The sequence below is a fragment of the Microbacterium rhizophilum genome, from assembly GCF_039605615.1.
GTDB classification, from domain to species: domain Bacteria; phylum Actinomycetota; class Actinomycetes; order Actinomycetales; family Microbacteriaceae; genus Microbacterium; species Microbacterium rhizophilus.
The window spans coordinates 450336-505452 of sequence record NZ_JBCNUN010000001.1 but is presented as its reverse complement, the minus strand read 5'-3'; the positions used below and the strand labels follow the sequence as shown (position 1 = coordinate 505452).

Genomic DNA, 55117 nt, shown 5'->3' with positions numbered 1-55117 from the left:
CGAACATGTCGACGCGCTGGCCGCCCGTGATCTTCGTGTAGAGCCCGAAGTCCTTCGCGATCTGGCCGACCGCGATCAGGCCCTCGGGCGTCACCTCGCCGCCGGGCATCCGAGGGACGACCGAGTACGAGCCGTCCTTCTGCAGGTTCGCCATCACGTGGTCGTTCGTGTCCTGCAGGGTCGCGTTCTCGCCGTCGAGCACGTGGGATCCGACGAGCCCCGACAGGATGCTCGCGATCGCCGGCTTGCAGACGTCGCAGCCGCGGCCGCGGCCGAAGCGCTCGATGATCGCGCTGAACGTCGTCAGCTCGGACACTCGGATGGCGTCGAACAGCTGTCGCCGCGACAGGTCGAAGTGCTCGCACATCGCGTTGCTGACGGTCTGGCCGAGGGCCGCGAGCTCCTTGCCGACGATCTTCTTGACCATCGTGAAGCAGGATCCGCAGGTCGCGCCCGCCTTCGTGCACGCCTTCACGGCGGTCGCGTCGGCGCAGCCGTCCTCGTGCACCGCGCCGCGGATCCGCCCCGCCGTCACCGATGAGCACGAGCACACGATCGCGTCGTCCGGCAGGTCGCCGGCGGGTGCCTCGACGCCGCCCTCGGGCATGAGGTAGGCGGCGGGATCCGCGCCGAGCGCGCTGCCGACCAGCGGCCGCAGCGAGCCGTACGCCGAGGCATCGCCGACGAGGATGCCGCCCAGCAGCGTCCTGGCATCGTCCGACAGCACGAGCTTCTTGTAGACGCCCGACACGGGGTCGGCGTAGACCACGTCGAGCGCGCCCGGGGTGGTCGCGAACGCGTCGCCGAAGCTCGCGACGTCCACGCCCGACAGCTTGAGCTTGGTCGCGTCGTCGTAGCCGGGGAACACGGCGCCGCCGCCGAGCAGCCGGTCCGCCGCGACCTCGGCCATGGCGTAGCCGGGCGCGACCAGGCCGACCGTGCGGCCCTCGTAGGCGGCGACCTCGCCGATCGCCAGGATCGCCGGATCGCTCGTCGCGCAGCCCGCGTCGATCGCGACGCCGCCGAGCGGGCCGATCTCGAGGCCCGCGTCGCGGGCGAGCTCGTCGCGCGGGCGCACGCCCACCGTGAACACCACGACGTCGGTGCGCTCGTACGAGCCGTCGCGGAACTCCAGGCCGGTGACGTGGCCCGAGTGATCCTGATCCAGGCGGGTCGTGCGGCTCTCCGCGCGCACGGCGATGCCGCGGCTCTCGATCAGGCGACGCAGCGTCGAGCCGCCCGCGAGATCGAGCTGCGCGGACATCAGGCGGTCGGAGGACTGCACGACCGTCGCGTCGACCCCGAGGCCCTGCAGCGCGCCCGCGGCCTCGAGGCCCAGCAGGCCGCCGCCGATCACGGTGCCGGCGAGCGGTCGGCCGAGCTGCGCCGAGCGGGCCGTCACGAACGCGCGCAGCGCCGCGACGTCGTCGAGCGTGCGGTACACGAACGTGCCCGGAAGCTCGGCGCCGTCCACGCCGGGGCGTGCGGCGTACGATCCGGTGGCGAGCACGAGAGCGTCGTACGCGACCTCGCGGCGCGAGCGCGTGACGACCATCCGGGCGGCTCGGTCGATCCGGATCGCGGGATCGCCGGCGGCGAACGAGACGCGCTCGTCGTCCAGGGGGTCGAGCGTGAGGTCGTCGGCGGAAGAGCCGGCGAAGAAGCCCGTGAGGCCCACGCGGTCGTACGGCGGCCGACCCTCCTCGCCGATGAGGGTCACGCGGACATCGCCGGCCCGGCTGAGCAGGCTCTCGACGAAGCGGTGCGCCACCATGCCGGCGCCGACGACGGCGATGCGGCGGGGTGCGGAGGTCGAGGCGGTCATGTGCCCACGCTAGGAACCGCGTGTTTCGCGCCCCCGCGGCGTTCGGTTACCCCGAGCGAACGATTCCCTCACGTCCCGCGCGGCGGGGATGTGAGGTCCGGCGTCAGAGGCCGGTGCGGTCGGTCAGGACGATCGGGCCGTCCTCGGTGATCGCGATGGTGTGCTCGGAGTGCGCGCCGCGCGAGCCGTCCGCGCTGCGCAGCGTCCAGCCGTCCGGGTCCGTGATGAGCTCGTCCGTCGTCTGCAGGAACCACGGCTCGATCGCGATGACCAGGCCCGGCTTGAGCGGGTAGCCGCGCCCCGGGCGGCCGTTGTTGGCGATGTGCGGGTCGCCGTGCATCTCGCGGCCCACGCCGTGGCCCCCGAAGTCGGTGTTGATGCTGAGCCCCTCGGCATGGGCGACCGCCGCGATCGCCGCGGAGATGTCGCCCGTGCGGCTGCCGGCCCGGGCCGCCGCGATCGCCGCGTCGAGCGCTCGCTCGGTCGTGTCGATGAGAGCCAGGTCCTCGTCGCGGGGCGTCCCGACGACGAACGACACCGCGGAGTCGGCGACCCAGCCGTTCAGCGACACGGCGAAGTCGAGCGTGACGAGGTCGCCGTCGCGGAGGTCGTAGTCGTGCGGAAGCCCGTGCAGGACCGCGTCGTTCACGGACGTGCAGATGACCTTGCCGAACGGGCTGGCGCCGAACGACGGGTGGTAGTCGATGTAGCACGATTCCGCGCCCGCCTTGCGGATCAGCTCGTGCGCGCGACGGTCGATCGCCAGCAGGTTCGTACCGACCTTCGTGTCGGCGCGGAGGCTCGCGAGGGTCTCCGCGACGAACCGGCCGACGGGCCGCATCTGCTCGATCTCGGCCGGAGTGCGCAGTTCGATCATGAGGGTCCTCTCGCTCGAGAACCATTGTCGCCGATAGGCGGCTGTGCCTTCCCTATGCGAGGGCCGGTTCGCGCCGGGTGCGATCTACCATCGCGGTATGGCGCTCCGACGCATCTTCTCCCGCTGGCTCTGGCCGGCCGCCTTCGTGCTGCCCCTGTGGCTGCTGATCGGCTGGGGGATCTCCGACGCCGGCGGATGGGCGTTCCTCTGGGTCCTGTTCGTCGCGCTGCCGTCGGTGTTCGTCGCGCAGGCCGGATTCACGCTGCTGAACCGCGCGCGTCCGTCCGTGCGGCGCACGGGCATGGTGTCGTGGCTCGACGTCGCGGGATTCGGCGTGTGGCACGTGCTGACGATCGTCGTCGGCCTGTTCAGCGAGGCCTGGTTCGGGCTGAGCCTGACGCTCGCGATCCTCGCCGCCGTCGGCGTGCTGTGGCTGCAGATCCGGCAGCTGTGGCGCGAGGCCGCGCTGACCCGCCCGGCCCCGCCGACCGGCGTCATCGTCATCGACGAACGGCGCTGACGATCCTCGTACGACGGCGGCGCCGTGGGACGAGCGAAGCGAGTGTGCCCCGGGCGGAAAACATGCCATAATGGATCCTTGTGCCGTGGCCGGTGCAGCCGTCGCTGCGCTCGCTTCGCCGCTCTGCTGCAGGGGAGCCGAGGGCCTTCAGGCCTCACAGCACAACACCCACCTCGCTCTTGAACTCAACGCGGTCGGCCTGTGGCGGCCGCAGGAAGTGATCCGACATGCAAATCCTCGACGTCGTCGACGCGGCCTCGCTCCGCTCCGACATCCCCGCCTTCGCCCCCGGCGACACCGTCAAGGTGCACGTGAACATCATCGAGGGCAACCGCTCGCGCATCCAGGTGTTCCAGGGCGCCGTCATCGCGCGTCAGGGCGGCGGCGTGCGCGAGACCTTCACGGTCCGCAAGATCAGCTTCCAGGTCGGCGTGGAGCGCACCTTCCCGGTGCACTCGCCGGTCATCGACCACATCGAGGTCGTGACCCGCGGTGACGTGCGCCGCGCCAAGCTCTACTACCTCCGCAACCTCCGCGGCAAGAAGGCGAAGATCAAGGAGAAGCGCGGCTGAGCCGGCGCCTCATCGACGGAACCCCGCGACCACTCCGGTCGCGGGGTTCCGTCGTTTCTCGATGAGGGCGCGATCCGGATCCGTCCGATCGTCGGCACGCCGTACGTTCCCGACATCCGGATATGCGACCCTGGATGGAGCGCCCCGCGAGCGGCGCGCGAGCAGTCGAAGGAACCCATGAGCAGCGATCCTCCCGCGTCCGCGGCACCCCTTTCCCGCCGCGACCGGCGCGAGGCGGAAGCCGTCCCCGAGACCCGCGGACGCACGCGCGGCTGGCTGAGCTTCCTGCGCGACGTGCTCGTGATCGTGGTCATCGCGGTGCTCGTCTCGTTCCTCGTCAAGACCTTCGTGGTGCGGTCGTTCTTCATCCCGTCGGCGTCCATGGAGGACACGCTCATCATCGACGACCGGATCCTGGTCGACGAGCTAACTCCGCACTGGGCCGGGTACTCGCGGGGCGACGTCGTGGTGTTCCGCGACCCGGGCGGCTGGCTGCCGCCCGCGCCCGAGGTCGAGCACACGCCCTTCGAGGCGGGCGTCGACTGGGTCCTGAGCCTCGTGGGGCTGTCGGCCTCCGACTCGGACGACCACCTCGTGAAGCGGATCATCGGACTGCCGGGCGACCACGTGGTGTGCTGCAACGCGCTCGGGCAGATGTCGATCAACGGCGTTCCCGTCGACGAGCTCGACTACCTGAAGCTGCCGACCGGCGATCGCCAGGCCTCGAACGACGCGTTCGACGTCACGGTGCCGGAGGGCGCGCTGTGGGTCATGGGCGACAATCGCGACAAGTCACAGGACTCCCGATACAACACCGACCAGCCGGGGGAGGGCTTCGTCCCCCAGGGCAACGTGGTGGGCAGGGTGTTCCTGCGGACGTGGCCGTTCGACCGGTTCGGCGGCATCGACGCGCGGCACGAGGTGTTCGCCGGCGTCCCGGATCCCGAGGGCGAGCAGGGCTGATGGCCGTCGCCGTGCCCACCCTGTCGCTCGAGCGGCGGCTGCTGCGCGAGACGCCGCTCGTGTTCGCGTGCGACGAGGTCGGACGCGGCGCGCTCGCGGGCCCGGTCGCCGTGGGCGCATCGGTCGTCGACGCGCGGTCGGCGCGGCGCCGGGTCCCGGTCGGGCTCCGCGACTCGAAGCTCGTCCCCGAGCCTCGGCGTGCCGAGGTCGCCGAGCGCGCGTCCGAGTGGGTGCTGGCGAGCGCCATCGGCTGGGCGGAGGCGGAGGAGATCGACGAGGTCGGCATCATCCGGGCGCTCGGGCTGGCGGCCGTGCGGGCGCTGGCGGCGCTCGAGGAGCTCGGCTTCGCGCCGGCCACGGGCGTCGTCCTGCTGGACGGCAACCACGACTATATCAACCCGGTCGCGGCCTCGCGCCTGGCGGTGCGCCCCGTGATCAAGGCGGATCGCGACTGCGCGTCGGCGTCCGCCGCGTCGGTGATCGCGAAGGTCGCGCGCGACGCGCGCATGGTCGCGCTGCACGACGACCACCCGGCCTACGAGTGGCAGAGCAACAAGGGCTACGCGAGCGCGGTGCACCGCGCGGCGATCCGCGAGGTCGGGCTCAGCGCCCACCACCGGCGTTCGTGGGCGATCGCCGACGCGCCGACGCTGTTCTGACTACTTGCCGTCGAGCGACAGCTCGTCGGGCAGCTGGAAGTCGCGCCGGGTGAGCTCCTCGATGTTGACGTCCTTGAACGTCAGCACGCGCACCGACTTCACGAAGCGGTCGGCGCGGTAGATGTCCCAGACCCAGACGTCCGTCATCGTCAGCTCGAAGTAGAAGTCGTGCTCGGTGTCGTGACGCACGACGCTGACGTCGTTGGCGAGGTAGAACCGTCGCTCCGTCTCGATCACGTACTGGAACTGCGAGACGACGTCTCGGTACTCCCGGTAGAGAGCGAGCTCGAGCTCGCGGTCGTAGTCGTCGAAGACCTCGTCATCCATGGTGCGTCCATCCTATGACGGGCCCGAGGCACCGATCTGTCGTCCACAGGTCGCGACCGGTCCGCCTTGTTCGCGTGCGGCGCCACCCGGCGCATCCGGGGTGATGGATCCCGCCACGCTCGGGGCATGGCACGCAAGGACGAGCTCGGGCGAGCGGGTGAGGAACGGGCGGCGGCGCACCTGACGCGGTGCGGCTACGCGATCCTGGATCGGAACTGGCGGTGCGCGGACGGCGAGATCGACATCGTGGCGGCGAAGGGCGATCGGCTGGTGATCGTCGAGGTCAAGACGCGCAGCGGCATCGCCTACGGGCACCCGTTCGCCGCGATCGACGAGCGCAAGCTCGCCCGCCTGTGGCGGCTCGCCCTGGCGTGGGCGCGGGCGCACCCCGACGACGCGCGCTCCCGGCGGATCCGGGTCGACGGGATCGCGATCATCGGCGGCGATCCCGCGACCGGCGCGATCGAGCACCTGGAGCGGCTGCGATGAGCGGGGGACGCGTCGCGCGCACGTGGGCCGTCGCGCTGACCGGCCTGCGGGGCGAGCTCGTGGATGTCGAGGCGGACATCACGGCGCAGACGCCGGAGTTCCGGATCATCGGCATGGGAGACCAGGCGCTGCGCGAGGCGCACCGCCGGGTCATGAACGCGTGCGAGAACAGCGACATGCGGCTGCCCGACCGGCGGGTCACGGTCAACCTGTCGCCCGCGGCGCTGCCCAAGCAGGGCACGGGCTTCGACCTCGCCATCGCCCTGGCCGCGGTGGCGACCGAGGGGCTGATGTCCGTCGACTCGCTCGCCCGCACGTTGCACATCGGCGAGCTCGGGCTCGACGGCAGGCTGCGTCCGGTGCCCGGCGTGCTGCCGGCCGTGCACGCCGCCGCCCGACGCGGGTTCGACCGGTTCGTCGTGCCGCACGCGAACCTCGCGGAGGCGGAGCTCGTCCCCGGGGTCGAGGTGCTCGGGGCGGCGTCGCTCGCGCAGGTGGCGCGCTGGCACGGCGCCGACATCGACGTGCCCGACGTCGAGCCCGTGCCCGGGGAGGCGCTGGTCCTGCGCGCGGGCGACCGCTCCGACCTCTCCGAGATCGTCGGTCAGCCCGCCGCGGTCGAGGCCCTGATCGCGGCCGCCGCCGGCGGCCACCACGTGCTGATGTCGGGGCCGCCCGGGGCGGGCAAGACGATGCTCGCGCGGCGGCTGCCGGGCATCCTGCCCGCGCTCGACGACGAGGCGGCGCTCGAGGTCGCGTCCCTGCGCTCGCTGGCCGGCGAGCCGGTCACCGCCCTGGATCGCACCCCGCCGTTCGAGGCGCCGCATCACTCGGCGTCGGTGGCGGCGCTGGTCGGCGGCGGGTCGCGCACCGCCCGGCCGGGCGCGATCGCGCGGGCCAGCCGCGGGGTTCTGTTCGTCGACGAGGCGGCGGAGGCGCCGGGAGGCGTGCTGGACGCGCTGCGGCAGCCGCTCGAGCAGGGGCGCATCGAGATCCACCGCGCGGGGTTCCGGGCGGAGTTCCCCGCGCGGTTCCAGCTCGTGCTCGCCACCAACCCGTGCCCGTGCGGCGAGTACGGCGTCCGCGGCGGCACCTGCACGTGCGCGCCGAGCGTCGTGCGCCGGTACCTCGCGAAGCTGTCCGGTCCGCTGCTGGACCGCATGGACATCGACCTGAGGCTGCAGCGCGTGGCGTCGACGCGGGAGGACGGCGGGCCGCGTGTGAGCACGGCCCAGGCCCGCGAGAGGGTCGCCGCCGCGCGGGAGCGCGCGGCCCACCGCCTGCGCGGGACGCCGTGGCGTGTGAACGCGGACGTGCCGGGCGCGTGGCTGCGCCAGGGTCCGCGGCCGATCGCCGCCGAGGCGCGCCGCACGCTCGAGGTGGCGCTGCAGCGCGGTGCGATCACGCTGCGCGGCTACGACCGGATCCTGCGGCTCGCGTGGACGCTCGCCGATCTGGCCGGCCGCGACGAGCCGGCGGCCGCGGATGTCGGCCAGGCGCTGTTCCTCAAGAAAGGGGTGACGCGGTGAACGAGAGCACGACGGGCCTGCTGACGGATCCGGCCCTGCGGCGCGCGGTCGATCGGCTGGCGTCGGCCGCGGACGATCCGGAGATCCTGGCCGCGCGTGTCGCGTGGAGCGCCCTCGCCGAGCCGGGCGAGGGCGTCACGGGCCGCCTTGTGACCGCGTGCGGCCCGGTGGCGGCCCTGCAGCTGGTGGAGGATCTCGCGGCGGGCGTGCCGGTCCCGGACATCCCCGGCGTGACGGCGCGCGATCTCCAGACCGCGCTGAAGCGCTGGCTGCCGCGGCTCGACGCCCGCATGATCGCGGGGCTCGCCGAGGCAGGCGCGAGGGCGCGTCTCACGGTGCTGACGCCGGAGGGCCGCATCTGGTCCGAGCGCTTCGACGACCTCGGCGAGCACGCGCCGCTCGCGCTCTGGGTGCGCGGCGATCCGGAGGCCCTCGGCGGCCTGGGGCGCTCGGCGTCGCTCGTCGGCGCCCGGGCGGCGACGCCCTACGGCGAGCACGTGTCCGGGATGCTCGCGGGGGAGCTCGCCGCGCAGGGCGTCGCGATCGTGTCGGGCGGCGCGTACGGCGTCGACGGCGCGGCGCACCGCGCGGCGCTCGGCGTCGAAGGACGCACCGTCGCATTCGTCGCGGGCGGGGCGGATCGCGTGTACCCGGCCGCGCACGCGCACCTGTTCGCCCGGATCGCGGAGCACGGGGCGGTGATCGCGGAGGTCCCGCCCGGCGGGACGCCGACCAAGTGGCGCTTCCTGCAGCGGAACAGGCTCATCGCGGCCGTGAGCGCCGCGACGGTCGTGGTCGAGGCCGGCTGGCGCAGCGGCTCGCTCAACACGGCCGGGCATGCGGCCGCGCTCGGCCGGCCCCTCGGCGCCGTGCCCGGTTCCGTGACGAGCGCGACCTCCGAGGGCTGTCACCGCCTGATGCGCGAGTTCGACGCCACGTGCGTGACCCGGGCCGCGGATGTGCTGGAGCTGATCGGCGAGTGGGACGCGCCGGCGGAGCATCGCGGCGAGGACCGCCCGCGCCCCGAGGCGATCCGGGTGCTGGACGCCCTCGGCCTCCGCGTCTGGCGCACGCTCGACGACATCGCGCGCCGCGCGGGCATGTCCCTCGCAGAGGTGCAGGCGGAGCTCGGACTGCTCGAGCTCGACGGCCGCGTCGAGTCGTCGATCGACGGCTGGCGGATCGTGCGCGCGACCTGACGCCGTCGTCGGCCGGGGAGCAGCGTGCCGCGAGCGCGACGGGAACTGAGCGCTGGGCGGGTCGCGCGCCCGCCGGCGCGCAGACGCGCGAAGCTGGAGCGGTGCAGCTGACCCGCGCGATCGACGCGTTCGCCGCGCACCTCGAGAAGGTGCGGCGGCTCTCGCCGGCGACCGTGCGCGCGTACCGCAACGACCTGCACGGGCTCGTCGCGGTGGTCGGCGACATCGACCTGGGCGACGTCGACCTCGAGCACCTGCGCGACTGGCTGTGGCAGGCGACCCAGCGCGGCGACGCGCGCTCGACGATCGCGCGCCGCACGTCGGCCGTCCGCACCTTCTTCCGGTGGGCGGAGGAGGAGCAGCTCATCGCGGCCGATCCGAGCCTCCGCCTCGTGGCGCCCAAGCGGGGGCGCACGCTGCCGCACGTCGCGACGGCCGACGCGCTGCGCGACGTCCTGGACCGTCTCGAGCGGCAGGCGCAGGATGGCGACCCGGTCGCGCTGCGAGACCATGCGGTGCTCGAGGTGCTCTACGGGTCGGGCATCCGCGTCTCGGAGCTGTGCGGTCTCGACGTCGACGACGTCGACCTGGATCGCGGCACGGTCCGCGTGCTCGGAAAGGGGTCGAAGGAGCGCGTCGTGCCCTTCGGGGCGCCCGCCAAGCGGGCGATCGACGCATACCTGACGCGCGGGCGACCGGCCCTCGCGGCGCGCGCGACGGGATCCGGGCCGGCGCTGCTCCTCGGCACGCGCGGCGGCCGGATCGGCTCCCGCGCCGTGTACGACCTGGTCGCCCGAGAGGTGGGGCCGGCGCTCGGCTCCAGCGCGGTCGGCCCGCACACGCTGCGGCACTCGGCGGCCACGCATCTGCTCGACGGCGGCGCCGATCTGCGCGCGGTCCAGGAGCTGCTGGGCCACGCGAGCCTCGGCACCACCCAGATCTACACGCACGTGTCGTCCGAGCGGCTCGCGGCCGCCTACCGGCTCGCCCACCCGCGCGCGTGAGATCTCGCGTCGGATCCTCAGGAGATGCCGCGTTCTCAGGAGACTCCGCCGCCGAGTGGCCCTGAGAAGCGGTCATCTCCGGAGAACCCGCCTAGCAGCAGGGCAGCAGCACCGCCCGAGGCACGCCTCCGAGCAGAAGCAGCGGGTTCACGTACTCGCCGTCGAGCCGCACGCCCAGATGCAGCGACCCGGGCGCCGCGTGGCCGCCCGACGCGACCCGTCCCACCACGTCGCCGCGCGACACCGGGTCGCCGGGGGAGAAGTCCGCCTCCAGCGGCTCGAGCGTGGTGACGAGCCCGCCGCCGTGGTCGATCGTGAGGAGCGGGCGATCCACGACCGTGCCCGCGAACGCGACGGTGCCGGATGCGGGCGCCACAGCCTCCGATCCGATCGCCGCCGCGACGTCGACGCCGCGGTGCCCGGGTCCGTACGCGTGAGCCGGGGCGATGTACGGCGCGACGAGGCGCACGCCTCCCGTCACGGGCCAGATCCACACCTCGGGCGTCTCGATCCGGGACTCCGGATCGGGCGCGCCCGCGGCCGCGGCGGGGGCCGCCGCCAGCAGGACGCTCAGCAGGATCACGGCGAGGAGCCGACGCGCGAGACCGCTCATTCCTCCAGCGTGGCTCCGGGAGCGGGTTCCGCCGCGGGATCCACCGCCCGACCGCGCGGATCCGGCGCCTCCGCCCCCTGTGGACGACAGGCCGAACCCCCGGTGAACGGCGCCCGCCGCCGGACGTCCGGACGGCCCCGCCCTGATACACTGGAGGACGCATCCCGTGTGTCGGGATGACTCCGCGTGCCCACAGCGACAACCCATCTCCGGATGAGCGTCGCGGCATCCACTCCCACCGGTCCCTCCCTGCGAGGGCGGAAGTGCGCCGGGCACCAGGCTCGCCGGTCGACCGACCGGCAGATCAAACCGCAATCGGCGCGAGCCGGATCCCCGGATCCGTGCGCGCCGCGAAACAAGGAGACAGACCATGGCTGTGGTCACCATCCGCCAGCTGCTCGACAGCGGCGTGCACTTCGGACACCAGACCCGTCGGTGGAACCCGAAGGTGAAGCGCTTCATCCTCACGGAGCGCAGCGGCATCCACATCATCGACCTCCAGCAGTCGCTGACGTACATCGACAAGGCGTACGACTTCGTCAAGGAGACCGTCGCCCGCGGCGGCACGGTGCTCTTCGTCGGCACGAAGAAGCAGGCGCAGGAGGTGCTCGCCGAGCAGGCGACCCGCGTCGGCCAGCCCTACGTCAACGAGCGCTGGCTCGGTGGTCTGCTGACCAACTTCCAGACCGTGTCGAAGCGCCTCGCGCGCATGAAGGAGCTCGAGGAGCTCGACTTCAACGACCCGGCCGGCACGGGCTTCACGAAGAAGGAGCTGCTGCTCAAGAAGCGCGAGCTCGACAAGCTCCACAAGTCGCTCGGCGGCATCCGCAACCTCACGCGCACCCCGTCGGCCCTGTGGGTCGTCGACGCCAAGCGCGAGCACCTCGCGATCGACGAGGCCAAGAAGCTCGGCATCCCCGTCATCGGCATCCTCGACACGAACGTCGACCCCGACGATCTGCAGTACCCGATCCCGGGCAACGACGACGCCATCCGCTCGGTCGGCCTGCTGACGCGCATCATCGCCGACGCCGCCGCCGAGGGCCTGCAGCAGAAGCACAACCCCGAGGGCGACGCCGAGCCGCTGGCCGAGTGGGAGCGCGAGCTGCTCGAGACCCCGGCCGAGACCGAGGCGCCCGCCGCCGAGGCCACCGAGACCGAGGCGCCCGCCGCTGAGGCCGAGGTCGCCGAGGCGCCCGCCGCTGAGGCCGAGGCCACCGAGGAGCCCGCGGCCGAGGCCGATGCTCCGGCCGCCGAGACCACCGAGAAGTAAGTCGTCCGGATCCGATCAGGATCCACCGAACCCGAGGAGCCAGAAACAATGGCCAACTTCACCATCGCCGACATCAAGGCGCTGCGCGAGCAGCTCGGCACGGGCATGGTCGACACCAAGAAGGCGCTCGAGGAGGCCGACGGAGACGTCGAGAAGGCCGTCGAGATCCTTCGTCTCAAGGGCGCGAAGGGCAACGCGAAGCGTGCCGACCGCTCGACGAGCGAGGGCCTGGTCGCCGCGCGCGAGCAGTACGGCAAGGTCACGCTGATCGAGCTCGCGTGCGAGACCGACTTCGTCGCGAAGAACGACCGCTTCATCGCGCTGGCCGACAAGGTGGCCGACGCGGCCGCCGCCGTCGGCGCCGACTCGGCCGAGGCCGCGCTGGCCGCCCCCGCGGGCGGCCAGACGGTCGCGCAGCTGATCGACGACGAGGCCGCCATCATCGGCGAGAAGGTCGAGCTGCGCCGCGTGCGCACGCTGTCGGGCGACGCCTTCCAGGTGTACCTGCACAAGACCAGCAAGGACCTGCCCCCGCAGGTCGGCGTCGTCGTCGCCTACACGGGTGGCGACGCCGAGACGGCGCGCAGCATCGCCCAGCACATCTCGTTCGCCAACCCGTCGTACCTGACGCGCGACGAGGTGCCCGAGGCCGAGGTCGAGAAGGAGCGCGAGCTCGTGACCGAGCTCACGCGCCAGGAGGGCAAGCCCGAGGCCGCCCTTCCGAAGATCGTCGAGGGTCGCCTCAACGCCTACTTCAAGCAGGTCGCCCTGCTCGACCAGGCGTACGCGAAGGACGACAAGCAATCCGTGAAGCAGGTGGCGGACGCCGCCGGCATCACCGTGACCGGCTTCGCCCGCTTCAAGGTCGGCGCGTAAGACGTCACAGAGGGGCCCGGATCCGCGTGATCCGGGCCCCTTTCCGCGCGCGGATCCGTCTGGGGACGCCGAGCGCGCGCAGGGGTCGCTGCCACCCTCACCGGTAGCGTAGGAACGCGACGAGAGGAACACACCCGTGATCGATGAGAAGACCGGACGCCGCCGCGTCCTGCTGAAGCTGTCGGGCGAGGCCTTCGGCGGCGGCCAGCTGGGCGTGAATCCGGACGTCGTGAGCCAGATCGCGCGGGAGATCGCCGCCGCGACCGACACGGTCGAGGTCGCCATCGTCGTGGGCGGCGGGAACTTCTTCCGCGGCGCCGAGCTGAGCCAGCGCGGCATGGACCGCGGCCGCGCCGACTACATGGGCATGCTGGGCACGGTGATGAACGCGCTCGCGCTGCAGGACTTCCTCGAGCAGGCCGGCGCCGCCACGCGCGTCCAGTCCGCGATCGCGATGACGCAGGTCGCCGAGCCCTACATCCCGCGCCGCGCGCAGCGCCACATGGAGAAGGGGCGGGTCGTGATCTTCGGCGCCGGCGCCGGGCTGCCGTACTTCTCGACCGACACGGTCGCGGCGCAGCGCGCGCTCGAGATCGGCGCCGACGAGGTGCTGGTCGCCAAGAACGGCGTCGACGGGGTCTACACCGCCGACCCGCGCACCGACCCGACCGCGACCAAGCTCGACACGGTCAGCTACTCCGACGCGCTCGTGCAGGGCCTCAAGGTCGTCGACTCGACCGCGTTCAGCCTGTGCATGGACAACCGGATCGACATGCGCGTGTTCGGCATGGAGCCGGCCGGCAACGTCACGCAGGCGCTGCTCGGCGCGAAGATCGGCACGCTCGTCACGGCCTGACTCGGCGCCGTCCTCCCAGAGCGCGCTCAGCGCGCCCACTAAACTCTCTCTGAGCACCACCCTGATGAATGGAGTCACCGTGATCGCGGACGTCCTCGCCGAAGCCACCTCTCGCATGGACCGCGCCCTCGAAGCGGCGAAGGAGGACTTCTCCACCGTCCGCACCGGTCGCGCCAACCCCCAGCTGTTCCAGAAGGTCCTCGTCGACTACTACGGCACGCCCACGCCGCTGCAGCAGCTCGCCTCGCTCGCGAACCCCGAGGCGCGCACGCTCATCGTGACGCCGTACGACAAGTCGGCGCTCAAGGCGATCGAGGACGCGATCCGCGACATGCAGAACCTGGGCGCGAACCCCAGCAACGACGGCAACATGATCCGGATCACGATGCCCGAGCTGACCACGGAGCGCCGCAAGGAGTTCGTGAAGCTCGTCCGCACGAAGGGCGAGGACGCCAAAGTCCGCATCCGCGGCATCCGCCGGCAGATCAAGGACGACCTCGACGCGTTGAAGGACGAGATCGGCGAGGACGACATCGTGCGCGGCGAGAAGGAGCTCGACGCGATCACGAAGGCTCACGTCGACAAGATCGACGAGGCCCTCAAGCTCAAAGAGGCCGAACTCCTCGAGGTCTGACCCCATGACCGACGTTCCCGAGGCAGAGGGCACCTCGGCCGGCGCACCGCCGGCCGAGCCGTTCGCGCCGTCGGAGCCCGATCGCGGGGGCATCTCGACGCCGCCGCCGGGCGCACCGCCCGAGGTGAAGCACGAGGTCATCCCCGAGACGCCGCGCACGGATCACGGCGCGGTCTTCCAGGCGCGGATCCGGGCGGCCCGCAGCGAGTTCGAGATGCACGCCACACACGCGCGCGATCAGTTCGACGAGAGGAACGAGCGGATCAAGCAGCGCACCGGCCGCGACCTGTTCGTCGCGATCGCGATCGGCCTCGGCATCGGCGCGGTCACGGTCGCGTCGCTGGTGTTCGTGAAGTCGATCTTCGCGCTGTTCGCGGCGGCGGTCGCCGTGCTGGGCGTGTTCGAGCTGTCGCGCGCGCTGCAGGCGGGCGGGCGACGCATCGACCTCGTGCCGCAGCTGACCGCCTTGGCGCTGCTGCTCGTGTCGGGCTACTACGGCGACCTCTGGCTGCACTGGTCGATGCTGTTCGCCTCCATCGCGCTGGTGATCGTCTGGCGCCTGCTCGGTCAGATGGCCGCGCAGGACGGCCGCGTCTACGCGGACGTGCTCGCGGACGCCGTCGTCGGGGCGTTCGTCGTGCTGTACGTGCCGTTCCTCACCAGCCTCGCGCTCGTGCTGCTGCGCGAGCCCGGCGGCGAGTGGTGGGTGCTGGCGTTCATCATCGTCGTCGTGATCGCTGACACCGGCGCCTACGCGGCGGGCCTGGCCTTCGGCCGCACGCCCATGGCGCCGAAGATCAGCCCCAAGAAGACCTGGGAGGGCTTCGGCGGGGCGGTGCTCGCGTCGCTCGCGGCGGGGGCGCTGCTCGCGCAGTTCATGCTCGACCTGCCGTGGTGGAGCGGGCTCATCATCGGCGCGGTCATCGTCGGCACCGCGACGGCCGGCGACCTGAGCGAGTCGATGGTCAAGCGCGACCTCGGCATCAAGGACATGAGCTCGTGGCTGCCCGGTCACGGGGGAGTGCTCGACCGGCTCGACAGCATCCTGCCCTCCGCGACCGCAGCCCTGGTCCTGCACCACCTGCTCGTGCCGCTGGCGGTGTCATGACCGAGGCGACGCCGGACCGCGCCCTGCTGTTCCCGCTGGCCGAGGGCCGGGAGAAGGGCTACGACCGCGAGGCGGTCGACGACTTCCTCGCGCGGGCGCGCGGCACGTTCGAGCAGGGGCAGGCCGCGCTCGACGCGCGGGCCGTGCGCGAGGCCGCCTTCCCGCTGCGCCGGGGCGGCTACCAGATCGCCGCGGTGGACGCCGCTCTGGGCCGGATCGAGGACGCTTTCGCCGAGCGGGAGCGGGAGCGTGCGATCGCGTCGTCCGGCGCCGAGGCGTGGGTGGATCGCGCCCGTGGTGAGGCGCAGGTGATCCTGGACCGGATGAGCCGCGCGCGGGGCGAGCGGTTCGATCGCGTCGGACCGCTGGCCTACGGATACGCCGCGGACGAGGTGGATCTCGTCACGGATCGGCTCACGCGCTACTTCGAGTCGGGTGATCCCGTCACGGTCGAGCAGGTGCGTGCGGCGGCCTTCCGGCCCGTGCGCGGCGGCTACCGCGAGGAGCAGGTCGACGCCCTGCTCGACGCGGTCGTCGACGTGATGCTCGCCGTGCGCTGATCCCGCCGCGCCGGATTATCACGAACAGATCACGCTCGCGGTGGATTCCCCGGGAAGCCCGGGTTACACTCGTGAGACTGTGACTTCCGCCAACGAGACCCGAACCCGACCGGCAGCCCAGCTCACACGACGTGACGCCCGTGCGTCTCTCGCCCGTGCTGCCGCTCCCGCGCAGACGCGCCTCAGCCGCCGCCGCGGCGTGCTGAACGTGTTCGCCGGCGTCGCCGCGTTCGGGTTCCTGGCCGCCTACCTCGTGCCGACGACCGCGGCTCTGGCGGAGGGCGTGCCCGGGTCGAGGTTCGACACGGCGCAGGCCGACGCGCAGATGTACGTCGCCGCCGCGAACCTCGAGCCCGCCGCCGGCACGGTGCAGTACGGCACGTACGCCATGGAGCTCGAGGAGCAGGCCGACGGTGCGCCGCACCCGAAGGCGTCGCTCGAGGAGTGGCTCGCCTACGCCGAGGGCGAGGGCGTCGAGGTGCCCGAGGGCGCGACGCGCGACGACGTCGTGAAGCTCGTCTCCGAGGCCGCGAAGGCCGAGGCCGAGAAGCCCGCCGCGCAACCGGCGTCCACGGGCGGCTCGGCCCTGGCGGCCCCGTTCTACACGGGAGGCGGCGCGCCCGAGCAGTGGATGGCCGCCGCGGGCATCGCGAAGGGCGACTGGGGCTACGTCGACTACATCGTGTCGCACGAGAGCGGCTGGAACCCCAACGCCACGAACGCCTCGTCCGGCGCGTGCGGCCTCGTCCAGGCCCTGCCCTGCAGCAAGGTGCCCGGCGGCGGCTACGACCCCGTCGCGAACCTGAAGTGGGCGACGGGCTACGCCACGGGCCGCTACGGCAGCTGGGCCGGCGCCTACGCGTTCTGGACCGCCAACAGCTGGTGGTAGGCCGCGCGCCATGCCCCGCTCCCACCGTCGTCGCCGGGATGACCGCGACGATGACTCGCTCGAACGCCTGATCGCGGGCTGGCGGCGCACCGAGATGCGCCGCGGCCGCGAGTACTCCGTGCAGCCCGTGTCGGGTGCCCGCGCGGAGAAGACCTACATGTGCCCCGGCTGCGGCGCCACGATCGACGTCGGCGTCGCACACCTCGTGGTGTGGCGCGAGGACGGCGTGCTGGGCGCGGCGGCGGACCTCGCCGCGCGCCGCCACTGGCACAGTCACTGCTGGAAGACGGCCTGAGGGCCGGAGGGAGACACGGATGGAGATCCGCGGAGCGACGCTGCTGCCCGCCCGGCGCGAGGACATCGAGCTGCGCACGAGCGACGGGCTCACGCTCGTCGGCGAGCTGTCGCTGCCGGCCGACCGTGATCCGGTCGCGACGCTCGTGACCCTCCACCCGCTGCCGACGCACGGCGGGTTCATGGACTCCCACATCATCCGCAAGGCCGCCGCGCGGCTCCCCGCCCTGGCGGACCTCGCGGTGCTGCGCTTCAACACGCGCGGCACGACGTCGCCCCGCGGGACCAGCGATGGCGCGTTCGGCGAGGGTGTGGCGGAGGAGGCCGACGTCGCCGCCGCCATGGCGTTCGTCGCCGAGCGGGGGCTGCCGGATCCGTGGCTGCTCGGCTGGTCGTTCGGCACCGAGCTGGTGCTCAAGTACGGCCGCGGGCACGACGTGCGCGGCGCGATCCTGCTGTCCCCGCCCCTGCACCGCACGACGGACGACGAGCTGCGCGCGTGGCAGGGCGATCCGCGCCCGCTCGTGGCGCTCATCCCGGAGTTCGACGACTACCTGCGCCCCGCCGAGGCCGCCGAGCGCTTCGCGCTGATCCCGCACATCCGGCTGATCGACGTCGCCGAGGGCAAGCACCTGTGGGTCGGCGAGAAGCAGACCGCCCGCGTGCTGAGCGAGATCGTCGGCGTCGTCAACCCCGCGGCCCTCCCGCTGCCGACCGAGTACCCCTAGTCGGGCGTGCGGCCGGAGCCGACGGTGTGCGAGCGAAGCGAGCGTGCGGTCGCTCATGCGCCCGCCACTCACGCCCCGATGGAGCGAAGCGACGGCGTCTCGCCCGGCGGGCGGCGCCGCGAAGCGGTGCCCGAGCAGGGCGAGGGCGTGACGAGAAGAACGGTCACCGCTCGTTCATGCGGGGGATGACGACCTGCCGGTAGATGATCAGGATGCTCGCCGCGACCGGGATCGCGATGAGCGCGCCCAGCAGTCCGAGCAGCGCGCCGCCGGCGAGGGCGGCGACCACGACGACGCCTCCGGGCACGGACACCGCGCGGCTCATGATGCGCGGCGAGAGCACATACGCCTCGATCTGCATGTAGACGAGGTAGTAGATCGCCGCGATCAGCGCCGTGGTGGGGGAGCCGAGGCCCGGCACGAGGCACGTGAGCGCGATGATCGCGGATCCCGTGAGCGTGCCGACGAGGGGGATCATCGAGCCGAGGAACGCGATCACCGCGAGCACGGCGGGGAACGGCGCCTGGATGATGTTGAGGAAGACCAGGCTCAGGACGCCGTTGAGCAGCGCGAGGCTGACCTGGCCCATGACGTAGTAGCCGACCGAGTCGGTGATCTGGTCGCCGAGCGAGACGAACGTGGGGCGCTTCGAGGCGGGCGCGAGCTGGTAGATCGCGCGTTTGAGCGAGGGCGTGGAGGCCGTGAAGTAGATCGTCAGGATCAGCACGATGAACGCGCCGAACAGACCGCTCACCACGCCGAACGTCACTCCGACGAGGCTCTCGCTGATCGTGTCGATGTTGCCGAGCAGCCAGTCCTGGACGTTCGTGAAGACCTGGTCGATGACGTCGTCCTGGAAGTAGAGCAGCAGCCAGTCGCGGATGTCCTCCTGCCACGTGCCGCGCTCGATGATCGCGCTGACCTCCTGGACCAGCTCGCCGATCTGATCCACCAGCACGGGCAGGATGATCAGCACGATGCCCGTGAACAGGCCCAGCACCGCGACCAGCGTGACGAGCACGGCCGCCCAGCGCGGCAGCCGGCGCCGCTCGAGCCACGAGACCACCGGGTCCAGGCCCAGCGCGATGAACAGCGCGGTGCCGACGTACAGCAGGATCGTCGACAGCGTCTGCACGCTCTGGATCAGCATGATGCCGAGACCGACGCCGAGCGTCGCGACCAGTGCGACCCGGAAGGGGTTGTGGATCTTCAAGCGGCCTCCTCGGCGGTTCCTGTGAGGTCAGAATAGGGCTCTGCGGCGACACGATCCGGTCACGACCTGCTCCTGGGCGACATTCAGGACGCTTCGCTAGGCTGGAGAGTCGAGTGCCGAGACCCGCCGGAACCGATGCGCGGGTCGTGTGAGGAGTCGGATTCGTGCGTTTCGTCTGGGCGGTCATCGCCTTCGTGCTCGCTGCCGCGCTGATCGGCGCGGGCATCGCCCAGCGCACCGTCTTCCTGGGTCCCGATACCGCCGAGATGGCGATCGAGACGACCGAGGAGCAGCCCTATACGCTGATCGACGCCGAGGTGCTCCGCGCCCACCAGGGCACGCAGACGCTCGACGTCTCCGGATCCGACCGCGTCTACCTCGCCTACGGCCGCACCGCCGACATGGAGGCGTGGCTCTCGGACGCGCCGTTCACGCACGTCACCCTGGATGACAGCGGCCAGGCCGTCTCGGAGTCCGTCGACGCCGCGGAGCCGACGTGGGAGGGACCCGAGTTCCCGGGCCGCGATCCCCGGGGCGCCGATCTCTGGCTCGAGGAGTACGAGGGCGAGGGATCGCTCAGCACCCGCCTGCAGCTGCCGGAGGGCGTGAGCGTCCTCCTCGCGTCGGACGGCCGGGCCCCGGCTCCCGCGGACATCTCGATCGTCTGGCCGATCTCGAACGCCACGCCGTGGGCGGGCCCGCTCATCGTCGGCGGCGCGATCCTGCTGCTGCTGGGCATCATCCTGTGGATCCTGGGTCTGCGCCACGTGCGCCGCTCGCGCGGGCCGCGTCGCAAGGGCAGCGTCCTGCCGCCGACGCAGCCGCTCGCGCTCGGCTCGGGCCGCCGGCGCGGCGCCGTCGCGGCCGCGGAGCCGCGCAAGGAGATCACGTCCGGTCCGGATTCGGACGCGCCGGAGGCGGACGACACGAAGAACACGGACGAGACACCGGACGCCGCGGGGGCGGACGAGCAGGATGCCGCGAAGCCCGGTGAAGGTGGCGGCCGCCGCCGCGGCGGCCGCGCGCTCATCGCGCTGCCCGCGATCGGCCTCACGGCGGCCCTGCTGACGGGCTGCTCGCCCGAGGCATGGCCCCAGCTCACGGCGTCGCCGACACCCACGCCGACGCCGACGGTGGTCGCACCGGAGAACCAGCAGGCGCCGGCACTGACGGACGCGCAGGCGCAGCGCATCGTCGCGTCGCTCGCGGAGACGGTCGCCGAGGCCGACGAGAACCGCGACGGCGAGCTCGCCGCGACGCGCCTCGACGGCGTCGCGCTCGAGATGCGCGAGGTGAACTACCGCATCCGGCAGGACGTCGAGGACCACCCGGCGCCGCTTCCGATCCCCGGTGCCAGCGTGCAGGTGCTGCTGCCGCAGGCGTTCGACGAGTGGCCGCGCTCGGCCATGCTCATCGTCGAGGGCGAGGACAGCGGCGACCAGCCCGCCCCGCCGAGCATCATGAACCTCACGCAGGCCGATCCGTGGTCCGACTACAAGCTGACGACCGTGGCGAGCCTCGAGGCGGCCGTGGAGATCCCGGATCTCGCGCCGTCCTGGCTGGGCGCCGCCCTCGTGCCCCCGGACTCGTCCTTCCTCGCCGTCGCGCCGAACGACCTCGCCGCGACCTACGCCGACGTCCTCGCCAACGGGGAGAAGAGCCAGTACGCGTCGCTGTTCGACATGGAGAACGACTCGTTCCGCGTCGCGGCCGAGGAGCGCCGCGCGGCGACGCTGGCGCACTTCAACGAGACGGGCCAGGAGACCGGCGAGATCGAGTTCGGCAGCGGCCCCGGCCCCGGCGATCCGACCGCGCTGGCGACGCTCGAGAGCGGCGCGATCGTCGCGGTGACGGTCGACGAGGTCGAGAAGGTGCGCCCCACGGCCGACGACGCCGCGATCAAGCTGGACGGCGATCCAGCGCTGTCGACGCTGACCGGAGAGACGGCGTCGGCGACGGGCGTCGCCACGACGTACACGGACCAGCTGTTCTTCGCGGTGCCCGCACAGGGCTCCACCGAGAAGATCCGGCTGCTCGGGTACTCCTCGGGGCTCCGCAACGCGGAGATCCTCGGGGAAGGCGAATGACCCGTTCCGCGTTGCATCGACCGGATCCGTCGAAAGGTGACCGATGAGTGACTCCACCCTGAACGCCGCAGCCCTGCGCGGCGCCGTGGACCTGTCCGCCCTCCGCAACCGCTCCGCGCCGGCGCCGGCCGCGGCGGGCGCACCCGCTCCGGCTCCGGCCGGATCCGGGGCGCTGCCGCTCGTCTTCGACGTGACGGACGCGACGTTCGGCGAGGTGCTCGAGCTGTCGCGCCGCGTGCCGGTCGTGGTGGACCTGTGGGCCGAGTGGTGCGGCCCGTGCAAGCAGCTCAGCCCCGTTCTCGAGAAGGTCGTGACGGAGTTGGCCGGACGCCTCCTGCTGGCGAAGGTCGACGTCGACGCGAACCCGCAGCTGCAGCAGGCGTTCCGCGCCCAGTCGATCCCGATGGTCGTGGCGCTCGTCGGCGGCCAGCCCGTGCCGCTGTTCACGGGCGCCGTGCCGGAGGAGCAGGTGCGACAGGTGTTCGACCAGCTGCTGCAGCTCGCGGCGCAGAACGGCGTGACGGGCACCGTGCCCGTCGAGGGCGCCGCTCCCGCGGCGGAGGAGCCCGAGGAGCCGCCGCTGCCGCCGCTGCATGCCGAGGCGTTCGCGGCCATCGAGGCGGGCGACTACCCGCGTGCCGTGTCGGCGTACGAGCAGGCTCTCAAGGAGAACCCGCGCGACGAGGACGCCCAGGCGGGTCTCGCGCAGGTGAGCCTGCTCGCCCGCGTGCAGGGCGTCGACCTGCAGGCCGCGCGCCAGGCCGCGGCCGCCGCGCCGGCGGACGTCGCCGCGCAGCTCGCGGTCGCCGACCTCGACGTCGCCGGCGGGCACGTCGACGACGCGTTCGACCGGCTCCTCGAGCTGTTCGCCGCGCTGCCCACGGACGAGCGCGCGCCCGTGCGCGATCGCCTCGTGGAGCTGTTCGGCCTGGTCGGAGCGGCGGATCCGCGCGTCGTGCGCGCCCGCGGCCGGCTGACGTCGCTGCTCTTCTGACAGCCGCCGGATGACCGTCTACCTCGATCACGCCGCGACGTCGCCGCTGCGCGCGGAGGCGCGCGACGCGTGGCTCGAGGCCTCCGCGGTGGTCGGCAACGCGTCGTCCATCCACGGGGCGGGCCAGACCGCCCGGCGCCTGCTCGAGGACGCCCGCGAGCGCCTCGCCGCCGTGCTGGACTGCCAGCCCATCGAGGTGGTGCTCACGTCCGGGGGCACCGAGGCCGCGAACCTCGCGCTCAAGGGCCTGTGGTGGGCGCGCGCCGGCGGCTCCGGCGCACCTCCTGCGGGAGCGGCGAACGCCATCGTGCTGCCCGACGGCGAGCACCACGCGACGCTCGACGCCGTCGCGTGGCTGCGGGAGCACGAGGGCGCGCGGGTCGTGCCGGTCGCGCTCGACGGCGAGGCGCGGATCCGGCCCGAGCGGTTCCGGGACGCGCTCGGCGCCGGGGCCGCCCTGGCCACCGCCCTCGTGGCGAACAACGAGGCCGGCACGGTGAACGACGCCGCGGCCCTCGCCGCGGCGTCGGCCGTGGCCGGCGTGCCGCTGCATCTCGACGCGGTCGCGGCCTTCGGCCACGTGCCGGTCGCGTTCCGCACCTGGCGGGGGGAGGCATCCGGATCCGCGGGGCTCGTCGCGCTGAGCGTGTCCGGTCACAAGATCGGCGCCCCGGTCGGCACGGGCGCGCTCGTCGTGTCGCGCGAGGCCGGCGTCACCGCGCTGCTGCACGGCGGCGGACAGCAGCGGTCGCTGCGCGCCGGGACGCAGGACGTCCCCGGCGCGGCCGCGCTCGCGGTCGCCGCCGAGCTGGCGGAGGCCGAGCGGGAAGCTGAGGCGACCCGCCTCCGGGGCCTGCGCGACCGGCTGGTCGCGCGGCTGCGGGCGGAGCTCCCGGACGCGATCCTGCTGGGCGATCCGGCCGTTCGGCTGCCGGGCAACGTGCACCTGCATCTGCCGGGCGCGCCGGGGGAGTCGCTGCTGTACCTGCTGGACCGCGCGGGCATCGCCGTGTCCACCGGATCGGCCTGCCAGGCGGGCGTGCCCGAGCCCTCGCACGTCGTGATGGCGATGGGCCTCGACGAGCGCGCCGCGCGCCAGGTGCTGCGCATCACGCTGGGGCGCACGACGACCGACGCGGACGTCGACGCCCTGCTCGCCGCGCTGCCCGCGGCGTACCGGCAGGCCGCGCGGCGCTGAGTCGTCGGACGACCGGCTCGGGCGTCGGATCCGCGGTGCGGGTGGGACACGAGGTGAGTCACGCGTCTCATCCGCCCCGCCGACCCGACAACCGGGCGTCTGATCCGACGACTGCGCGCCGCCCGGCCCTCGCCCAGCCGGCGCTTCCTAGACTGGGAGGCATGCGGATCCTGGCGGCGATGAGCGGCGGAGTGGACTCCGCGGTCGCCGCGGCGCGCGCGGTGGACGCGGGGCACGACGTCGTCGGCGTGCACCTGGCCCTGTCCCGCGCGGGCGGCACGCTGCGCACGGGCAGCCGCGGCTGCTGCACGATCGAGGACGCCATGGACGCCCGGCGCGTCGCCGACCGGCTCGGCATCCCGTTCTACGTGTGGGACTTCTCGGAGCGCTTCCGCGACGACGTGATCGACGACTTCGTGGCCGAGTACCAGGCGGGCCGCACCCCCAACCCCTGCATGCGGTGCAACGAGAAGGTCAAGTTCGCCGCGCTCCTGGAGCGCGCGCTCGAGCTCGGCTTCGACGCCGTGTGCACCGGCCACTACGCGACCCTGCGCGACGGCGAGCGCGGCCTCGAGCTGCATCGCTCGAGCGAGGAGGCCAAGGATCAGTCGTACGTGCTCGGCGTGCTGACGGCCGAGCAGCTCGCGCACACGTACTTCCCGCTCGGGCAGACGCCGTCCAAGGCGCTCGTGCGCGCCGAGGCCGAGGCGCGCGGGTTCACCGTGGCCACCAAGCCCGACAGCTACGACATCTGCTTCATCCCCGACGGCGACACGCGCGGCTGGCTCGCCGACAAGGTCGGCGCGGCCCCCGGCGAGATCCTGGATCGGACGGGCGCGGTCGTCGGATCGCACGACGGCGCACATGGGTTCACGGTCGGCCAGCGCAAGGGCCTGCGTCTCGGCGTCCCGGCGCCGGACGGCAAGCCGCGCTTCGTCCTCGAGGTGCGGCCCGTGTCGAACACGGTCGTGGTCGGCCCGAAGGAGGCGCTCGCGATCGGCGAGCTCGCCGGGGCCCGCTTCACGTGGGCGGGCGCGGAGCCGCTCGATCCGACCACGCCGTTCGCGTGCGACGTGCAGGTGCGCGCCCATGCGGATCCGGTTCCGGCGATCGCCGTCGTGCGCGACGGCGAGCTGATCGTGACGCCGGATGAGCCGCTGCACGGCGTCGCCCCCGGGCAGACCGCCGTGATCTACGCCGGCACGCGGGTGATCGGCCAGTGCACGATCGACCGCACGGTCTCGGCGGTCGCGGCCGGCGTCTGATCCGGTCGCCTCGGCTCTCCCGGTACCGGCTGCCGAGTGAGCGCCGGCGCTCCGGAGATGTCCGACCCGCTTCGTAGACTTGGGGGGTGGCTGACGTCGTGAACGACCTTCCTGATCTGACGCTCGACGAGGCGCGCGCCGAGGCGCGGGAGCTCACCGACCGGATCCTGGAGGCGAAGGACGCGTACTACGGGCGCGACACGTCGCTCGTCGACGACGCGACCTACGATGCGTGGATGAAGCGGCTCGAGGCCATCGAGCGCACGCATCCCGAGCTGCAGGGGCAGGACTCGCCGACGCAGATGGTGGGCGCGGCCGAGGGCACCGCCCTCGCGACCATCGAGCACGCCGAGCGCATGCTGAGCCTCGACAACGTGTTCTCGGTCGACGAGCTGCGCGCGTGGGCGACGAAGACGCAGGATGCCGCGGGCCGGCGGGTCGCGTGGCTCACGGAGCTCAAGATCGACGGCCTGGCGATCAGCCTCCGCTACGAGAACGGCGTGCTGACGTCCGCGGCGACGCGCGGCGATGGGCGCGTGGGGGAGCTCGTGACCGAGAACGCGCTGCGCCTGGACGACATCCCCGAGCGGCTGTCGGGCGACGGCCATCCGCCGATCGTCGAGGTGCGCGGCGAGGTGTTCATCCCCGTCGCGGCGTTCGAGCGGCTCAACGCGCTGCAGGCCGACCTGCGCGACCGGGCCGTGGCGGAGGGGCGCGAGCGGGCCACGTCGCGCTCGCGCCCGTTCGACGAGGAGAAGGCGCAGCTGTCGGCCGCGCGGCGGTTCCCGGCGTTCGCCAACCCGCGCAACGCCGCGAGCGGCGGCCTGCGGCAGCAGATCGAGAAGAAGTCGGGGCTCGAGCTCGAGGCCGCGCTGGCGCGCGTCGGATCGCTGCGGCTGTACGTGCACGGCATCGGCGCGTGGCCGAATCCGCCCGTCGAGGCGCAGAGCGACGTGTACGCGCAGCTGTGGGAGTGGGGCCTGCCGATCAGTCCCCACTCCAAGGTGTGCTCGTCGATCGAAGAGGTCCTCTCGTTCGTCGAGCACTTCGGCGAGCATCGGCACTCGGTCGAGCACGAGCTCGACGGGATCGTGGTGAAGGTCGACGAGCTCGCGCTGCACGACGAGCTCGGCGCGACCAGCCGCGCCCCCCGCTGGGCGATCGCGTACAAGTACCCGCCCGAGGAGGTGCACACGCGCCTGCTCGACATCGTCGTGTCGGTGGGCCGCACGGGCCGCGCGACGCCGTTCGCCGTCATGGAGCCGGCGCATGTCGCCGGATCCGTGGTCCGCCAGGCGACCCTGCACAATCAGGACGTCGTCAAGGCCAAGGGCGTGCTGATCGGCGACACCGTCGTGCTGCGCAAGGCCGGCGACGTGATCCCCGAGGTGCTCGGACCGGTGGTCGACAAGCGCGACGGCACCGAGCGCGCGTTCGTGATGCCGGCCGACTGCCCCGAGTGCGGCACGCCGCTGCGGCCGATGAAGGAGGGCGACATCGACCTCCGCTGCCCGAACGCCGAGGCCTGCCCCGCGCAGGTGCGCGGTCGTATCGAGCACATCGGATCGCGCGGCGCGCTCGACATCGAGGCCCTCGGCGAGGTCACGGCCGCCGCCCTGACGCAGCCCGATGTCCCGGCCGAGCCGCCGCTGCGCACCGAGGCGGCGCTGTTCGAGCTCACCCTCGATCGGATCGTCCCGATCGAGGTCGTGGTGCGCGACGCCGAGACCGGCGAGCGTCGCGTCGACGAGGCCACGGGCGAGTACGTCCGCCGGGCGCCGTTCCGTCGCAACCCCACGGCCGCCGAGCGCAAGCGGGGCGACGACGGGCCGCAGCCGTCCGCGCAGGCGCTGACGCTCATGGAGGAGCTCGAGAAGGCCAAGACCAAGGATCTGTGGCGGCTGCTGGTGTCGCTGAACATCCGGCATGTCGGCCCCGTGGCCGCCCGCGCGCTGGCGGCGCACTTCGGTTCGCTCGACGCGATCCGTGCGGCCTCGCGCGACGAGCTCGCGGGTGTGGAGGGAGTCGGCCCGATCATCGCCGACTCGCTGCTCGACTGGTTCGACGTCGACTGGCACGTCGACATCATCGACCGCTGGCGCGCCGCGGGCGTGCGCTTCGAGAACCCCGGCCATCCGGGGCCGGGCGCGGCCGCCGCGGCGGGGGGAGTGCTCGAGGGACTCACGGTCGTCGCGACCGGATCGCTTGAGGGCTACTCCCGCGAGGGCGCGCAGGAGGCGATCATGAAGGCCGGCGGCAAGGCCGCGTCGAGCGTGTCGAAGAAGACCGACTTCGTGGCCGCGGGGCCGGGCGCCGGCTCGAAACTCGCCAAGGCCGAGCAGCTGGGCGTGCGGATCATCGACGCCGCGCAGTTCCACGTCCTCGTCACCGAGGGCCCGGATGCGCTGCCGCCGAGCTCCGAAGACGGCGCGGCCGAATAGGCTCGGAAGCATGGACCACCGCACCCTCGGACGCACCGGCCGCGACGTCTCCGCGATCGGCCTCGGAACCTGGCAGCTCGGAGCGGACTGGGGCGACGTGGCGCAGAGCGACGCGCTCGCGGTGCTCGACGCCGCCCACGCCTCGGGCGTGACGTTCTTCGACACCGCCGACGTCTACGGCGACGGCCGCAGCGAGCAGACGATCGGCGAGTGGCTGCGCGCCAACCCCGACTCCGGCGTGTTCGTCGCGACCAAGATGATCCGGCGGGCGGACGCCCCGGATCTCGCCCACGCCACGCTCGAGAACTTCCGCGCCTGGACCGACCGCTCGCGCCGGAACCTCGGCGTCGACACCCTCGACCTCGTGCAGCTGCACTGCCCGACGAGCGACGTGTACGAGACCGACCGCGTGTTCGACGACCTGGACGCGCTCGTCGCGGAGGGCGCGATCGCGAACTACGGCGTGAGCGTCGAGAGCGTCGCCGAGGCGCGGCGCGCGATCCAGCGCCCCGGCGTCGCGAGCGTGCAGATCATCCTGAACGCGTTCCGCCGCAAGCCGCTCGACGAGGCGCTGCCGGCGGCGCTGGACGCGGGCGTCGGGATCATCGCGCGCGTGCCGCTCGCGAGCGGGCTGCTGAGCGGCCGCTACACGCGGGAGACGACGTTCGCCGCGAACGACCACCGCACCTACAACCGCCACGGCGAGGCGTTCGACGTGGGCGAGACCTTCTCGGGCGTGGACTACGAGACCGGCGTGGACGCCGCCCAGCGCTTCGCGGCGCTCGCGCGCGAGGCCGGGCTCGAGCCGGCCACGGCGGCACTCGCGTGGGTCGCGCAGCAGCCGGGCGTGACCACGGTCATCCCGGGCGCCCGCAACCCCGGGCAGGCCCGCGCCAACGCGGCGGCCGGCGATATCGGGCCGCTGCCGCAGGACTTCCTCGACGCCGTGCGCGACCTCTACGACGAGGCGATCCGCCCGCTGGTGCACGCCCGCTGGTGACAGGCGCCGCGACATGAGGACGCCCGCCGGATGATCCGGCGGGCGTCCTCGCGTCTGCGTCAGTCCCTGCGGTGGCGGGGCTTGCGGGCGGGACGATCGTCGCGGTCGTCGTGCGCCGGGCGGCGGTCCCGATCCTGCGCCGGACGGTCGCCGTCGCGCGGCGCCCGGCGGCCCGGCGCACCGCGATCCGGGCGGATCTCGATGAGCTTCCCGCTGATCCGGGTGTCCCGCAGCTTCTCCAGCACGCGGCGGTCGAGGTTCGCGGGCAGCTCGACGATCGAGAAGTCCGGGCGGATCTGGATCGCGCCGAAGTCGTCGCGGCCGAGGCCGCCCTCGTTCGCGAGCGCACCGACGATCTGGCGCGGCTCGACGCGGTGGCGACGGCCCACCTCGATCCGGTACGCCTCGTAGTCGCCCCGGCCGCGGCGCGGCGGTCGGTCCTCGCGCGGCTCCCGCGTCGTTCCGGACTTGCCGCGCGCGGGCCGGTTGTCGGCCGCGACCGCAGCCGCGAGCCGGTCGTTCTCGGCCTCCAGCAGCAGCGGCTTGTCGCCCTGCGCGACGATCGCCAGCGCGGCGGCGACATCCGCCTCGGGCACGTCGTGGTTGCGCACGTAGTGGGCGATGACGTCCCGGTACGTGTCGAGGCGACCCGTGTCCTGCAGCGCCTCCGTGATCGCCTCGTCGAAGCGCGCGAGCCGGGTGCTGTTGACGTCCTCCGCGGTCGGCAGCTGCATCTGCGTGGGCTGCTGGCGCGTGGCGCGCTCGATGTGGCCGAGCAGGTACCGCTCGCGCGGCGTGATGAAGCTGATCGCGTCGCCCGTGCGTCCCGCGCGGCCCGTGCGGCCGATGCGGTGCACGTACGACTCGGTGTCCGTCGGGATGTCGAAGTTCACGACGTGGCTGATGCGCTCCACGTCCAGGCCGCGGGCGGCGACATCGGTGGCGACCAGGATGTCGAGCTTGGCCTCCTTGAGCTGGTTGACGGTGCGCTCGCGCAGGTTCTGCGGGATGTCGCCGTTGATCGCCGCCGCGGAGTAACCGCGGGCGCGCAGCTTCTCGGCGAGGGTCTCGGTCTCGTTCTTCGTGCGGACGAAGACGATCATGCCGTCGAAGTTCTCGACCTCGAGGATGCGCGTCAGGGCGTCGACCTTCTGCGCGTACGAGACGACGAGGTAGCGCTGCGTGATGTTCGCGTTGGTCGCGGTCTTCGACTTGACCGAGATCTCCTCCGGGTCGCGCAGGTACTGCTGCGCGATGCGCCGGATCTGCGCGGGCATGGTCGCCGAGAACAGCGCGACCTGCTTCTCCTCGGGCGTCTGGGACAGGATCTGCTCGACGTCCTCGGCGAAGCCCATCTTCAGCATCTCGTCGGCCTCGTCGAGCACGAGGTAGTCGAGCTCCGACAGGTCGAGCGTGCCCTTGGCGAGGTGGTCCATCACGCGGCCCGGCGTGCCGACGACGATCTGCACGCCGCGGCGGAGCGCGGACAGCTGCACGCCGTAGCCCTGACCGCCGTACACGGGCAGCAGGCGCACGTCCGGCATCTGCGCGGCGTACGACTCGAACGCCTCGGCCACCTGCAGCGCGAGCTCGCGCGTGGGCGCCAGCACGAGCGCCTGGGGGACCTTTCGGGCGGTGTCCAGGCGCTCCAGGATCGGCAGCGCGAACGCCGCCGTCTTGCCCGTGCCGGTCTGCGCCATGCCGACGACGTCGCGGCCGCTCAGGAGCGTCGGGATCGTCGCCCGCTGGATGGGGGACGGCGTCTCGTACCCGAGATCACGGATCGCGGCGAGCACGGATCCGGTGATGCCGAGCTCCTCGAATCCGGGCTCGGGGGACGTCTCGGTCGGGGTCTCTTCTTCAGGGCTCACGCTGCCACGCTAGCCCGTGCCCCTGTCAGTCCGCCGGGGCGCTTGACGTGAGCTGCAGGATCTGCTCCTTGACCTGGCGGCGCAGCACCTTGCCGATCATCGACTTCGGCAGCTCGTCGACCACGAAGAGCCGCCGCGGCACCTTGTAGGGCGTCAGGACGTCGCGGACGTGCGCGCGCACGGCCTCGACGTCGATCTCCGCGCCGGCATCGGGAACGACGGCCGCGACGACCTCCTCGCCGCTGCGCGTGCTCGGCAGGCCCACGACGGCCGCGTCGGCGATGTCCGGGTGCTGGCGCAGGGCGTTCTCGACCTCGGTGGGTGCGACGTTGAAGCCGCCCGTGATGATGAGCTCCTTGATGCGGTCGACGATCCGGACGAAGCCGGTCTCGTCGATCGCGACGACGTCGCCCGTGCGGAACCAGCCGTCGACGAAGACCGCCTCGGTCTCCTCGGGCTTGCCGTAGTAGCCGCCGAACACCTGCGGGCCGCGCACCAGCAGCTCGCCCGGCTGGCCGGGCTCGACGTCGCGAGTCGGCTCGTCCGGGTCGACCACGCGGCACTCGGTGCCCGGCAGCGGCAGGCCGATGCTGCCGGCGACGCGATGCGGCGCGACCGGGTTGGCCATCAGCACCGGGGAGCACTCGCTCAGGCCGTAGCCCTCCACGAGGAAGCCGCCCGACTCCGCCTCGAACGGCTCGACGAGCTCCGCCGACAGCGCCATGGCGCCCGAGATCGCGATCTCGGTGCCGGCGAGCGAGGCGCCGCGCTCCTGGGCGCGCTTCAGCAGCCGCTCGGCGATGGGCGGCACGAGCGGAAGGAAGGTCGCGGGATGCTTCTTCGCGGCGTCGAGCACCATGTCGGGGTCGAACTTCGGGAACAGCACGAGCCGCGCGCCCATCGACATCGCAAACGTGAGGCACAGCGTCAGCCCGTACGCGTGGAACATCGGCAGCACCGCGTAGACGTTGGTGCCGAGGCCGCGCTTGATGGTCGGGACCCAGGCGCGGGCCTGCGCGGCGTTCGCGAGCAGGTTGCGATGCGTGAGCGCGGCGCCCTTCGGCGTCCCGGTCGTGCCGGAGGTGTACTGGATGATCGCGAGGTCGTCGGTGACGGGCCCGGGGTGCGAGGCGGGCAGCGGATCGGCCGCGATGAGCTCCTCCCACTGCACGGCTCCGCGGACCTTCTCGGTGAGCTGCTCACGCGACTCGCGGGCCTTGCGGATCGGCAGGTGCAGCGCCGCGCGCATCATCAGCGGCATGGCGCGCGTGACGTCGACCGACACGAGGGTCTTCACGGCGAGATCGGCAGGGAACTCCTGCACGGTCTTCACGACCTTGCTCCACACGATCGCGTGCTTGGCGCCGTGGTCCTCGAACTGCTTGCGCAGCTCGCGCGGCGTGTAGAGCGGGTTGTGCTCGACCGCCACGGCGCCGAGCCGCAGGATCGCGTAGAAGGCGATGATGTGCTGCGGGCAGTTCGGCAGGATGATCGCGACGGGGTCGCCCTTCCGCACGCCGCGCGCGTGGAGACCCGCCGCCGCGCGGTCGATCGCCGCGTTCAGCTCGGCGTAGCTCGTGGTGCGGCCGAAGAACTGCAGCGCCGGCGCGTCGCCGAATTCGCGACCGGAGGCGGCGACGAGGTCGGGAAGCGATCCCGTGATCTCGTCGAGGTCGGCGGGGACACCTGCGGCGTAGCTGGAGATCCAGGGGCGCGGCGGATCGTAGGTCGTCACGGCTTCAGCCTAAGCGCGGGCGCGGAGGAGCGCAGGCGCCACCACGTAGACTCGTACGGTGTCTGAAATCACCCCCGATGTCGTGCGCCATCTCGGTGTGCTCGCCCGGATCCAGCTGAGCGACGAGGAGGTGACCCGCCTGACCGGAGAGCTCGACGCGATCGTCGACAACATCGCCAAGGTCGCGCAGGTGGCCACTCCCGACGTCCCCGCGACGAGCCACCCGATCCCGATGCGGAACGTCTACCGGCCCGACGAGGTCGCCGAGACGCTGACGACGGCGCAGGCCCTGCAGAACGCGCCGGACGCCGACGGCTCGCGCTTCCGCGTGACCGCGATCCTGGGGGAGGAGCAGTGACCGATCTCACGCGCCTGAGCGCCGCCGACCTCGCCGCCAAGCTCGCGTCGCGCGAGATCTCGAGCGTCGAGGCCACCCAGGCCCACCTCGACCGCATCGCCGCCGTCGACGGCGACGTCCACGCGTTCCTGCACGTCTCCGACCGCGCGCTCGACGTCGCGGCCGACGTCGACCGCCGCCGCGCGGCGGGCGAGCAGCTCGGACCGGTCGCGGGCGTGCCGCTCGCGATCAAGGACGTGCTCGTCACGACCGACATGCCCTCCACGTCCGGATCGAAGATCCTCGAGGGCTACATGTCGCCCTTCGACGCGACGGTCGTGGCGCGCTCCCGGGCCGCCGACCTCGTGCCGCTCGGGAAGACCAACATGGACGAGTTCGCGATGGGCTCCTCGACCGAGCACTCGGCGTACGGGCCCACGCGCAACCCCTGGGACCTCGACCGCATCCCCGGCGGCTCGGGCGGCGGCTCCGCCGCGGCCGTGGCCGCCTTCGAGGCGCCGCTCGCCCTCGGATCGGACACCGGCGGATCCATCCGCCAGCCCGCGCACGTGACCGGCACGGTCGGCGTCAAGCCGACGTACGGCGGCGTCAGCCGCTACGGCGCGATCGCACTCGCCTCGAGCCTCGACCAGGTCGGCCCCGTGACGCGCACCGTGCTCGACGCGGGTCTGCTGCACGACGTCGTCGCGGGACACGACATCCACGACGCGACGTCGATCCCGGAGGCGTGGCCGTCGTTCGCCGAGGCCGCCCGCGAGGGCGCGCGCGGCGACGTGCTCAAGGGCCTCAAGGTCGGCGTCGTGAAGGAGCTGCCGGACAGCGGTTTCCAGCCGGGCGTGGCGTCGTCGTTCCGCGACGCGCTCGCGAAGCTCGAGGCGCAGGGCGCCGAGATCGTCGAGATCAGCGCGCCCCACTTCGAGTACGCCGTGGCGGCCTATTACCTGATCCTCCCGGCGGAGGCGTCGAGCAACCTCGCGAAGTTCGACTCCGTGCGGTTCGGGATGCGCCTGGACGTGCCCGGCGGCACGGTCGAGGACGTCATGTCGGCCACGCGCGACGCGGGCTTCGGACCCGAGGTGAAGCGCCGCATCATCCTCGGCACCTACGCGCTGTCGGCCGGCTACTACGACGCGTACTACGGCAGCGCGCAGAAGGTGCGCACGCTCATCCAGCGCGACTTCGACGAGGCGTTCGCGTCGGTCGACGTCATCGCCACGCCGTCCGCGCCGACCACGGCGTTCAAGCTCGGCGAGAAGATCGACGATCCGCTGTCGATGTACCTCAACGACCTGACGACCATCCCGGCGAACCTGGCCGGCGTGCCCGGCATCTCGGTGCCCTCGGGCCTCGCTGTCGAGGACGGGCTGCCGGTGGGCATCCAGTTCCTGGCGCCCGCCCGCGAGGACGCGCGTCTGTACCGCGTCGGCGCCGCGCTCGAGGCGCTGCTCGTCGACGAGTGGGGCGGATCGATCCTGGATCGCGCACCGGAGCTGAAGGGAGCGGCCCGCTGATGGCGACCGCGAAGCTGATGGACTTCGACAAGGCGCTCGAGCTGTTCGAGCCCGTGATCGGGCTCGAGGTGCACGTCGAACTCAACACGCGGACCAAGATGTTCTCGCCGGCGGCCAACCCCGCCCACGAGGACAATCACGACGCCGAGCCGAACACGCTGGTCGCGCCGGTCGACATGGGGCTTCCCGGCTCGATGCCCACCGTGAACGCGGAGGCGATCCGCTCCTCGATCAGCCTGGGCCTCGCGCTCGGCTGCTCCATCGCGCCGTCGAGCCGGTTCGCGCGGAAGAACTACTTCTACCCGGATCTCGGCAAGAACTACCAGATCAGCCAGTACGACGAGCCCATCGCGTTCGAGGGCCAGGTGGAGGTCGAGCTCACCGACGGCGAGATCATCACCATCCCGATCGAGCGCGCGCACATGGAGGAGGACGCCGGCAAGCTCACGCACGTCGGCGGCGCCACGGGCCGCATCCAGGGCGCGGAGTACTCGCTGGTCGACTACAACCGGGCGGGCGTGCCGCTGGTCGAGATCGTCACCAAGCCGGTCTTCGGCACCGAGCACCGCGCGCCCGAGGTGGCCAAGGCGTACCTCGCCACCATCCGCGACATCGTGATCGGACTGGGGATCTCCGAGGCGCGGATGGAGCGCGGCAACCTGCGCTGCGACGCCAACGTGTCGCTGCGCCCGCGCGGTGCCTCCACGCTCGGCACCCGCACGGAGACCAAGAACGTCAACTCGATGCGCTCCGTGGAGCGCGCCGTGCGGTACGAGATCCAGCGCCAGGCGCAGATCCTCGCCGACGGCGGCGCGATCATCCAGGAGACGCGTCACTGGCACGAGGACACCGGCACGACCTCGCCCGGCCGTCCGAAGTCGGACGCCGACGACTACCGGTACTTCCCGGAGCCCGACCTGCTTCCGGTCGAGCCCAGCCTCGAGCTGATCGAGGAGCTGCGCGCCGCGCTGCCCGAGCCGCCGGCCACGCGCCGTCGCCGTCTGAAGGCCGACTGGGGCTTCACCGATCTCGAGTTCCAGGACGTCGCCAACGGCGGCCTGCTGGCCGAGGTCGAGGCGACGATCGCCGCGGGCGCGACCCCGGGCGCCGCGCGCAAGTGGTGGACGGGCGAGATAAGCCGCGTCGCGAACGCCGAGGGCCGCGAGCCCGCCGAGCTGGTGTCGCCCGAGAACGTCGCGGCCCTGCAGGCGCTCATCGACGCCGGCACCCTGACGGACAAGCTCGCCCGCCAGGTGCTCGAGGGCGTCATCGCGGGCGAGGGCACGCCGCAGGACGTCGTGGATGCGCGCGGCCTCGCCGTCGTGTCGGACGACGGCGCCCTGATCGCCGCGATCGACGAGGCCCTCGCGGCGCAGCCCGACGTGCTCGAGAAGATCCGCGAAGGCAAGGTGCAGGCCGCGGGCGCCGTGATCGGCGCCGTCATGAAGGCCATGAAGGGCCAGGCGGACGCCGCCCGCGTGCGCGAGCTGATCCTGGAGCGTGCCGGGCAGTCGTGATGTTCCGCGGTGACCGAGGCCGGTCCGCGTGGCTCTTCGCCGCGCTGGCCGGCCCTCTCCTGTGCGGCGCCGTCGTGTCCGCCTCGCCTGCGGCGACGGCTGTGGAGCCGGCGACCGCGGCGCCCGCGCGTGGCATGGCGGCGCCCGCGTCCCGCGATGCCGTGGCGGCCGCGGTCGCGACGGAGATCGTCGACGGCATGTCCACGGCCGAGCGCGCGTCGGCGGTCGTGATGGGCAACATCGGAGGGACGGATCCGCGCGCGCTCGGCTCGTATGTGGGCGACGCGCGCCTGGGCGGCTTCATCCTGATGGGCTCGAACGTGCCGGAGAGCGAGCGCGAGCTGCGCCGCGTGACCGACGCGCTCGACGGCGCCGACGGAGCCCTGCCGCCGCTCGTGGCGGTGGACGAGGAGGGCGGCACCGTCACGCGTCTGCCGTGGGACGACGGGCCCGCGGGGGCCGAGCTGCAGGGCCGGGCGCCGGGCGCGGCCGAGGCGGCGTTCGACGAGCGGGGCCGGCTGCTGCGCGAGGCCGGCATCAGCACCAACTTCGGCGTGGTCGCGGACGTCGGCACGCGCACGAGCGGGTTCATCCGCCCGCGCACGCTCGGCGGCGACCCGGATGCGGCGGCCGAGCGCGTCGCGGCGGCGGTCGAGGGCGAGCGGACGCACGCGTTCTCGACCCTCAAGCACTTCCCGGGCCACGGCGCGGCGGCCGGCGACTCGCACAGCGCGATCCCGGAGACCTCGATGCCGCTGGGCGAGTGGCGCGCGGAGCATGCGCCGCCGTTCGAGGCGGGGATCGCGGCGGGCGCCGAGCTCGTGATGTCCGGGCACCTGCGCTTCACCGACGTCGACGACGCGCCGGCCTCGCTGTCGCCCGCGTGGTACCGGATCCTGCGGCACGACCTCCACTTCCGGGGTGTCGCGATCACGGACGATCTCGGGATGCTGCTGTCGTCGGGCGACGCGCGGTACGCGGATCCGGTCCGCAACGCCGTCGACGCGATCTCGGCCGGCGCCGACATGGCGCTGATGGTCGCCGGCGCGGATGCCGGCACCGCCGGAGCCATGGCGGACGGCATCGAGGCGGCCGCCGAGTCGGGCGAGCTGGAGCCCGCGCGTCTCGAGGAGGCCGCGACGCGTGTCGTCTCCCTGCGCGTGATCGCCTCGGGCCTCCTGGATGACCCCGCGTTCGACTGATTCTGACAACACGTCCTCTCCCCGAGGACACGTCTGATCTGGGCAGATCTCGCATGTCGTCGCCGAGAGGACGTGTTCTGAAGAGGATGTCCGACGCCCCTGGGAGAATGGATCCATGGGACGAGCGGACGGGTCGGGGCGCATCGTGTCGCCCGCCGACGCGGACGACTCGGGCACGGGCATCCTGCACGTAGACATGGACGCGTTCTACGCGTCGGTGGAGGTGCTCGACGATCCGTCGCTGAGGGGCAGGCCGATCGTGATCGGCGCGCCGGAGGGGCGGTCCGTGGTGTCCAGCGCGTCGTACGAGGCGCGCCGGTTCGGCGTTCGGTCGGCGATGCCCATGGCGCACGCGCTTCGGCTGTGCCCGCAGGCGATCGTGGTGCTGCCGCACTTCGACCGCTACCAGGCGGTGTCGGCGCAGGTCATGGACGTGTTCCGCAGCTTCACGCCCCTGGTCGAGCCGCTGTCGATCGACGAGGCGTTCCTGGATGTGCGCGGCGCGCGCCGGCTGTGGGGGAGCCCCGGCCGGATCGCCCGGCTGATCCGCGAGCGCATCGCGGCGGAGGTGGGCATAACCGCGAGCGTGGGCGTGGCCGCCACGAAGCACGTCGCGAAGATGGCGTCGACGATGTCCAAGCCCGACGGCCTGCTGATCGTCCCCGGCGACCGCACGCAGGAGTTCCTCGACCCGAAGCCCGTGCGCGCGATCTGGGGCGTCGGCCCGATGGCCGCCGAGGCGCTGGAGTCCCGCGCGATCCGCACCATCGGCGACGTGCGGCAGACGCCGCCGCACGTGCTCGAGCGCATCGTCGGGCCCGCGGGCGCCGAGCGGCTCGCCCAGCTCGCCCGCGGCATCGACGCGCGCGAGGTGGAGACGACCCGCGCCGAGAAGAGCATCGGGCACGAGGAGACGTTCGAGACCGACGTCGCGGACGTCGAGCTGCTGCGCGCCGAGCTGCTGCGGCTGTCCGACCGCGTCGCCGTGCGCCTGCGACGCGCGGGGTTCGAGGCCGCCGGCGTGGCCATCAAGGTGCGCTTCTCCGACTTCTCGACCATCACGCGCTCCGCGACGCTGCCGGATCCGTCCGCCGTCGGGCAGCGGATCGGCGAGGCCTCGCGCGAACTGCTCGCCGGCGTCGACCTGCGCCTGCCGGTGCGCCTGATCGGCGTGCGCGCGGAGCGCCTGCGTCCCGCCGGATCCGGTGGCGTCGCGCTGTGGGACGACGATCAGGACTGGAAGCGCGTCGAGGGCACGCTCGACGACGCCCTCGCGCGCTTCGGCAAGGGCGCCGTGACGCGCGCGGCGTTCCTCGGCCGCGCCGAGAGCCGGCACCTGCCGTCGCACCCGCGTCCGCCGGCGGATTCGGACTGACGGGCGCGAGCGATCGTGGGTACGGTGGTCGCATGCCCAACATCGCACTCGAACTCGGCAAGATCTCCGCGAGCGTCGGCGTCAACAGCGCCTATGGCGAGCAGCAGGAGGTCGACGGCGTGCGCATCATCCCCGTCGCCGCGACCTGGAGTGGCTTCGGCGGTGGATCCGAGCCCTCCGGCGGCGAGGGCGGCGGCGGCGGCGGATTCACCGTGCCGCTCGGCGCGTACGTGCGCCGCGGCGACACCCTGACGTTCGAGCCGAACCTGGTCTCGCTGCTGGCCGTCGCCATCCCCTTCGTGTGGGTGGCCGGCAGAGCGCTCGCGCGCATCGTCCGTGCCCTCAAGAAGTAGCGCGCCGGATCCGTTCGCCGAAGCACTCGACGCCGCGGCCGCGTCGCTGGCGGCTGCCGTCGCGCGTCTCGACATCGTGGCGCCTGCCCTCGTGATCGACGGCCGCAGCGGCGGCGGCAAGACCACGCTCGCGCGGCGGCTCGCCGCAGACTGGCCCCGGATGGGGGAGGAGCCTCAGCTCGTGGCCCTCGACTCGTTCTACCCGGGATGGGACGGCTTGGCCGAGGGGACGCGGCTGACGCGCGAGTGGCTTCTCGCGCCGCACGCGGCCGGGATCGCGGCGCGCTGGCGCCGGTTCGACTGGGACGTCCAGGCCTTCGCCGAGGAGCACGTCGTGGCACCCCAGCGTCCGCTCATCGTCGAGGGATCGGGCGCGCTCACTCCCGCGGCGCGCCCGCTCGTGCAGCTCGCGGTGTGGGTGGATGCGCCGCGGGAGTCCCGGCGTGCCCGCGCGCTCGAGCGTGACGGCGATACATACGCGCCGCACTGGCAGCGCTGGGCGGCGCAGGAGGAATCCCACATCGCCGCGCACGATCCGCGGGGGCTCGCGGATCTCGTCTTCGACCTGCCCTAGAGATCCCGCTCGGCGGCCTGCACGAGGCCCTCCAGGCGATACCCGAGCCATTCGTAGACGCCGTAGCGAGGATCCTCGTCCGGGCCGGCCCGGTCTTCGTCCTCGTCGACGATGCCGAGGCGGCTGGCGATCACGAGGCGCACGGCGGCGAGCGTGCGCAGCCACGCCTCGACCTGCTCCGCCGCCAGCGACACCTCCACGGGCGCGAGGTCGTCGCCCGCCTGGTCGATGCCGGCGAGGCCGTCGAGCACGACGCGCGCGTCCTGCGCGCGGCGGCGCAGCAGGTCGGCGCGGGTGACGGCACGGAACTCGCGCGAGGCATCCGGATCCTCCGGATACACGTCGGGCGTGAGGCGCTCGATCGCGGGATCCGGTGTCGCTGGGGTGCCGTCGACGAGCTCGGCGAACTGGCGCACGAGGTCGGCGAGGTGCACGGCCTCGATGCGAGTGAGGGCGAGCAGGACGGCGCGGTCGGTCATGCGGATGCCCTCCGGACCGTGGCCCACAGGCCGTAGTCGTGCATCGCCTGGGCGTGCAGCTCCATCTGCTCGCGCGCACCCTCGGCGACGATCGCGTGGCCGTCGTTGTGCACGGCGAGCATCAGCTCGGTCGCGCGGTCGAGGCTATAGCCGAAGTACTCGCGGAAGACGCGCACGACATAGCTCATCAGGTTCACCGGATCGTTCCACACGACGGTCTGCCACGGGACGTCGGGGTCGATGCGCTCGTCGAGCCGGGCGGCCTCGTCGAGGTCGGGGATCGCGGTGCTCATGCCCATCCCAGCTCGTGCAGGCGCTCGTCGTCGATCCCGTAGAAGTGGGCGATCTCGTGCACCAGGGTCGTGTGGATCTCGTCGCGCAGGTCGTCCTCCGTCTCGCACTGGGCGAGATGCGGGTCCCGATACAGGATGATTCGGTCCGGCAGCTCGCCGAGTCCGTAGCGGTCGCGCTCGGTCAGCGCGAGCCCGTCGTACAGGCCGAGCAGATCGAGCGATCCGTCTTCCGGCCGATCCTCGACGACGAACACGACGTTGTCCAGCCCGTCCACCATGTCGTCGGGAAGGCGATCGAGCTCGTCGATCACGAGCCGCTCGAACGCTTCGGCGTCCATGTCGATCATCGGATCACCCGGCGGATTCATTGGGGTGGCTGACGGGGCTTGAACCCGCGACCCCCGCGACCACAACGCGGTGCTCTACCAGCTGAGCTACAGCCACCGTGGCCCCCGATCGCTCGGGGACAACCTCTTCATTCTGTCACACTTCCGCGGTGAACGACGACACGACCGAGGACGCGATGGCGCGCGCCGCGTCGCTCGTGGGGCCGGGTTCGGCGACGAACACGGCGCGACGGTAGTACTCGAGTTCGCGGATCGATTCGAGGATGTCGGCGAGCGCACGGTGCCCGCCGTCCTTCGCCGGAGCGTGGATGTACGCCCGGGGGAACCAGCGGCGCGACAGCTCCTTCACGCTCGACACGTCCACGCTGCGGTAATGCAGGTGGGTGTCGACCTCGGGCATGTACTTGGCGAGGAACATCCGGTCGGTGCCGATCGTGTTACCGGCCAGCGGAGCCTTGCGCACCTGGGGCGCGAACCGGCGGATGTACTCGAGCGACAGCCGCTGCGCCTCCTCGAGCGAGACGCCGCCGTCCAGCTCCTCGAGCAGACCGGACTTGCGGTGCATCTCGGTGACGAACTCGCCCATGTGATCCCGCGCGGCCTGCGACGGCTTGATGACGACCTGGAATCCCGGGTCGAGGATCCGCAGCTCGAAGTCGGTCACGACGATCGCGATCTCGACCAGCTCGTCGACCGTGAGGTCGAGGCCCGTCATCTCGCAGTCGATCCAGACGAGCCGGTCGTTCTCGGAGGCGCCTACCATGCCCTCCAGCCTAACGACGGGCGAGGACACGGTCCGACCAGCGGAATGTCCCCCAAGTAGGATTCGAACCTACGACCGTTGGATTAGAAGTCCAATGCTCTGTCCAGCTGAGCTATTGGGGGTCTCGGTCCAGATTACTCCGCCTGCCCTTCGTGCCCTGCGTTGGGCGCTGTGCGGTCGCCCTTGGCGGCGCGCAACTCGCGCGCGTACTGCCGGCGCCTGTCTGCACACAGCTCGCATGCGCAGCCGCGGCGCCCTTTCGTACCGCCGCCGTGTGGCACGAAGAATCGGGAGGCCGGTGGAGGCGGAGGTATCTCGACGCCTTCTCCCAGAAGGTGCTTGCGATGGCTTGCTCGCTTGGCGGTGCGTCGTCGATGGCAGTTCGCGCACACCACTTCGCACTTGTCGATCTCGGCCTTGATCGTCCCCCAGGCTCTCGTGGACCCTGTCACCGCTCGCGCGACGTCGAAATGCTTGTCCGCGCCGGGAAGATGGTCGAAATCCAACACGACGAGGTCGGACTCGCCGCAGTCGACGCACGGGTGCTCCCTCAGATACTCGATGACGCGGTGGAAGTTCCGTTGTCGGTGCAGGTCCTGCAACTCGTACCTGCGCTCTCTGGATATCACCATGAGTCGGACATTAGAACATACCTCCGACATCGTCGGGGACCCGCGATCAGCCCCCTGTCAAGGCCTTCCCGGCGGTGGATGCCGGGCGTAGCGTGCGAGGCGGACGGAAGGAGTCGACGATGACGACGACGCACACACGGCGCCTGTACGTGGCCTACGGGCCGGCCGGCGCGGTCGGGACGGTCCGCGAGGTCGAGGACGGCGTGTACGCCGTGACGATGGCGGGAGCGGACGCGCCGCTGGGACAGTACGACGGCCTCGAGATCGCGAAGAACGCGCTGGTGTCGCACCTGAAGCCCGGGTCGGAGCGGCCGGAGTTCCGGCAGCACTGACTCAGGCGGTCGCCGTCATCGGCCCCGTCGGCGACGGCGCGGGCCTGCGCGTGTCGAGCAGGCGCAGCGCGAGGTCGACGCATGGCCCGATCAGGACGGCGAAGGCGAGCGTGCCCCAGCCGACCGTGCCGCCGAGCAGCCAGCCCAGCGCGAGCACGGTGAGCTCCACGGTGGCGCGCGCTCCCCAGACGGGCCAGCCGAGCCGACGATGCAGCCCGGTCATGAGTCCGTCGCGCGGCCCGGTCCCGAACTGCGCTCCGATGTAGAGACCCGAAGCGAGCCCGACGAGCACGATGCCGCCGAGGAGCCCGGCGATCCGCCACCACACGCCCTCCATGGGCGGCAGGGCGTCCAGGGCGACCTGCAGCGCCGTGCCGACGATCAGGATGTTCAGCACGGTGCCGAGCCCCGGCTTCTGGCGCAGCGGGATCCAGGCGAGCAGCACGAGCACGCCGAGCAGGTTCGTGACCCATCCGACGCCGATCCCGGTGTGCAGCGAGATCCCCTGCGCGAGCACCGTCCATGGGTCGAGGCCGAGGCCGGCCTCGACCGTCAGCGCCGTGCCGACGCCGAAGAGCGGCAGGCCGAGCAGCAGCTGGATGACGCGGCGACGCATCTGCGATCGGTCTTCGGTGCCGGGGGAGCGGCGGGGTGCGCGGCGTGGATCCGTGGGGATCGCGCGGTATCCGTCGCGGACCACCTCGCGCACCGTCGCGCCGATGGCGAGGCAGCTGAGCAGTCCGATCGCGGCGAGCACGGTGACGAGGTGGATCATGCGAGAAGTCCACACCGGAATTGGACTGTGACCAAGAGTCCAATATGGCTAGAGTGGCTCCATGGTGGACTCCCGACTCTCTGCTCGCGCGCTCGACGTGCTCCTCGGACCGTGGCGCACGCGCGAGCCGGCGTACGAGGCGCTGGCGGACGCGATCCGGCTCCTCTGCCTGGACAACCGGATCGCGCCGCGCACCGCGCTGCCGGCCGAGCGCGAGCTCGCGGCACGACTCGGCCTGAGCCGCACGACCGTCGCGGCCGCGTACCGCAGCCTGCGCGCCTCGGGTCACATCGAGAGCGTCCGCGGCTCGGGCAGCATCACGCGCCCGCTCGGTCGCCGGGACCTCGGACGCGTGGCTGGCGACGAGCAGTCGATCGACCTGCAGCAGGCCAGCCCCGCCGCCTGGCCCGGCCTCGCCGCCGTGTACGCCGAGGCGGCCATGGATGCGCCCTCGGTCGTGGCGCGCGCGGGCTACGACGTCTCCGGGCGACGCGGGCTGCGCGAGGCGATCGCGCGACGATACGCCGAGCGCGGCCTGCCGACGGATCCGTCGCAGATCATGATCACGAACGGCGCGCAGAGCGCGATCTCGCTGCTCGCGACGCTGCTGGTCGCGCGCGGCGACCGCGTCCTGCTCGAGACGCCCACCTACCCTCACGCTGCCGAGGCGTTCGCACGGCAGGGTGCGCGACTCGTGGGCGTGCCGGTGGTCGGCGGGGCCGGCTGGGATCTGGAGCGCGCCGAGCACGCCATCCTGCGCTCGCGCCCCAGCGCGCTGTATCTCATGCCCGACTTCCACAACCCCACCGGCGAGTCGATGTCGCTCGAGACGCGGGTGCGGATCGCGGATCTCGCGCGCTCGGTCGGCGCGCTCGTGATCGTCGACGAGACGACGGCGGAGCTGGGCGTCGACCGCGTGATCTCTCCGGTGCCGTTCGCGGCGGCGACGGGCGGCGACGGGGTCGTGACGCTCGGGTCGCTCGGGAAGACGGTGTGGGGCGGGCTACGGATCGGGTGGGTGCGCGCCGACGTCGACATGATCCGCCGGCTGACCGCGGCGCGGCCGGCGACCGATCTCGGCACGCCCGAGTTCGAGCAGGCGGTCGCCGAGCGGCTGATGCCCGCGATGCCGGAGATCCTCGCGCAGCGCTCGGCGCTGCTGCGCGCCGGGCGCGATACCGTGGTGGGCGTGCTGCGCCGCGAGGTGCCGGAGTGGGACGTGCCGGAGGTGCCGGGAGGCGTCGCCCTCTGGATGGGGATCGGGGCGCCGAAGAGCTCGGCGCTCACGCTCGCGGCGCGCCGTCGGGGCCTGCTGCTCTCGGCCGGACCTCGGTTCTCGGTCGGCGGCGGACACGAGCGGCACATCCGCGTGCCGTTCACCGCACCCGCGCCCGTCCTGGAGCGCGCCGCCGCGCTGCTGGTCGACGCGTGGCACGACGTGGCCGACATGCGCTTCGAGACGGGGGAGACGGTCCCGCTCGACGCGGTGGTCTGAGGTCGTCAACCCCGCAGGCTCGCGACGGCCTCATCCGCCGACCAGAACTCGCCGACCTCCAGGAAACGGCCCGTCGCCAGGTGCAGGCGCTCGGCGCGGAAGCGCATCCCGAGCGGGTTCTCGAGCACGCGGAGGTGGCCGATGACCCTGCCGTCGCGCGCCACCACGCGCCAGAGCGCGCCGCCGGCGCGGACCAGCGTCTCGCGTCCCCGGATCGGCGGCGCGGCGACGGGGATCTCGGGAACGACGGCGGGATGTGCGGTGTCGTGCATGATGTGGGCTCCTCTCCGCACCCGACGCTACGAGGGGCCACCGACATCGCCGCGACGCGGCCCGCACCCCCGGGGCCGCGTAGCGTTGAGCCATGCCGCGGAAGCGGCGAGAGGAGCACGACATGGAGACCTACGTTCTGGCCGGCGGCTGCTTCTGGTGCCTCGACGCGGCGTACCGCGCCCTGCGAGGTGTCGAGAGCGTCGTGTCGGGCTACACGGGCGGAATCGCCCCGCACCCGACCTACGAGCAGGTCTGCACCGGCGCCACAGGCCACGCCGAGGCCGTCAAGGTCACCTTCGACCCCGAGGTGATCCCGGCTGACGTCATCCTGGACGCGTTCTTCACCATGCACGACCCGCGCCAGCTCAACCACCAGGGGGCGGACACCGGCACGCAGTACCGCTCGGCCATGTTCCCCGCGGACGACGCGCAGCGCGAGCTGTTCGAGCAGGCCCGCGAGCGTGCGGCGGACATCTGGGACGCGCCGATCGGCGAGACCGAGGGCGCGGTCGTCACGACGATGGAGCCGCTGCGCGAGTACTACGACGCCGAGGACTACCACCAGGACTTCTTCGCGAAGAACCCCCACCAGGGCTACTGCCTGGCGGTCGCCGTGCCGAAGGTGAACAAGGTGCGCGCCCGCTTCGCGGAGTACGTCGCCTGACGGCAGGCTCGTCCACAGCCGACCGGATCGCTCTCATCCCTCCCGGATGGGGGCGATCCGCGTTCTCGGGGTCCCGCACGCGTCACAGTCGTCTCGAGGCCGAAGAGCGGCCGGCCGGATCACCGGCGAGCGAGAGAGGACGACCATGACCGACATCATCACGATCACAGGGAACATCGCCACGGCGCCCGAGCACAAGGCGCTGCCGAGCGGCATCCCCGTGACCCGTTTCCGCGTCGCGAGCGGGACGCGGAAGTACGACCGGGAGACCAGCGCGTGGGTGGACGGCCCCACCAACTGGTACAGCGTGTCGGCGTACCGCACGCTCGCCGACAACGCCGCGAAGTCGTTGCAGAAGGGGGAGCGGGTCGTCGTGACCGGCCGGCTGCGATTGCGCGCATGGGAGAGCGACGGGCGGAAGGGCATGGAGGCCGAGATCGACGCCGACGCGCTCGGCCACGACCTGCTGTTCGGCACGAGCACCTTCCAGCGCAGCGCGACGCGCGCCCCGCAGGCGCAGGACGACACGCCGCCGGACGGAAGCGCAGACGCGTGGTCGACGCCGGGCGCGGACGCCGCCGCCGACGAGCCGACACCGGTGCAGGACTGGGGATCCGGGGTGTCGTCGTCGGCGGACGCCGAGCCCCGGGCGCTGCGCGACCTCGCCACGGTCGAGGCCCCGTTCTGAGGAGCGGCGAGACGACCCGGATCGCGCCGAGGCGCCCCGTAGACTCGGGCGGGTGAGCCTGCGACGCGACCCGCGATCCCCGCGCCTGCGCGTCGTGGCCCTCCTCATCGGCGCGACCGCGGCCGTGGCGCTGACCGGATGCGTCGCCACCACACCGGATCCCGCGCCGGCTCCGACGACCCCGGCCGCGACCGACCCCACGCCGACGGCGACGCCCACCGCCTCGCCGGAGCCCGCGCTCGTGCCGGACGGCACCGCGGACGACAACCTGCCGTACTTCGCGGCGATCACCGAGGAGGTCTGGGCCTCCGAGCAGCGCGCGCAGGGGCGCGCGTACATCGACGCGCTCGTCGCCGGCGGCTTCGACAAGGCGGCCATGCAGGTCACCCAGGACCAGTCGACGGTCGGCAACCCCGCGGAATCGATCCAGTTCTCGGTGCGCTGGGGCGAGCAGTGCCTCGTCGGGCAGGTCGGTCCCGACATCGGCGAGGCCGTCACGCGGGTGCTCCCGGCGCTGCAGGGCGACACCGTCTGCCTGCTCGGCGCCACGCGTCCCATCGACTGGTAGCACCGGGGGCCTCCGCCGGGCGGCCCCCTGTATTCCGGCCCGCGCGCCCTAGACTGGGAGCCAAATGGCTGAATACATCTACTCAATGGTGCGCGCCCGCAAGTCGGTGGGCGACAAGCTCATCCTCGACGACGTCACCATGGCGTTCCTGCCCGGCGCGAAGATCGGCATGGTCGGCCCGAACGGCGCCGGAAAGTCGACGATCCTCAAGATCATGGCGGGTCTCGACCAGCCGTCGAACGGCGAGGCCAAGCTCACGCCCGGCTTCAGCGTCGGCATCCTGATGCAGGAGCCCGAGCTCGACGAGTCCAAGACCGTGCTGGAGAACATCCAGGACGGCATCGCCATCAAGGCGAAGGTCGACCGCTTCAACGAGATCTCAGCGCTGATGGCCGAGCCCGACGCCGACTTCGACGCGCTGCTCGCCGAGATGGGGACCCTCCAGGAGGAGATCGACGCGGCCGACGGCTGGGATCTCGACTCCCAGCTCGAGCAGGCCATGGACGCGCTGCGCACGCCCCCGGGCGACGCCCAGATCGGTCCGCTGTCCGGTGGTGAGAAGCGCCGCGTCGCCCTCGCCAAGCTGCTGCTGCAGAAGCCCGACCTGCTGCTCCTCGACGAGCCCACCAACCACCTCGACGCCGAGAGCGTGCTCTGGCTCGAGCAGCACCTGCAGGCCTACAAGGGCGCGGTCATCGCCGTCACCCACGACCGGTACTTCCTCGACCACGTCGCGGAGTGGATCGCCGAGGTCGACCGCGGCCGCCTGTACCCGTACGAGGGCAACTACTCGACCTACCTCGAGAAGAAGGCCGAGCGCCTCGATGTGCAGGGCAAGAAGGACGCCAAGCTCGCCAAGCGCCTGAAGGACGAGCTCGAGTGGGTCCGCTCGAGCGCCAAGGGCCGCCAGACGAAGTCGAAGGCGCGCCTGGCGCGCTACGAGGAGATGGCGGCGGAGGCGGAGCGGACGCGGAAGCTGGACTTCGAGGAGATCCAGATCCCGGCGGGCCCGCGCCTGGGCAGCATCGTGATCGACGCGAAGAAGCTCCAGAAGGGCTTCGACGGCCGCACGCTGATCGAGAACCTCAGCTTCAACCTGCCCCCGAACGGCATCGTCGGCATCATCGGCCCGAACGGCGTCGGAAAGACCACGCTGTTCAAGACGATCGTCGGCATCGAGCCGCTCGACGGCGGCGAGCTGAAGATCGGCGAGACGGTCAAGATCAGCTACGTCGACCAGACGCGCGCCAACATCGACCCGAACAAGACGCTGTGGGAGGTCGTCTCGGACGGCCTCGACATCATCACGGTGGGCAAGACCGAGATCCCCTCACGCGCCTACGTGTCGAAGTTCGGCTTCAAGGGCCCGGACCAGCAGAAGAAGGCCGGCGTGCTGTCGGGCGGCGAGCGCAACCGCCTGAACCTCGCGCTCACGCTCAAGGAGGGCGGCAACCTGCTGCTCCTCGACGAGCCGACCAACGACCTCGACGTCGAGACGCTGTCGTCGCTCGAGAACGCGCTGCTCGACTTCCCGGGCTGCGCCGTGGTCATCACGCACGACCGGTGGTTCCTCGACCGCATCGCGACGCACATCCTGGCGTACGAGGGCACGGACGAGAACCCGGCGCAGTGGTACTGGTTCGAGGGCAACTTCGAGGCGTACGAGGCGAACAAGGTCGACCGCCTGGGTCCGGATGCGGCCCGGCCGCACCGCACGACGCACCGCAAGCTCACGCGCGACTGACGCGCTCCGCTGCGAGGAAGGCCGTCCCGGATCTCCGGGGCGGCCCTCCTCGTCTCCGAAGGAATCTGCACGCAGAGCGTGCGAGGTGATTCCCCTGCGTACATTCGCGGAGTAGCCTGGCCGCCATGACGACAGTGCTGTCGCAGGCGGAAGACCGGGAAGCGGGAACCCGATCGGTGGTGGACCGCGCGCTGACCATCCTCGGGACGTTCCAGGGGAACCGATCGCGCCAGGCGCTCTCGGACATCTCCCGGCACAGCGGGCTGCCGATCGCGACGTGCTACCGGATCGTGCAGCGCCTCGTGGAGTGGGGAGCCCTCGAACGCGACGGCGAGAACCGCTATCGCGTCGGGCTGCGGCTGTGGGAGGTCGCCTCCCGTGCGCCGCGCTCGGTCGGCCTGCAGCGCCTCGCGCGCCCCTATCTCCTCGATCTCTACGAGACGACCGGATACGCGACCCACCTGGCGATCCGGGAGGGCGTGGAACTCGTCTCGATCGAGCGGTTCCAGAACCCGCGTCGCGTGGTCCGTCGGCCGGTCATCGGCAGCCGCTACCAGCTGCACGTCACGGCGATCGGGCAGGTGCTGCTCGCCCATGCCCCGCGCGACGTGCAGGATGCGGTGCTGTCGGCGGAGCTCCCCGCCTACACCCCGAACACCTACACCGACCCCGCGACGCTCGAACGCGTGCTGGCGGACATCCGCCGCACGGGGTACGCGGTGAGCGACCGCCAGGTGGATCTGTCGCACATCAGCGTCGCGGCCCCCGTCCGCGGTGCCGACGGATCCGTCATCGCGGCCCTCTCGCTCGCGCTGACGCAGAGGGACACGCCCGTCAAGAGCGTGGTGCACCTCGTCCAGCTCACCGCCACGTCCATCTCCCGGGCGCTCCTCGCGGCGGGATTCGGCGACCCCGGCGACGGACGGGCGTCTAGCGTGTGAACGCGCTGAGACCGGTGATCGCCCGCCCGACGATGAGCGAGTTGATCTCGTGGGTGCCCTCGTACGTGTACACGGCCTCCGCGTCGCAGAAGTAGCGCGCCAGGTCGTTGTCGACCCGGATGCCCTCGGCGCCGGCGATCTCCCGGCCGAGCGCGACGGTCTCCCGCACCCGATCCGCGGCCCACGTCTTCGCGAGTGCTGCGGCGCTGTGGCTCAGCTCGCCGCGCCGGTGCAGCTCGGTGAGCCGCACGGCGAGGGACAGCGTCGCGCTCGCATTGCCGAGCATGCGCGCGAGCTTCTCCTGGATGAGCTGGAAGCCCGCGATCGCGCGCCCGAACTGCTCGCGCCCGAGCGCGTAGGCGAGGGCGGACTCGTATGCGCCGGTCTGCATGCCGGCGGCGTTCCAGCCGACCACGTATCGGAGCTTCGCGAGGATCGCGGAGACGTCGGCGAACGATTCGATGCGCGCGAGCCGGTCCGATTCGGCGACGCGCACGCCCTGCAGCGTGATGTCGCCGTTGCGCACCATCCGCAGCGCGATCTTGCCGCAGATGTCCTCCACGCTCACGCCCGTGGTCTCCCGCGGCACGAGGAACGCCTTCGCCCGTCCGTCGGAGGTGTCCTTCGCGACCACGAGCAGCACGTCCGAGATCGCGGCGTTCCCGATCCAGCGCTTGCGGCCGTCGATGATCCAGTCGTCGCCGTCTCGGCGCGCGGTCGTGGCGAGGCCCCGCGCGACATCCGAGCCGTGGTCCGGCTCCGTGAGGGCGAAGCAGCCCGTGAGCGCGAACGACGCGATGAGGGGATCCAGTCGCGCCACCTGCTCGGGCGAGCCGCCGGCGCGCACGGCCGTCCGGAACATCCCGACCTGCCCGTGATACAGCGTGGCGATCGACGCATCGAAGCGCTGGAACTCGAAGTGCTTGAACCCCTCGTACGCCGCGCTCGGACGGCCGTCGTCCCCCGCGAGCTCCGGGTCGTCCTCCAACCCCAGCGCCGCGAGACCCGCCCGGAGGTGGGCGGGCGACTCGCCGCGCTCCCACCACAGGGGGAGGTGGGGCCGGGCGTGCTCGTCGAGGTAGGCGCGGAGGGCCGCGAGCTTGGTCCGCTCGGCCGCGGTCAGCAGCTCGTCGTAGTAGCCGAGCGGATCGGCCGGCGGACCGCTCATCCGCTCAGACCCAGCAGCCGCACCGCGTTGTCCTTCAGGATCGCGCCCACCGCCTCGTCCGGGAAGCCGAGCTCCCCGAAGTCGCGCAGCCATCGGTCCGGGGTGAGAGCGGGCAGGTCCGAGCCGAACAGCATCTTGCCGTTGAGATAGGTCCGCGCGGCGCGCACGAGCCCGGCGGAGAAGTACTTCGCCGACCAGCCGGACAGATCGATCCAGACGTTCGCCTTGTGGGTGGCGACCGACAGCGCCTCGTCCTGCCAGGGCACGCTCGGATGGGCCATGACGATCTGCAGGTCGGGATGCCGCGCCGCGACGTCGTCCAGCAGCATCGGGTTGGACAGCGACAGCCGGAAGCCCCAGCCGCCGGGCAGCCCCGCCCCGGCGCCGGTCTGACCCGTGTGCACGATGATCGGCAGCGCGAGCTCCTCGATCGCGGCGAACAGCGGGGCGTGGGCGGGATCGGACGGGTCGAAGTTCTGCACCGTGGGGTGGAACTTGAACCCGCGGGCGCCCAGCGCGGCCTGCCGACGCGCCTCCTCGACCGCCGCCTCGCCCTGCAGCGGATCGACGCTGCCGAACGGGATCAGGACGTCGTCGTTGCGCCGGGCGCCCGCGATGAGGTCGTCGATGCTGTTCGGGGCGTGCCCGAGGTTGGTCGTGGCGTCGACCGTGAAGACGACGGCCGCGAGCCCGCGCTCGCGGTAGTACGCGGCCGTCTCGTCGACCGTGCGAGGCGGCTCGGCGCTCTTGAAGTAGGTCGCGAGCGCCTGCGTGAGGGCCGTGGGAGACGCGGGCCGCCCGTCGGAGTCGATCTGCACATGGACGTGCACGTCGATCGCGCGCATCGAGGCGAGGTCGAGGCTCATCGGGCGGCCGCCGTCTCGAGCTCCCGGCGCGCGTCGTCCTTCACGCGCGCCAGCTCCACCTTGCCGGTCGCCGAGCGCTCGAGCGAGTCGCGCACGAACACGTGCCGTGGCTTCTTGAACCCCGCGAGCCGCTCGCCGACGACCTCCAGGATCGCCGCGATGTCGAGTTCGCGGCCGGGCGCGGGCACGACCGTGGCGCACACGACCTCGCCGAACCGCGGATCCGGCAGGCCGAACACGACCGCGTCGGCGATGTCCGGATGCTCCAGCAGCACCTCCTCGACCTCGGCGGGGAACACCTTCTCGCCCCCGGTGTTGACGACGGCGCTCAGGCGGCCGAGCAGCTCGACCGTCCCGTCGCCGCGGGCGCGGGCCCAGTCGCCGGGGACCACGTAGCGGTGCCCGCGGATCTCGAGGAACGTGCGAGCGGTCTTCTCCGGGTCGCCGTAGTAGCCGCGCGGCAGGATGCCCCGGAAGCCGAGGATGCCGAGGGCGCCGGGAGCGATCGAGATCTCCTCGAACTCCTCGTCGAGCAGCACGGCGCCCGGCGTGAGCGCGAGCCGGGCGGGCAGGTCGTCCGCCGAGCGCGTGATCCCGAACGCGAACGGCCCGCCCTCGCTCGACGCGAGCATGTCGACGATCGTGAGGTCGCCGAGCCGGTGGAGCCGGTGCTTGACGTCGTCGCTGAACCGCATGCCGGAGCTGAGGATCCACTTCACGTGCGGCAGGCCCGCGCCCCGCTCGGCCGCCTCGGCGAGCGGGAGGGCGAGGACGTCGCCGGCCACCACGATGCGCGTGACCCGGTGCTCGCCGAGGAGGCGGCAGACCTCGTCGATGTCCATGCGCGGCCGCGCGTGCAGCACGACCGTGCCGCCGAGCGCGAGCGTCCCCATGGTCGTGGACTGCGCCGTGCCGTGCAGCAGGGGGCTCATCGGCAGGGTGACGACGCGCGGCGTGGCGGGGTCGATCGCGATGGCGACGGCCTCGTCCAGGCTCTCCGGCGGGACGACGTCGATGATGCCCCACGTGGACTGCCGCCGCGCCTCCAGGAGCGTGTCCATGTCCCACACGACCGCCTTGGGCGCCCCGGTCGTGCCCCCGGTGTACAGCCGGAGGTCGGCGCCGCGAGGCGCGGACTCGGGCAGGGATCCGCCCGCCGCGACGATGTCCTCGTATCGGATCGCCCCGGGCACCGGCGGGCCGCCGTCGTCGACCGTGACGAGCTCGACGTCGAGCCCCTCGAGGGCCGGCACGGCGATGTCGGCGAACGACGTCGGCGCGACGAGCACCTTCGCGTCCGAGTCGACCAGCAGCGCGCGGACCTCGGCGGCCGTGTAGCGGTAGTTGAGGGCGACGGGGGCGACCCCGATCGAGAGGCAGGCCCACGTGAAGGCGAGGTACTCCGGGCGGTTGTACAGCAGCGTCGCGGCCGCGTCCCCGACGGCGAGGCCGGATCCCTCCCTCAGGTGACGGGACAGCGCGCCGGACTCCGCGGCGAACCGGCCCCACGTGACGCGGTCGTCCCGCGTGATGATCGCGATGCGGTCCGGGACCCGGCGCGCGATGCCCTGCCACAGATCGCTGTAGTGCGGCGCGCTCATCGTGCCACCCGCTCCGCCGCAGCCGGCCGCGACGGCGGCCCGGACGGCTGCGCCTGCGACGCGAACTGCGAGCGCCACGCCGCGTCGATCCCCTCGGGCGTCCAGCCGCCGTCCGCGTACGCGGTGTCCAGGACGGCGGGGTGCGCATAGAGCGTCAGGCGATCCCCGCCGATGCCCAGCGCCTGGCCCGTGACGTCGCGGGAGGCGTCCGAGGCGAGCCACACGATCAGCGGGGCGACGTCCTCGGGGCTGCCGAGCGCCCGGTCCCGGCGGATCTCGCGGGGGATCGCCTCGCCCGCGAGGAACCGCTCGTACAGCTCGGCGTACTCCGGGATGGTCGCGGTCATCGGCGACAGCGCGGTCGGGATGACGGCGTTCGCGGTGATGCCGTCCCGTGCCAGCTCCAGCGACCACGTCCGCGCCATGGCGACGAGACCGGCCTTCACAGCCGCGTAGTTGGACTGCCCGAAGCTGCCGAACTGGCCCGCGGGCGAGCCGATCACGATGATCCGTCCGCCCGTGCCCTGCTCCCGCAGGCGGCGCGCCACGGCGCGCCCGGTCGTGAAGGCGCCGCGCAGATGCGTGGACACGACGAGATCGAAGTCGTCGTCCGACATCTTCCACAGGACGCGATCGCGCAGCACGCCGGCGTTCGCCACGAGCCCGTCGACGCGGCCGAAGCGGGCGACCGCATCGGCCACGAGCCTCTCGGCGGTCTCGGTCGGCCCGACGGGTCCCACCGAGGCGATGGCGGATCCGCCCGCCTCGGCGATCTCGGCCACGACGGCGTCGGCGCTCGCGCCGTCGAGGTCGTTCACGACGACGGCGGCGCCGCCCGCGGCGAGCGCGAGCGCGTACGCGCGGCCGAGGCTGCGTCCCGCGCCCGTGACGATGACGACGCGGCCGTCGAGACCCAGGCGGCTCATCGGTAGTGCCTCAGGACGAGCTCCGCGACCACGGCGGGCTTCGCGGCGCCCTCGAGCTCGAACGTGAGCGCGAGCGCGACCTGCCAGCCGCCGTCGACCGCCGTCACGTCCGCGACGGTGCCGCGCACGCGGATGCGGGAGCCGGACGGCACGGCCTGCGGGAAGCGGATGCGGTTGAATCCGTAGACGATGCCGGTCGAGGTGCCGGAGACGCGGTAGATCTCGCGCAGATGCGGCACGACCATGCTGAGGGTGAGCATGCCGTGGGCGATGCGGCCGCCGAACGGCGATGCGGCGGCGGCCGCCTCGTCGACGTGGATCGGGTTGTCGTCGCCCGAGAGCCGGGCGTACAGGTCGATGTCGTCCTGCGGGATCGCGCGCCAGGTCGAGGGGCCGAACTCGGCGCCCGCGGCGTCGCCGACCTCGTCGATCGTCGTGAAGAGGCGCGGCGCGTCCAGCGCGGGGGACGTCTGTGGTTCTGCCATCTGTGCTTCCTTGCCGGTGGCGGTCTCGGGCATTCGTATCCTGCCGCGGCGGGCGAGCGGCGCGAGGAAGGTTTTCGACCAGTGAAATCGGCGGGCGCGGCTCGCGGACGCCGCGTGCGATAGTCCATTGCGTTTCCCCCGACGGGGAGGGAAGAGGAGCGATGAGATGACCCTGACCCAGACGCAGGCGCCGGAGGCCCCCCGGGTCGACGCGGGGGAGATCCGCGACGTGCTCGAGTACTACTGGGCGCAGGGCTGGACGGACGGGCTGCCCGTCGTGCCCGTGACGGAGTCGTCGCTGGCCGCGTTCCTCGCGACGGTCGAACGGGATCCGGAGGAGGTGCTGTTCACCATGACGCACCTCAACCGCAGCCTCACTGTGCGCAGCGCCGCGATCAACGCGGCGCTCGCGGGCTGCCGGCCCGAGTACTTCCCGGTCGTCGTGGCCGCGTGGGAGGCGATCGCGAAGGAGCCGCACCCGCGCCGCGGCATCTGGCAGTCGACGACCGGCACGGCGCCGTTCCTCGTGGTCAACGGCCCCATCCGCGGCGAGATCGAGCTCAACAGCGCGGGCAACATCTTCGGGTCCGGCTTCCGGGCGAACGCGACGATCGGCCGCGCGATCCGCCTCGCGTGCATCAACGTGTTCGGCCTCCACCCGCACAAGCTGGACCAGGCGACGCAGGGCACTCCCGCGAAGTACACCGCGGTGATCGGCGAGAACGAGGAGCAGAGCCCCTGGGCGCCCCTGCACGTCGAGCACGGGCACGCGGCGGACGAGAGCGTCGTGACCGCGTTCGTCATCCGCTCGGTCGTGCACATCGAGGCGCGTCACACGATGGATCCCGCGCAGCTGGCGCTCGACTTCGCCGACACGATCCGGCGCACGGGCTCGCTCATCCACGAGTACACGAGCGCGCTGCTCGTGCTCGTGCCCGAGCACGCGGAGGTGTTCGCGCGGGCCGGCTGGAGCAAGGACGACCTCCGCGACTTCGTCTTCGCGCACGCCACGCGCTCCCGCGCGGAGCTCGCCGCGGTGGGCAAGGACGCGCTGTCGAACAGGAGCCGCTGGCGCCTGCCCTCGAGCCACCCGGACTCCACCCCGGACACCGCGAGCTCCTCGGCGGACCCCGACCTGGTGAGCGTGCTCAGCCACCCCACGTCCGTGCAGATCGTCGTGGCGGGCGCCGACAACGCGGGCGTCTCGGCGATCGTCGAGGTGTTCACGCTCAACCCTCCGCGCGACACCCCGTATTCGGACAGCCGGATCGGCGGCTGAGGAGCCGGGATCGCCCATGCTGCTCACCGACGACGAGCTCCGGATGCGCGACGGCGCGGACGGCGAGGCGGTCGCGGCCGCGATGGACCTGCTCATCCGCTACGGCGACGCGCTGGGGGCCGAGCGGCTCGTCGACACGCGCAACGTCGCGGGGACCATGACTCAGCCGTCGCCCGCGAAGGCGCGGCTCGTGGCGGAGGGCGGCTGGGCCAAGGCGTACGCCGTCATCAACCTGGACTGCGACCGCGACATCGAGATCCCGCGCATGAAGGTCCCGATGTGCCAGCTGCAGCACGGCTTCGGGGACGA

The 55117-nt window shown here is 72.4% G+C and carries 57 protein-coding genes and 2 tRNA genes (2 of these 59 only partly in view); 39 read left to right on the top strand and 20 right to left on the bottom strand.

Annotation, left to right across the window (positions count from 1 at the left end):
- Both nirB and map read right to left on the bottom strand, forming a co-directional pair.
- Window positions 1–1825: the 5' portion of a nitrite reductase large subunit NirB gene (nirB, locus tag AAD528_RS02545; RefSeq protein ID WP_345750457.1), read on the bottom strand. It extends 746 nt beyond the left edge of the window; the window shows 1825 of its 2571 coding nt (coding positions 1–1825); the start codon lies at window positions 1823–1825; its stop codon lies beyond the left edge, outside the window.
- A 103-nt stretch (window positions 1826–1928) separates the two neighbouring features.
- Window positions 1929–2702, bottom strand: a complete 774-nt coding sequence (gene map, locus AAD528_RS02540; RefSeq protein WP_345750456.1) for a type I methionyl aminopeptidase — start codon at window positions 2700–2702, stop codon at window positions 1929–1931.
- A gap of 97 nt (window positions 2703–2799) precedes the next feature.
- On the opposite strand from map, the gene AAD528_RS02535 reads away from it, so the two are divergent.
- The 4 genes from AAD528_RS02535 (at window position 2800) to rnhB (ending at window position 5416) form a co-directional block, all read left to right on the top strand.
- Entirely contained in the window at window positions 2800–3222 is a 423-nt protein-coding gene (locus AAD528_RS02535) for an MFS transporter permease (protein ID WP_345750455.1), read from the top strand.
- A gap of 227 nt (window positions 3223–3449) precedes the next feature.
- Entirely contained in the window at window positions 3450–3794 is a 345-nt protein-coding gene (gene rplS / locus AAD528_RS02530; protein WP_345750454.1) for a 50S ribosomal protein L19, read from the top strand.
- A 177-nt stretch (window positions 3795–3971) separates the two neighbouring features.
- Complete coding sequence (gene lepB, locus AAD528_RS02525; protein WP_345750453.1) at window positions 3972–4757, top strand: signal peptidase I; 786 nt, start codon at window positions 3972–3974, stop codon at window positions 4755–4757.
- On the top strand, window positions 4757–5416 hold the full coding sequence (gene rnhB / locus AAD528_RS02520; RefSeq protein WP_345750452.1) for a ribonuclease HII: 660 nt from the start codon (window positions 4757–4759) through the stop codon (window positions 5414–5416). Before lepB ends, rnhB begins: the two co-directional genes overlap by 1 nt.
- Here rnhB and AAD528_RS02515 read toward each other — a convergent pair whose 3' ends face one another.
- The gene (locus AAD528_RS02515) at window positions 5417–5743 is read right to left on the bottom strand and encodes a DUF2469 domain-containing protein (RefSeq protein WP_345750451.1); all 327 of its coding nucleotides are present in this window, start codon (window positions 5741–5743) and stop codon (window positions 5417–5419) included.
- 126 nt (window positions 5744–5869) lie between these two features.
- Between AAD528_RS02515 and AAD528_RS02510 the strand changes: the two genes are divergently transcribed.
- The 4 genes from AAD528_RS02510 to AAD528_RS02495 all read left to right on the top strand — a co-directional run bounded on the left by AAD528_RS02510 (window position 5870) and on the right by AAD528_RS02495 (window position 9964).
- Window positions 5870–6232 carry a YraN family protein gene (locus AAD528_RS02510; protein WP_345750450.1) on the top strand — a complete coding sequence of 121 codons (363 nt, stop codon included), beginning with the start codon at window positions 5870–5872 and terminating at the stop codon, window positions 6230–6232.
- Complete coding sequence (locus AAD528_RS02505) at window positions 6229–7761, top strand: YifB family Mg chelatase-like AAA ATPase (RefSeq protein ID WP_345750449.1); 1533 nt, start codon at window positions 6229–6231, stop codon at window positions 7759–7761. The genes AAD528_RS02510 and AAD528_RS02505 overlap by 4 nt, the downstream gene beginning before the upstream one ends.
- Window positions 7758–8960 (top strand): DNA-processing protein DprA, encoded by a 1203-nt coding sequence (gene dprA / locus AAD528_RS02500; RefSeq protein ID WP_345750448.1) that lies wholly within the window; start codon window positions 7758–7760, stop codon window positions 8958–8960. Before AAD528_RS02505 ends, dprA begins: the two co-directional genes overlap by 4 nt.
- A 101-nt stretch (window positions 8961–9061) precedes the next feature.
- Window positions 9062–9964: a tyrosine recombinase XerC gene (locus tag AAD528_RS02495; protein ID WP_345750447.1), complete on the top strand. Its 903-nt coding sequence runs from the start codon at window positions 9062–9064 to the stop codon at window positions 9962–9964.
- Window positions 9965–10055: 91 nt separating this feature from the next.
- Here AAD528_RS02495 and AAD528_RS02490 read toward each other — a convergent pair whose 3' ends face one another.
- A complete protein-coding gene (locus tag AAD528_RS02490; RefSeq protein WP_345750446.1) occupies window positions 10056–10577 on the bottom strand; it encodes a murein hydrolase activator EnvC family protein in 522 nt (173 codons plus the stop codon).
- Window positions 10578–10947: 370 nt separating this feature from the next.
- Here AAD528_RS02490 and rpsB point away from each other — a divergent pair, with 370 nt between their 5' ends.
- The 9 genes from rpsB to AAD528_RS02445 all read left to right on the top strand — a co-directional run bounded on the left by rpsB (window position 10948) and on the right by AAD528_RS02445 (window position 17795).
- A complete protein-coding gene (rpsB, locus tag AAD528_RS02485) occupies window positions 10948–11850 on the top strand; it encodes a 30S ribosomal protein S2 (RefSeq protein WP_345750445.1) in 903 nt (300 codons plus the stop codon).
- Window positions 11851–11898: 48 nt separating this feature from the next.
- Window positions 11899–12726 (top strand): translation elongation factor Ts, encoded by an 828-nt coding sequence (gene tsf, locus AAD528_RS02480; RefSeq protein WP_345750444.1) that lies wholly within the window; start codon window positions 11899–11901, stop codon window positions 12724–12726.
- Window positions 12727–12862: 136 nt separating this feature from the next.
- Window positions 12863–13582 (top strand): UMP kinase, encoded by a 720-nt coding sequence (pyrH, locus tag AAD528_RS02475; protein WP_345750443.1) that lies wholly within the window; start codon window positions 12863–12865, stop codon window positions 13580–13582.
- Window positions 13583–13661: 79 nt separating this feature from the next.
- Window positions 13662–14216: a ribosome recycling factor gene (gene frr, locus AAD528_RS02470; protein WP_345750744.1), complete on the top strand. Its 555-nt coding sequence runs from the start codon at window positions 13662–13664 to the stop codon at window positions 14214–14216.
- A 4-nt stretch (window positions 14217–14220) separates the two neighbouring features.
- Window positions 14221–15324, top strand: a complete 1104-nt coding sequence (locus AAD528_RS02465; protein WP_345750442.1) for a phosphatidate cytidylyltransferase — start codon at window positions 14221–14223, stop codon at window positions 15322–15324.
- Complete coding sequence (locus AAD528_RS02460; RefSeq protein WP_345750441.1) at window positions 15321–15884, top strand: DivIVA domain-containing protein; 564 nt, start codon at window positions 15321–15323, stop codon at window positions 15882–15884. Before AAD528_RS02465 ends, AAD528_RS02460 begins: the two co-directional genes overlap by 4 nt.
- 79 nt (window positions 15885–15963) lie before the next feature.
- Complete coding sequence (locus AAD528_RS02455; RefSeq protein ID WP_345750440.1) at window positions 15964–16773, top strand: aggregation-promoting factor C-terminal-like domain-containing protein; 810 nt, start codon at window positions 15964–15966, stop codon at window positions 16771–16773.
- Window positions 16774–16783: 10 nt separating this feature from the next.
- Window positions 16784–17068, top strand: coding sequence for an Rv1322 family protein (locus AAD528_RS02450; RefSeq protein WP_345750439.1), 285 nt, complete (start codon window positions 16784–16786; stop codon window positions 17066–17068).
- Window positions 17069–17087: 19 nt separating this feature from the next.
- Complete coding sequence (locus AAD528_RS02445) at window positions 17088–17795, top strand: alpha/beta hydrolase (protein ID WP_345750438.1); 708 nt, start codon at window positions 17088–17090, stop codon at window positions 17793–17795.
- Window positions 17796–17958: 163 nt separating this feature from the next.
- Here the strand turns inward: AAD528_RS02445 and AAD528_RS02440 are convergent, their stop codons facing one another.
- Entirely contained in the window at window positions 17959–19008 is a 1050-nt protein-coding gene (locus AAD528_RS02440; protein WP_345750437.1) for an AI-2E family transporter, read from the bottom strand.
- Between the two features lie 164 nt (window positions 19009–19172).
- On the opposite strand from AAD528_RS02440, the gene AAD528_RS02435 reads away from it, so the two are divergent.
- The 6 genes from AAD528_RS02435 to AAD528_RS02410 all read left to right on the top strand — a co-directional run bounded on the left by AAD528_RS02435 (window position 19173) and on the right by AAD528_RS02410 (window position 27993).
- Window positions 19173–21095: a DUF8094 domain-containing protein gene (locus tag AAD528_RS02435; protein ID WP_345750436.1), complete on the top strand. Its 1923-nt coding sequence runs from the start codon at window positions 19173–19175 to the stop codon at window positions 21093–21095.
- A gap of 43 nt (window positions 21096–21138) precedes the next feature.
- Complete coding sequence (locus tag AAD528_RS02430; RefSeq protein WP_345750435.1) at window positions 21139–22089, top strand: tetratricopeptide repeat protein; 951 nt, start codon at window positions 21139–21141, stop codon at window positions 22087–22089.
- Window positions 22090–22099: 10 nt separating this feature from the next.
- Window positions 22100–23287 (top strand): cysteine desulfurase family protein, encoded by a 1188-nt coding sequence (locus AAD528_RS02425; protein WP_345750434.1) that lies wholly within the window; start codon window positions 22100–22102, stop codon window positions 23285–23287.
- A 161-nt stretch (window positions 23288–23448) separates the two neighbouring features.
- On the top strand, window positions 23449–24552 hold the full coding sequence (gene mnmA / locus AAD528_RS02420) for a tRNA 2-thiouridine(34) synthase MnmA (RefSeq protein ID WP_345750433.1): 1104 nt from the start codon (window positions 23449–23451) through the stop codon (window positions 24550–24552).
- Window positions 24553–24638: 86 nt separating this feature from the next.
- A complete protein-coding gene (gene ligA / locus AAD528_RS02415; RefSeq protein WP_345750432.1) occupies window positions 24639–26993 on the top strand; it encodes an NAD-dependent DNA ligase LigA in 2355 nt (784 codons plus the stop codon).
- Between the two features lie 10 nt (window positions 26994–27003).
- Window positions 27004–27993, top strand: a complete 990-nt coding sequence (locus AAD528_RS02410; RefSeq protein WP_345750431.1) for an aldo/keto reductase — start codon at window positions 27004–27006, stop codon at window positions 27991–27993.
- Between the two features lie 59 nt (window positions 27994–28052).
- Here AAD528_RS02410 and AAD528_RS02405 read toward each other — a convergent pair whose 3' ends face one another.
- Both AAD528_RS02405 and AAD528_RS02400 read right to left on the bottom strand, forming a co-directional pair.
- Entirely contained in the window at window positions 28053–29864 is a 1812-nt protein-coding gene (locus AAD528_RS02405; protein ID WP_345750430.1) for a DEAD/DEAH box helicase, read from the bottom strand.
- 25 nt (window positions 29865–29889) lie between these two features.
- Window positions 29890–31599, bottom strand: a complete 1710-nt coding sequence (locus AAD528_RS02400; protein WP_345750429.1) for a long-chain-fatty-acid--CoA ligase — start codon at window positions 31597–31599, stop codon at window positions 29890–29892.
- 58 nt (window positions 31600–31657) lie between these two features.
- Between AAD528_RS02400 and gatC the strand changes: the two genes are divergently transcribed.
- From gatC to AAD528_RS02365, 7 genes are all read left to right on the top strand, one after another.
- Window positions 31658–31957 carry an Asp-tRNA(Asn)/Glu-tRNA(Gln) amidotransferase subunit GatC gene (gene gatC, locus AAD528_RS02395; RefSeq protein ID WP_345750428.1) on the top strand — a complete coding sequence of 100 codons (300 nt, stop codon included), beginning with the start codon at window positions 31658–31660 and terminating at the stop codon, window positions 31955–31957.
- Window positions 31954–33468 carry an Asp-tRNA(Asn)/Glu-tRNA(Gln) amidotransferase subunit GatA gene (gene gatA / locus AAD528_RS02390; protein ID WP_345750427.1) on the top strand — a complete coding sequence of 505 codons (1515 nt, stop codon included), beginning with the start codon at window positions 31954–31956 and terminating at the stop codon, window positions 33466–33468. The genes gatC and gatA overlap by 4 nt, the downstream gene beginning before the upstream one ends.
- Window positions 33468–34985 carry an Asp-tRNA(Asn)/Glu-tRNA(Gln) amidotransferase subunit GatB gene (gatB, locus tag AAD528_RS02385; protein WP_345750426.1) on the top strand — a complete coding sequence of 506 codons (1518 nt, stop codon included), beginning with the start codon at window positions 33468–33470 and terminating at the stop codon, window positions 34983–34985. Before gatA ends, gatB begins: the two co-directional genes overlap by 1 nt.
- Before the next feature lie 74 nt (window positions 34986–35059).
- The gene (locus tag AAD528_RS02380) at window positions 35060–36187 is read left to right on the top strand and encodes a glycoside hydrolase family 3 N-terminal domain-containing protein (protein WP_345750425.1); all 1128 of its coding nucleotides are present in this window, start codon (window positions 35060–35062) and stop codon (window positions 36185–36187) included.
- A gap of 115 nt (window positions 36188–36302) precedes the next feature.
- Window positions 36303–37562 carry a DNA polymerase IV gene (gene dinB, locus AAD528_RS02375; protein ID WP_345750424.1) on the top strand — a complete coding sequence of 420 codons (1260 nt, stop codon included), beginning with the start codon at window positions 36303–36305 and terminating at the stop codon, window positions 37560–37562.
- Window positions 37563–37594: 32 nt separating this feature from the next.
- The gene (locus AAD528_RS02370) at window positions 37595–37915 is read left to right on the top strand and encodes a hypothetical protein (RefSeq protein ID WP_345750423.1); all 321 of its coding nucleotides are present in this window, start codon (window positions 37595–37597) and stop codon (window positions 37913–37915) included.
- Window positions 37899–38489 (top strand): nucleoside/nucleotide kinase family protein, encoded by a 591-nt coding sequence (locus AAD528_RS02365; protein ID WP_345750422.1) that lies wholly within the window; start codon window positions 37899–37901, stop codon window positions 38487–38489. The genes AAD528_RS02370 and AAD528_RS02365 overlap by 17 nt, the downstream gene beginning before the upstream one ends.
- Here AAD528_RS02365 and AAD528_RS02360 read toward each other — a convergent pair.
- The 6 genes from AAD528_RS02360 to AAD528_RS02335 all read right to left on the bottom strand — a co-directional run bounded on the left by AAD528_RS02360 (window position 38486) and on the right by AAD528_RS02335 (window position 40493).
- A complete protein-coding gene (locus tag AAD528_RS02360) occupies window positions 38486–38968 on the bottom strand; it encodes a DUF2017 family protein (protein WP_345750421.1) in 483 nt (160 codons plus the stop codon). The two genes, AAD528_RS02365 and AAD528_RS02360, sit on opposite strands and share 4 nt — an antisense overlap.
- Window positions 38965–39267, bottom strand: coding sequence for an ATP-dependent Clp protease adapter ClpS (gene clpS, locus AAD528_RS02355; RefSeq protein WP_375339564.1), 303 nt, complete (start codon window positions 39265–39267; stop codon window positions 38965–38967). The genes AAD528_RS02360 and clpS overlap by 4 nt, the downstream gene beginning before the upstream one ends.
- Window positions 39258–39608 (bottom strand): metallopeptidase family protein, encoded by a 351-nt coding sequence (locus AAD528_RS02350; protein WP_345750419.1) that lies wholly within the window; start codon window positions 39606–39608, stop codon window positions 39258–39260. Before AAD528_RS02350 ends, clpS begins: the two co-directional genes overlap by 10 nt.
- 21 nt (window positions 39609–39629) lie before the next feature.
- A tRNA-His gene (locus AAD528_RS02345) sits at window positions 39630–39705 on the bottom strand.
- 39 nt (window positions 39706–39744) lie between these two features.
- Window positions 39745–40371 carry an oligoribonuclease gene (gene orn / locus AAD528_RS02340; RefSeq protein WP_345750418.1) on the bottom strand — a complete coding sequence of 209 codons (627 nt, stop codon included), beginning with the start codon at window positions 40369–40371 and terminating at the stop codon, window positions 39745–39747.
- A 48-nt stretch (window positions 40372–40419) separates the two neighbouring features.
- A tRNA-Arg gene (locus AAD528_RS02335) sits at window positions 40420–40493 on the bottom strand.
- Window positions 40494–41122: 629 nt separating this feature from the next.
- Between AAD528_RS02335 and AAD528_RS02330 the strand changes: the two genes are divergently transcribed.
- Entirely contained in the window at window positions 41123–41335 is a 213-nt protein-coding gene (locus tag AAD528_RS02330) for a methyltransferase (RefSeq protein ID WP_345750417.1), read from the top strand.
- Window position 41336: 1 nt separating this feature from the next.
- Here AAD528_RS02330 and yczE read toward each other — a convergent pair whose 3' ends face one another.
- Window positions 41337–42110, bottom strand: a complete 774-nt coding sequence (yczE, locus tag AAD528_RS02325; RefSeq protein ID WP_345750416.1) for a membrane protein YczE — start codon at window positions 42108–42110, stop codon at window positions 41337–41339.
- Window positions 42111–42171: 61 nt separating this feature from the next.
- On the opposite strand from yczE, the gene yczR reads away from it, so the two are divergent.
- Window positions 42172–43605: a MocR-like transcription factor YczR gene (yczR, locus tag AAD528_RS02320; RefSeq protein WP_345750415.1), complete on the top strand. Its 1434-nt coding sequence runs from the start codon at window positions 42172–42174 to the stop codon at window positions 43603–43605.
- A gap of 5 nt (window positions 43606–43610) precedes the next feature.
- Here the strand turns inward: yczR and AAD528_RS02315 are convergent, their stop codons facing one another.
- On the bottom strand, window positions 43611–43877 hold the full coding sequence (locus AAD528_RS02315; RefSeq protein WP_345750414.1) for a hypothetical protein: 267 nt from the start codon (window positions 43875–43877) through the stop codon (window positions 43611–43613).
- 122 nt (window positions 43878–43999) lie between these two features.
- Here AAD528_RS02315 and msrA point away from each other — a divergent pair, with 122 nt between their 5' ends.
- The 5 genes from msrA (at window position 44000) to AAD528_RS02290 (ending at window position 48483) form a co-directional block, all read left to right on the top strand.
- A complete protein-coding gene (gene msrA, locus AAD528_RS02310) occupies window positions 44000–44542 on the top strand; it encodes a peptide-methionine (S)-S-oxide reductase MsrA (RefSeq protein WP_345750413.1) in 543 nt (180 codons plus the stop codon).
- A gap of 145 nt (window positions 44543–44687) precedes the next feature.
- Complete coding sequence (locus tag AAD528_RS02305; protein WP_345750412.1) at window positions 44688–45230, top strand: single-stranded DNA-binding protein; 543 nt, start codon at window positions 44688–44690, stop codon at window positions 45228–45230.
- Between the two features lie 52 nt (window positions 45231–45282).
- Entirely contained in the window at window positions 45283–45798 is a 516-nt protein-coding gene (locus AAD528_RS02300; protein WP_345750411.1) for a DUF6993 domain-containing protein, read from the top strand.
- A 64-nt stretch (window positions 45799–45862) separates the two neighbouring features.
- Window positions 45863–47542, top strand: a complete 1680-nt coding sequence (gene ettA / locus AAD528_RS02295; RefSeq protein ID WP_345750410.1) for an energy-dependent translational throttle protein EttA — start codon at window positions 45863–45865, stop codon at window positions 47540–47542.
- Between the two features lie 125 nt (window positions 47543–47667).
- Window positions 47668–48483, top strand: coding sequence for an IclR family transcriptional regulator (locus tag AAD528_RS02290; RefSeq protein WP_345750409.1), 816 nt, complete (start codon window positions 47668–47670; stop codon window positions 48481–48483).
- Here the strand turns inward: AAD528_RS02290 and AAD528_RS02285 are convergent.
- The 5 genes from AAD528_RS02285 to AAD528_RS02265 are packed head-to-tail and all read right to left on the bottom strand — an operon-like array spanning window position 48473 to window position 53562.
- Complete coding sequence (locus AAD528_RS02285) at window positions 48473–49651, bottom strand: acyl-CoA dehydrogenase family protein (protein WP_345750408.1); 1179 nt, start codon at window positions 49649–49651, stop codon at window positions 48473–48475. The genes AAD528_RS02290 and AAD528_RS02285 overlap by 11 nt on opposite strands.
- Window positions 49648–50517 (bottom strand): amidohydrolase family protein, encoded by an 870-nt coding sequence (locus AAD528_RS02280; protein ID WP_345750407.1) that lies wholly within the window; start codon window positions 50515–50517, stop codon window positions 49648–49650. Before AAD528_RS02280 ends, AAD528_RS02285 begins: the two co-directional genes overlap by 4 nt.
- Window positions 50514–52118 carry an AMP-binding protein gene (locus tag AAD528_RS02275; protein WP_345750406.1) on the bottom strand — a complete coding sequence of 535 codons (1605 nt, stop codon included), beginning with the start codon at window positions 52116–52118 and terminating at the stop codon, window positions 50514–50516. The genes AAD528_RS02280 and AAD528_RS02275 overlap by 4 nt, the downstream gene beginning before the upstream one ends.
- Window positions 52115–53044, bottom strand: a complete 930-nt coding sequence (locus AAD528_RS02270; protein ID WP_345750405.1) for an SDR family NAD(P)-dependent oxidoreductase — start codon at window positions 53042–53044, stop codon at window positions 52115–52117. The genes AAD528_RS02275 and AAD528_RS02270 overlap by 4 nt, the downstream gene beginning before the upstream one ends.
- The gene (locus AAD528_RS02265) at window positions 53041–53562 is read right to left on the bottom strand and encodes a MaoC family dehydratase (RefSeq protein WP_345750404.1); all 522 of its coding nucleotides are present in this window, start codon (window positions 53560–53562) and stop codon (window positions 53041–53043) included. The genes AAD528_RS02270 and AAD528_RS02265 overlap by 4 nt, the downstream gene beginning before the upstream one ends.
- Before the next feature lie 133 nt (window positions 53563–53695).
- Here AAD528_RS02265 and AAD528_RS02260 point away from each other — a divergent pair, with 133 nt between their 5' ends.
- The gene (locus tag AAD528_RS02260) at window positions 53696–54808 is read left to right on the top strand and encodes a hypothetical protein (RefSeq protein WP_345750403.1); all 1113 of its coding nucleotides are present in this window, start codon (window positions 53696–53698) and stop codon (window positions 54806–54808) included.
- A gap of 16 nt (window positions 54809–54824) precedes the next feature.
- A protein-coding gene (locus tag AAD528_RS02255) for an aconitase X (RefSeq protein ID WP_345750402.1) crosses the window boundary here: on the top strand, window positions 54825–55117 show its 5' portion. The gene runs 982 nt beyond the window's last position; 293 of the gene's 1275 nt are visible here — the first part of the coding sequence; the start codon lies at window positions 54825–54827; its stop codon lies off the right edge, out of view.

Bases quoted from the DNA above. Each gene is read 5' to 3' on its own strand.
- AAD528_RS02330 (WP_345750417.1), top strand. From the start codon at position 41,123: ATGACGACGACGCACACACGGCGCCTGTACGTGGCCTACGGGCCGGCC.
- AAD528_RS02290 (WP_345750409.1), top strand. From the start codon at position 47,668: ATGACGACAGTGCTGTCGCAGGCGGAAGACCGGGAAGCGGGAACCCGA.
- AAD528_RS02505 (WP_345750449.1), top strand. From the start codon at position 6,229: ATGAGCGGGGGACGCGTCGCGCGCACGTGGGCCGTCGCGCTGACCGGC.
- clpS (WP_375339564.1), bottom strand. From the start codon at position 39,267: ATGGGCATGAGCACCGCGATCCCCGACCTCGACGAGGCCGCCCGGCTC.
- orn (WP_345750418.1), bottom strand. From the start codon at position 40,371: ATGGTAGGCGCCTCCGAGAACGACCGGCTCGTCTGGATCGACTGCGAG.
- AAD528_RS02510 (WP_345750450.1), top strand. From the start codon at position 5,870: ATGGCACGCAAGGACGAGCTCGGGCGAGCGGGTGAGGAACGGGCGGCG.
- AAD528_RS02535 (WP_345750455.1), top strand. From the start codon at position 2,800: ATGGCGCTCCGACGCATCTTCTCCCGCTGGCTCTGGCCGGCCGCCTTC.
- rnhB (WP_345750452.1), top strand. From the start codon at position 4,757: ATGGCCGTCGCCGTGCCCACCCTGTCGCTCGAGCGGCGGCTGCTGCGC.
- yczE (WP_345750416.1), bottom strand. From the start codon at position 42,110: ATGATCCACCTCGTCACCGTGCTCGCCGCGATCGGACTGCTCAGCTGC.
- yczR (WP_345750415.1), top strand. From the start codon at position 42,172: ATGGTGGACTCCCGACTCTCTGCTCGCGCGCTCGACGTGCTCCTCGGA.
- tsf (WP_345750444.1), top strand. From the start codon at position 11,899: ATGGCCAACTTCACCATCGCCGACATCAAGGCGCTGCGCGAGCAGCTC.
- AAD528_RS02465 (WP_345750442.1), top strand. From the start codon at position 14,221: ATGACCGACGTTCCCGAGGCAGAGGGCACCTCGGCCGGCGCACCGCCG.
- mnmA (WP_345750433.1), top strand. From the start codon at position 23,449: ATGCGGATCCTGGCGGCGATGAGCGGCGGAGTGGACTCCGCGGTCGCC.
- msrA (WP_345750413.1), top strand. From the start codon at position 44,000: ATGGAGACCTACGTTCTGGCCGGCGGCTGCTTCTGGTGCCTCGACGCG.
- AAD528_RS02315 (WP_345750414.1), bottom strand. From the start codon at position 43,877: ATGCACGACACCGCACATCCCGCCGTCGTTCCCGAGATCCCCGTCGCC.
- AAD528_RS02275 (WP_345750406.1), bottom strand. From the start codon at position 52,118: ATGAGCGCGCCGCACTACAGCGATCTGTGGCAGGGCATCGCGCGCCGG.
- AAD528_RS02450 (WP_345750439.1), top strand. From the start codon at position 16,784: ATGCCCCGCTCCCACCGTCGTCGCCGGGATGACCGCGACGATGACTCG.
- rplS (WP_345750454.1), top strand. From the start codon at position 3,450: ATGCAAATCCTCGACGTCGTCGACGCGGCCTCGCTCCGCTCCGACATC.
- AAD528_RS02350 (WP_345750419.1), bottom strand. From the start codon at position 39,608: ATGATCGACATGGACGCCGAAGCGTTCGAGCGGCTCGTGATCGACGAG.
- AAD528_RS02360 (WP_345750421.1), bottom strand. From the start codon at position 38,968: ATGACCGACCGCGCCGTCCTGCTCGCCCTCACTCGCATCGAGGCCGTG.
- AAD528_RS02370 (WP_345750423.1), top strand. From the start codon at position 37,595: ATGCCCAACATCGCACTCGAACTCGGCAAGATCTCCGCGAGCGTCGGC.
- AAD528_RS02280 (WP_345750407.1), bottom strand. From the start codon at position 50,517: ATGAGCCTCGACCTCGCCTCGATGCGCGCGATCGACGTGCACGTCCAT.
- AAD528_RS02515 (WP_345750451.1), bottom strand. From the start codon at position 5,743: ATGGATGACGAGGTCTTCGACGACTACGACCGCGAGCTCGAGCTCGCT.
- AAD528_RS02460 (WP_345750441.1), top strand. From the start codon at position 15,321: ATGACCGAGGCGACGCCGGACCGCGCCCTGCTGTTCCCGCTGGCCGAG.
- AAD528_RS02490 (WP_345750446.1), bottom strand. From the start codon at position 10,577: ATGAGCGGTCTCGCGCGTCGGCTCCTCGCCGTGATCCTGCTGAGCGTC.
- AAD528_RS02305 (WP_345750412.1), top strand. From the start codon at position 44,688: ATGACCGACATCATCACGATCACAGGGAACATCGCCACGGCGCCCGAG.
- dinB (WP_345750424.1), top strand. From the start codon at position 36,303: ATGGGACGAGCGGACGGGTCGGGGCGCATCGTGTCGCCCGCCGACGCG.
- map (WP_345750456.1), bottom strand. From the start codon at position 2,702: ATGATCGAACTGCGCACTCCGGCCGAGATCGAGCAGATGCGGCCCGTC.
- AAD528_RS02445 (WP_345750438.1), top strand. From the start codon at position 17,088: ATGGAGATCCGCGGAGCGACGCTGCTGCCCGCCCGGCGCGAGGACATC.
- AAD528_RS02260 (WP_345750403.1), top strand. From the start codon at position 53,696: ATGACCCTGACCCAGACGCAGGCGCCGGAGGCCCCCCGGGTCGACGCG.
- AAD528_RS02410 (WP_345750431.1), top strand. From the start codon at position 27,004: ATGGACCACCGCACCCTCGGACGCACCGGCCGCGACGTCTCCGCGATC.
- gatB (WP_345750426.1), top strand. From the start codon at position 33,468: ATGGCGACCGCGAAGCTGATGGACTTCGACAAGGCGCTCGAGCTGTTC.
- lepB (WP_345750453.1), top strand. From the start codon at position 3,972: ATGAGCAGCGATCCTCCCGCGTCCGCGGCACCCCTTTCCCGCCGCGAC.
- AAD528_RS02270 (WP_345750405.1), bottom strand. From the start codon at position 53,044: ATGAGCCGCCTGGGTCTCGACGGCCGCGTCGTCATCGTCACGGGCGCG.
- AAD528_RS02265 (WP_345750404.1), bottom strand. From the start codon at position 53,562: ATGCCCGAGACCGCCACCGGCAAGGAAGCACAGATGGCAGAACCACAG.
- AAD528_RS02430 (WP_345750435.1), top strand. From the start codon at position 21,139: ATGAGTGACTCCACCCTGAACGCCGCAGCCCTGCGCGGCGCCGTGGAC.
- rpsB (WP_345750445.1), top strand. From the start codon at position 10,948: ATGGCTGTGGTCACCATCCGCCAGCTGCTCGACAGCGGCGTGCACTTC.
- AAD528_RS02425 (WP_345750434.1), top strand. From the start codon at position 22,100: ATGACCGTCTACCTCGATCACGCCGCGACGTCGCCGCTGCGCGCGGAG.
- AAD528_RS02285 (WP_345750408.1), bottom strand. From the start codon at position 49,651: ATGAGCGGTCCGCCGGCCGATCCGCTCGGCTACTACGACGAGCTGCTG.
- ettA (WP_345750410.1), top strand. From the start codon at position 45,863: ATGGCTGAATACATCTACTCAATGGTGCGCGCCCGCAAGTCGGTGGGC.